This is a genomic window from Leclercia sp. UBA2479, assembly GCF_002341985.1.
Taxonomy (GTDB): Bacteria; Pseudomonadota; Gammaproteobacteria; order Enterobacterales; family Enterobacteriaceae; genus Enterobacter; species Enterobacter pneumoniae.
This window is the reverse complement of record NZ_DDPB01000013.1, coordinates 1-57,304: the sequence shown is the minus strand read 5'-3', so window position 1 is coordinate 57,304 and position 57,304 is coordinate 1. Positions and strand designations below refer to the sequence as shown.

Sequence of the window (57,304 nt, the reverse complement as noted above, 5' to 3'; positions counted from 1 at the left end):
AAGGCGGTAGAGCAGGCCGGACTCCGGCTGGCGGGCTGGGTGGCCAACGATGTCGTACCGCCGGGTAAACGCCACGCGGAGTATATGGCGTCGTTGACCCGGCTCATCCCCGCACCGCTGCTGGGCGAGATCCCCTGGCTGGGTGAGCACGGCGATACGGCAGAGGTGGGGCGCTATCTCTCCCTTAGCGCGCTGACGCCATCCAGTGGGCCAGCAGGGGATCGTCCAGCTCGCTAACGCGTCCCTGCGCAACGTTGCGCCCGCGATAGAGTAAACAAAAGCGATCCGCGACCCGGCGGATCAGCGACAGCTGCTGTTCTGCCAGTAAAACCGATAACCCTAACTCCCGGTTAAGCCGCACCAGCAGCTGCGCCAGCTTCACGGCGAACGACTGCCCCGGCCCGCGGCTGGGTTCATCCAGGATCAGCAGCCGGGGACGGGTCACCAGCGTATTCGCCAGCGCCAGCTGGTACTGCTCTGCCTCACCGATACCCGACGCGCGTAATCGGCGCAAAGGGTAGAGTTCCGGGAAGAGGTCGTAGATCTCGCCATTCATGGTGCCGCCCATGTCTCCCTTTGCCATCCGCGCAACCTGTAAGTTCTCCTCTACCGTCAGCTGTGAAAAGATGCGCCGCTCTTGCGGCACATAGCCAATGCCTAGCTGATGGCGCGTCTGCGCCGCCACGCCTAACAGATTGTAGGGAGGGGCGCCCGCCTCATGCCACACCATGCTGCCGCTGGCGACGGGCAGCAAACCCGCAATACAGTGGATCAGCGTGGTTTTCCCCATGCCGGGCAGGCCGACGATACCGGTACACACGCCGGGTGGCAGGTCGAGATCGACATTCCATAGCGTATGCTGATTCCCGTAGTACTGGTTAACGGCTCGGAGGCTCAACATCGTGTTTTCTCCTTAGGCTGGCGACGATGACCTGACATGTACTGCAAAACCCTTGCCACAGAGTCAGAAGAGGGCAAAAAACACCGTTTTTTCGGAACCCGCCGCAAAGTTTCTCCCTCAATCGCAGAAGATTGCACTGCCGCAGTGCCAGCCATGAAGAGTAATGGTGCAGCGCCTTTCTGCCGGGAGTGTGAGCAAGATCCCACCAATTTGCTCTGCCTTTTTTCGCTGAGGATCACCAAAATTTAGCGATAAAAAAAATTTCTTGCCGCGTTGGGTTAAAAAACCGGGAATTAGCAGAGCGGCGGCGGCTACGGGCTGGAATGAGTTATCCACTATTCCTGTGGATAACCTTGTGCATTAGAGTTAGAAAACGTGAGGTAAGCGAGAGAATACGCGGCCTGCGCCTGAATTGCTGCGAAACCCGTCTTTTCTTAATATTTTTTTATTATCAATAAGTTATATAAAAGCAATGTCTGTCAAGAAAGTGTCATGGTTAATGACAGAAGTACGTGGGCTCGTCTTGACAAATGTTAAAAAAGGAAAAGTTTTGGGGATAACCGAAAAAGTTCCCCATTCTGGCGGGTTGCAGGCGAAATTTCGCGCAGTAAACCGGTTAAAGAGTAGGCGGTAACAGAAATGGCAATTCACGTTACTGGTTTTTCATCCAGTATAATTTACTGGCAAAAAACCGTATCGCGAGTAAAATTACTCACCTGCCGTATAATTGATCATCAGGTCGTCGTTAATGAGTAAACCGTTCAAACTGAATTCCGCTTTCCGTCCTTCTGGCGATCAGCCAGAAGCGATTCGCCGTTTGAAAGAGGGGCTGGAGGATGGTCTCGCGCATCAGACGTTGCTGGGGGTAACCGGCTCGGGTAAAACCTTTACCGTTGCCAACGTCATTGCCGACCTGCAACGTCCGACCATGGTGCTGGCGCCAAATAAAACCCTGGCGGCGCAGCTGTACGGCGAGATGAAAGAGTTCTTTCCTGAAAACGCCGTTGAGTATTTCGTCTCTTACTACGACTACTATCAGCCTGAGGCCTATGTCCCGAGTTCGGACACCTTTATCGAGAAAGATGCCTCGGTAAACGAACATATTGAGCAGATGCGACTCTCTGCCACCAAAGCGCTGCTTGAGCGTCGCGATGTGGTGGTGGTGGCCTCGGTATCGGCGATTTACGGTCTGGGCGACCCGGATCTCTATCTGAAAATGATGCTGCACCTGACGGTGGGCATGATTATCGATCAGCGTGCCATTTTGCGCCGTCTGGCCGAGCTGCAGTACACCCGTAACGATCAGGCCTTCCAGCGCGGTACATTCCGCGTGCGCGGCGAGGTGATTGATATCTTTCCCGCCGAGTCCGACGATATCGCCCTGCGCGTAGAACTGTTTGATGAAGAGGTGGAGCGGCTGTCGCTGTTCGACCCGCTTACCGGCCATGTGGAGTCGGTGATTCAGCGTTACACCATCTATCCAAAGACCCACTACGTGACCCCACGCGAGCGTATCGTACAGGCGATGGAAGAGATTAAAGTCGAGCTGGGCGATCGCCGTAAGGTGCTGCTTGCCAACAATAAATTGCTGGAAGAGCAGCGCCTGAGCCAGCGCACCCAGTTTGATCTGGAGATGATGAACGAGCTGGGCTACTGCTCCGGCATCGAAAACTACTCCCGTTACCTCTCCGGGCGCGGGCCGGGCGAAGCACCGCCGACCCTGTTTGACTACCTGCCGGCGGATGGCCTGCTGGTGGTGGATGAATCCCACGTAACCATTCCGCAAATCGGCGGCATGTATCGTGGTGACCGGGCGCGTAAAGAGACGCTGGTGGAGTATGGCTTCCGCCTGCCTTCCGCGCTGGACAACCGCCCAATGAAATTTGAAGAGTTCGAGGCACTGGCACCGCAAACCATCTACGTTTCAGCGACGCCGGGCAACTATGAGCTCGAAAAGTCGGGCGGCGACGTAGTGGATCAGGTTGTGCGTCCGACCGGTCTGCTTGATCCAATCATCGAGGTGCGCCCGGTGGCGACGCAGGTCGACGATCTGCTCTCTGAGATCCGCTCCCGGGCGTCTATCAACGAGCGCGTGCTGGTGACGACCCTCACCAAGCGCATGGCGGAAGATCTGACCGAATACCTGGAAGAGCATGGCGAAAAGGTGCGTTATCTGCACTCGGATATCGATACCGTCGAGCGTATGGAAATTATCCGCGACCTGCGTCTGGGCGAGTTTGATGTGCTGGTGGGCATCAACTTACTGCGAGAAGGGCTGGACATGCCTGAGGTGTCGCTGGTCGCGATTCTTGACGCTGACAAAGAGGGCTTCCTGCGCTCTGAGCGTTCACTGATTCAGACCATTGGCCGTGCCGCGCGTAATGTAAACGGTAAGGCGATTCTCTACGGCGATAAGATCACCCCGTCGATGGCGAAAGCGATTGGTGAGACCGAGCGTCGTCGTGAGAAGCAGCAACAATACAACGAAGAGCACGGCATCACGCCACAGGGTCTGAACAAGAAAGTGGTGGATATTCTGGCGCTGGGTCAGAACATTGCCAAGACCAAAGCCAAAGGCCGCGGTAAAGCGCGCCCGGTCATAGTGGAAGACGATTCCGCGTTACTGACGCCAAAAGCGTTGCAGCAGAAAATACACGAACTGGAAGGGCAGATGATGCAGCATGCGCAGAACCTCGAGTTCGAAGAGGCGGCGCAGATCCGCGATCAGCTGCATCAGTTGCGAGAGTTGTTTATTGCGGCGTCGTGACTAACGTCGGTTCCCTCGCCCGAGAGGTGAGGGAACCGGTCAAAAGGTCATTCAGCCCAATGCCTGAATGGCGCTTTCCAGCGCGACACGCAGCAGATGTCGATCGTGACGATATTTGATATCGCTGGCCTCCAGCGGCTCCTGGATCACCACGCGTCCCTCCATTCCTGAAGTATCCACTTTGGGCCCCACGACCACCGCATCGATAATTTTCTTACCGACCCGCTCCTCCATCAGCTGCAATTTGTTCGCCAGCGTTAAGCTGGCCGCGGCCGGGCTGAGTTCACGCCCCAGGTTACCGATATAGACCACCGGTGCCGGTGTACGGCGTAGCGCCTGCGCCAGCTCGTTAATCAACAGCAGCGGCATCAGGCTGGTATAAAAGCTGCCGGGGCCAATCAGTATCAAATCTGCTTCGCCTATCGCTTCTACCGCTTCGCGGGTGGCAGGCACGCTGGGGTAGATCATCAGCTCTTTTGGCGCTACGGTGAGTTGATCAATATTCACTTCGCCATAGACTTCGTGGCCGTCGGCATCAATAGCCATCAGATCAACCGGCAATTCGGACATCGGAATCAAAAACGCATCCACTTTAAGCAGGTTGCGAATGAGATTGATCGCCTCCAGAGGCCTGACGCTGAGATGGTCCAGCGCCTTTAACATGAGATTTCCGAGGTTATGACCCGAAAGCTCGCCATTACCGCCAAAACGGTACTCAAACATGGCCGAGGCGACGCTGGGTTCGGTAATTAACTGGTTTAAGCAGTTACGCATATCGCCCCAGGCGATCCCCCCTTCAGAGCGGCGAATTCGGCCCGTTGAGCCCCCGTTATCAGTGGTTGTTACAATCCCTGTCAGGCGTGAGCCGAGAGATGACAGAGATGACATCACTCGTCCCAGGCCGTGCCCTCCACCGAGGGCCACCACGCGATCGAGGTCGGCAAAAGTGCGGTTGCGCATAAACATTCCTTCAAATTACGAACCCGCTAACAGTAACCTAACTACCCCTAAAAGACGATGCCCGTCCGGAGGCAAAATGACGTACATCAATGCAAAAACAGGGTATTTGCGTATTCTGTTGCGAAAATAGACGATAAGCTCGTTATATATAAAGTTATATAGCGAAAGCGCGGGATGGCGAAATCCCCTTTAACGCGCTACTATCGGCTTAACCACGTTTTCATTACTGAAAACATACACTCTAGCCTTAACGCCTGTGTCCACAATGATATGGCGTTCTGGCCGTGGCGGTTCCGCCACCAGGGTACAGAAAGAAATGACTGTGCCTCCCATATTTGGAAAGGTGTACATGGCTTCACAACTTACCGATGCTTTCGCGCGTAAGTTTTATTACTTACGTTTGTCGATTACCGATGTGTGCAACTTTCGTTGCACCTATTGCCTGCCCGAGGGTTACAAACCGGGTAGCGTAACCAATAACGGCTTTCTCTCAGTGGATGAAGTGCGCCGCGTGACGCGCGCCTTTGCTGCAATGGGCACCGAAAAGGTTCGCCTTACGGGAGGAGAGCCCTCACTGCGCCGTGATTTTGTCGATATTATTGCCGCTGTGCGTGAAAACGACGCCATTCGTCAGATTGCGGTCACAACCAACGGATACCGTCTTGCACGCGACGTCGCCCAGTGGCGCGATGCGGGCCTGACGGCAATTAACGTTAGCGTCGATAGCCTCGATGCCCGTCAGTTCCACGCCATCACCGGGCAGGACAAGTTTCAGCAGGTGATGGAGGGGATCGATGCCGCCTTTGAGGCGGGCTTCGACAAGGTTAAAGTCAACACCGTGCTCATGCGCGATGTGAATCATCATCAGCTCGACACCTTCCTGGCGTGGATCAAACCGCGTCGCATTCAGTTGCGTTTTATCGAGTTAATGGAGACCGGTGAAGGTAGCGAGCTGTTCCGCCGTCATCATATCTCTGGCATGGTGCTGCGCGATGCGCTACTCAAACGTGGCTGGATCCATCAGATTCGTCAGCGCAGCGACGGCCCGGCACAAGTCTTTTGCCATCCTGATTACGAAGGCGAAATTGGGCTGATCATGCCTTATGAGAAAGATTTCTGTGCCAGTTGTAACCGCCTGCGCGTTTCGTCGGTGGGTAAACTGCACCTCTGTCTGTTTGGCGATGGCGGCGTGGATCTGCGCGATTTGCTTGCCGAGGATGCACAACAGCAGGTGCTTGAAGCGCGTATCTCCGAGGCATTGACGCACAAAAAACAGACCCACTTCCTGCATCAGGGCAATACCGGAATCACCCAGAACCTCTCTTATATTGGCGGTTAAGCGCATAAGGAAGCAGAACATGAGCCAGGTTAACGCCGAATTTATCCCGACGCGGATAGCCATTCTTACCGTCTCTGAACGACGCGGCGAAGAGGATGACACCTCTGGTCACTGGCTGCGCGAGGCGGCGCATGATGCGGGCCATCAGATTGTCGATAAGGCCATTGTTAAAGAGAATCGCTACGCCATACGTGCGCAGGTCTCTCAGTGGATCGCCAGCGAAAATGTGCAGGTGGTACTGATCACCGGTGGCACCGGTTTTACGGCCGGGGATCAGGCACCGGAAGCGCTGCTCCCGCTCTTCGATCGCGAAGTCGAAGGTTTTGGCGAGGTGTTCCGTATGCTCTCCTTTGAAGAGATTGGCACCTCCACGCTTCAGTCGCGCGCAGTGGCTGGCATCGCCAATAACACCCTGATTTTTGCTATGCCGGGCTCCACGAAAGCCTGTCGTACCGCGTGGGAGAACATTATCGCTCCGCAGCTTGATGCCCGTACGCGCCCGTGCAATTTCCATCCTCATCTTAAGAAGTAAGCTATGTCGCAACTGACCCATATTAACGCCGCGGGTGAAGCCCATATGGTGGATGTCTCCGCCAAAGCGGAAACCGTACGCGAAGCGCGCGCAGAAGCCTTCGTCACCATGTTGCCAGAGACTCTGGCGATGATTATTGATGGCAGCCACCACAAAGGCGACGTCTTTGCCACGGCGCGTATCGCAGGCATTCAGGCCGCTAAACGTACCTGGGAGTTGATTCCGCTTTGTCATCCGCTGATGTTAAGCAAAGTCGAAGTGAATCTGCAGGCCCAGCCGGAACAGAGCCGGGTGCGTATTGAGTCGCTGTGCCGTCTGACGGGTAAAACCGGCGTTGAGATGGAAGCCCTCACCGCTGCCTCGGTTGCGGCGCTGACCATCTATGACATGTGCAAAGCGGTCCAGAAAGATATGGTAATTGGCCCGGTGCGCCTGTTAGCGAAGAGCGGCGGTAAATCGGGGGATTTCAGGGTGGAAAGCAATGATTAAAATTCTGTTTTTTGCGCAGGTGCGCGAGCTGGTCAATACCGACATCCTGACGCTGGATGCCACCTTCGACGATGTTGAAGCGCTGCGTGCGCACCTGGCGGGGCAGGGTGACCGTTGGGCGCTGGCGCTGGAGCCCGGCAAACTGCTGGCGGCGGTCAACCAGACCCTCGTTGAGTTTAACCATCCCGTCCGTGCCGGTGACGAAGTCGCCTTCTTCCCGCCGGTCACCGGAGGCTAACATGAGTGAAACCTGCATCCGCGTGCAGACCGCGCCCTTTAACGTGGGTGAAGAGTACCGCTGGCTGGCCGAGCGCGACGAAGACGGCGCGGTGGTGACCTTTACCGGTAAAGTGCGCAACCACAACCTGGGCGACAGCGTTAAAGCGCTCACGCTGGAACACTACCCGGGGATGACTGAGAAAGCGCTGACGGAAATCGTTGCCGGTGCGCGCGAACGCTGGGCATTAGGGCGCGTCACTGTCATCCATCGCATTGGTGAGATGTGGCCGGGCGAAGAGATTGTCTTTGTCGGCGTCACCAGCGTTCATCGCGGCAGCGCCTTCGACGCGGGCGAGTTTATTATGGATTATTTGAAAACGCGCGCCCCCTTCTGGAAACGCGAAGCCACGCCGGAAGGTGAGCGCTGGGTCGAGTCCCGCGATAGCGATAAAGCCGCAGCCCATCGCTGGTAGCCGGATTGCCGGGATGTGTTAGGCTTATGAGTATGTTTTCTTAACAGGAGTGAGTCATGGATCGATTTCCGCGTTCCGATTCGATAGTTCAGCAGACCCGCAGCGGGCTGCAGACCTATATGGCGCAGGTGTACGGCTGGATGACGGTTGGGCTGCTGCTGACCGCGTTTATCGCCTGGTATGCGGCGAATACGCCTGAGTTGATGATGTTTATCTTCTCAAGCAAAGTCACCTTCTTTGGGCTGATCATTGCGCAGCTGGGGCTGGTATTTGTGCTCTCAGGCCTGGTGCATAAGCTCAGCGCCGGAATGGCAACAACGCTATTTATGCTCTATTCGGCGCTGACGGGGCTCACGCTCTCCAGCATCTTCCTCGTCTATACCTACTCATCTATCGCCAGCACCTTTGTGGTGGCCGGTGGGATGTTTGGTGCCATGAGTCTGTATGGTTACACCACCAAACGTGACCTGAGCGGCTTCGGCAATATGCTGTTTATGGCGCTGATTGGTATCGTGTTGGCTTCGCTGGTGAACTTCTGGCTGAAGAGCGAGGCGTTGATGTGGGCGGTGACCTATATCGGGGTGATTGTCTTTGTCGGGCTGACGGCTTACGACACTCAGAAGCTGAAAAACATCGGCGAGCAGATGGATGTGCGTGACAGTAGCAACCTGCGTAAATACGCCATTCTGGGGGCGTTGACCCTCTATCTGGACTTCATCAACCTGTTCCTGATGCTGCTGCGTATTTTCGGCAACCGCCGTTAACGCTCAGGCCCGGCGAACCCTTCGCCGGGCCATTATCACTGCTTCTGCATCGCCTCTTCGTTTTTCGCCCGTAGCTTCTTCGCCCGACCTTCCAGAATCAGATACCCCACCGTCGCCAGCGCCAGCGGCAGGAAGTAATAGAGCACGCGGTACGCCAGCAGGGCGGCAATTATCTTGCCGTGCGAAACATGTTCCCCGGCCAGCAGGGCAATAAATACGGCCTCGAGCACCCCGATCCCGGCAGGAATATGGACGATGACCCCGGCGATGCTGCTCACCAGCAGAACCCCAAGCACGAAGAAGTAATTCACATCTTCGCCGATCAGCATCCAGATGATGACTCCCATCGCCATCCAGTTTGCCGCCGAGATGGCCATCTGCGCCAGCGCAAACTTCCACGACGGCAGTACCAGCTTCTGGCCCTTAATAGTCATATGACGGCGTTTAGCAAAGGCGCAGGCCCAGAGATAGAACGCAATCATCGCCAGCAGCACAATGCCAATAATCCGCAGCGTACCCTGGTCGATATACCAGTGGTCGGGCAGTTGCACCACGCCTGCGGTAAAGATCACCCCGCCCAGCAGGATATAGCCCAGCCAGTTGGTGGTGATACTCAGCGAAAAGATGCGGGTGATGGTGCTGCCGGGCAGGCCGAGACGGGAATAGAGGCGATAGCGCATACCGATGCCGCCCACCCAGGTGCTCAGGGTCAGGTTAAAGGCATAGCAGATAAACGACACCAGCATCACCTGCCGCTTTGCCAGTTTGTGACCACAATAGGCCCGCCCCAGTAAGTCATAGCAGCCATAAATCAGGTAGCTCACTATCACAAGACCGAAAGCGCTCGCCAGGATCCACGGGTTATAGTCGCGGATAACTTTGCCCACGTCCTCCCAGTCCACTTTCTGAGCGTAAATCACCAGTAGCACCGCTACGGCGATGAAAAAGAGCCCGGTGAGAATTTTTTTGGCCAACCGCCAGCGGGAATGTTTTTTACTCATCAGGGTTTCGCCCCCGTATTTTCAGCTTCGACACGATCCTGCGTCTCCATCTCGGGTTGCACTGGCGGGTCAACCTGCGCCAGCTTGGGCGTATGGGCGGGCAGCCAGCCAACCAGCGCCGGGAAATGACGCAGGAAGTGGAACACCACTACGCTTTTAGTCAGGTTCCACCAGGTGCGTTTCGGCACCATCGACTCATCCACGCGCACGCAATCCTTTTCAATAATGGTGTTCAGGTTTTCACGCAACGTATGGTTAAACTCGCGATCGTGAATAATCAGGTTAGCCTCGAGATTCAGGGAGAGGCTAAGGGGGTCGAGATTACTGGAGCCCACGGTCGCCCAGTGATCGTCCATCACCGCCACTTTGCCATGCAGCGGACGGCGGCGATATTCGTAGATCTGTACGCCGCCTTTCACCAGATAGTGATACAGCAGACGCGCGCCTACGGTGACAATCGGCATATCAGGCTCGCCCTGAACGATAAGCTTCACCCGAACCCCACGCCGTGCTGCGTTACGCATAGCGTGCAGCAGCCGATAGCCCGGGAAGAAATAGGCATTGGCAATGATCACTTCCCGACGGGCGTTAGCCAGCATCTTCAGATAGTGGCGCTCAATATCATCCCGGTGCTCTTCGTTGTCACGCCAGACGAACAGCGCCTGAGCCTCACCGGGTTTAGTGTTTTCTTCCGGGCGGTGGCGGCGCTTCCACCACCGGCGGGCGGCGGCGTTGCCGGGCAGGTTCTCCAGCTCAAACTGTAGGATGTCTTGCACCACCGGGCCTTCCACCTCTATCGCGTAATCCTGCTTGGCTTCCGGGCCGTAGTCCGACATATGTTCATCGGAGTAGTTAATGCCGCCGACAAAGGCGATGCGGTCATCAATGACCACAATTTTGCGGTGCATACGGCGAAAGACGTTGGTACGCATGCCCAGCAGGGGAGGGCGTGGATCGTAATATCGGAACACCACGCCGGCCGCGGTCAGCTCACCGACAAAATCATCGCTTAAATCGGGTGAGCCGTAGCCGTCCAGCAGGACTTCAATCTGTACACCGCGCTGAGCCGCACCGAGCACTGCCGCATGCAGCTGGCGGCCTACGCCATCTTCAAACCAGATAAAGGTTTCGAGAATAACTCTGCGTTCCGCTTTGCCAATGGCGGCAAAAACGGCGGGATAAAAGTTATCTCCGTTTTCCAGAAGCCGTATCCGGTTACCCTCTTGCCATGAGCATTTCATAAATGGATCTCCGCACTCAAAGGGGCATGGTCGGACAGGTGACGCCAGTTTCTCAGCGCCAGCGCGGTAGGGGCGCTGGCATGGGCATTTTTCACATAAATACGGTCGAGACGCAGCAGCGGAAAGCTAACGGGAAAAGTGCGTGCCGGTCGACCGTGGGCGCGGGTAAAAATCTCATCTAATCCCGCCCGGGCTTTCAACGGATGGTTAGCCCGCTGGCGCCAGTCATTAAAATCCCCGGCCACCACCACCGGATCGCCCTCCGGCAGGCCATTGACCCAGGTGGACATCATATCCAGCTGCGCCCGGCGGTGCGCCTCTCGTAGCCCCAGATGGACAGAGGCCACGTGCAGGGGGGCGTCGAATTCCGGCAGGGCGATACGGCAATAGAGCAGCCCGCGCTTTTCGCTCTCGCCCACCGAAACGTCATGGTTTTCGTAATGTTCAATAGGATAGCGTGAAAGCACCGCATTGCCATGGTGCCCTTCGGGGTAGACCGCGTTGCGCCCGTAGGCATAGTCGCTCCACATGGTATCGGCAAGAAACTCATAGTGGCTGGTATCGGGCCAGTTCTCCACGTGCAGCGGATGCACTTCGTGCGCCCCCATCACCTCCTGCAGGCAGACGATATCCGCGCTGACGGTGCGAACCGCGTCGCGTAGCTCCGGCAAAATAAAGCGGCGGTTAAATGCCGTAAAGCCTTTATGGATGTTGATCGTCAACACTTTTAGCGAAAAATGGCGGCTTTGTTGGCTCATAAGCTCCCTCCGGCGTTACTATCCTGATGAAAATAAAGTGTAGTCGTCGTCACAAAAAGATGCTGGGTTACGGAATTTTCCGTAAAGTGCGGTAGTCTGAAGAAGCAGAGAAAAATCCTCCAGGAGAGAAGCCATGAAGTGGCAACAACGCATTCGCGTCGCAACCGGCCTGAGTTGCTGGCAGATTATGTTGCATTTAGCGGTTGTCGCTGTGCTGGTGCTGGCGTGGACCAGCGGAGCGCTGGTGCGCGTTGGGTTAGGTTTATGCGTGCTGTACGGGGTGACCGTCCTGCTGATGCTCTTTTTACAGCGTCACCATGAGCAACGCTGGCGTGAAGTGGCAGATGTGCTTGAAGAGCTGACCACCACCTGGTACTTCGGCGCAGCCATGATTGTGCTGTGGCTGCTGTCACGCGTGCTGCAGAACAATATATTACTGGCTCTGGCAGGCCTGGCCATCCTCGCCGGGCCGGCAGTGGTGTCACTGCTGACCCGGGAGAAAAAGCTACGCGATATTGCGTCTAAACATCGCGTAGGCCACTGAGCCCGTCGTGGCCGCTATCACCAGTAGCGGCCACAAACTTCCCCAGACAATATCCAGACTCGCGTCCTTCAGGTAGATCTGCTTGGTAATATCGGTAAAGTGACGAATAGGGTTTACCCACGTCAGATTCTGTAGCCATACCGGCATGTTCTCGACCGGCGAAACATACCCCGACAGCAAAATGGCGGGCATCATAAAGACAAACACCCCGATAAAGGCCTGCTGCTGCGTAGAGCAAAGCGCCGAGATCAACAGCCCAAATCCCACCAGCGACAGACCATAGATCACCATTGTGAAGTAAAACAGCGCCAGCGACCCCGCGAAGGGGATGTGATAGGCCCAGATACCGATCCCCAGCACGATGGTCGCCTGGAACGTCGCGACAATCAGCGCCGGTACCGCTTTACCCACAAAGATTTGCCAGGTCGCCAGCGGCGAGACCAGCAGTTGGTCGAGCGTGCCCTGTTCCCGTTCACGGGCCACGGAGAGCGACGTGACGATCATCACCCCAATGGTGGTGATCATGGCGATAAGCGACGGCACCACAAACCACTTGTAGTCGAGGTTAGGGTTATACCAGTTGCGCACCACCAGCTCGCTGTTGTTCGGTTTGGGTTTGTCCGCCATCAGCTCTTGCTGATACTCCTTCACCACCTGCTGCAGATAGTTCGCGGCAATCTGGGCACTGTTGGAGTTCCGCCCATCCAGAATTAATTGCATAGGGGCGGTTTGCAGCCTGTCCAGGTTGCGCGAAAAATCGGCCGGGAAGCGCACCAGCAACAGCGCCTTTTGGGTATCGATGGTAGGCTGGATCTCCTGCGGGCTTTTCAGTAGCAGCACGTGAGTAAAGGCTTTAGCGCGGGCGAAGCGCTGGGTCAGCTCTACCGAATGTTTACCATTGTCTTCGTTATAGATAGCAATAGTGGCGTTGGTCACCTCCAGGGTAGCGGCGAAGGGGAATAACAGCACCTGTATGAGCACCGGTAGCACCAGAATGGCGCGGGTCTGCGGCTCACGCAGCAGCGACTGCAACTCTTTACGAATTAACGTCCATAAACGATGAAACATGGCTGCTCCTTAATCCAGTCGCCGTTTCGTTTTCATCCAGGTGAGGCCGATAAACATCACCGCCGAGGCGATCAAAAACAGCAGATTGACCACCAGCACCGCCGGAATGTTACCTGCCAGAAACAGGCTCTGTAGCGTACTCACGAAATAGCGCGCCGGAATGATATAGGTCACGGCGCGGATCACCGCCGGCATACTGTCGATCTGGAAAATAAACCCGGACAACATAATCGAGGGTAAAAAAGCGGCATTCAGCGCCACCTGGGCAGCGTTAAACTGGTTTCGGGTGATGGTGGAGATGAGAAGCCCCATTCCCAGCGTGCTCAACAAGAAAAGCGAGGTGATAAAAAAGAGCACAATCAGCGAGCCGCGATAAGGCACCCCCAGAATAAAGACCGACACCAGCATGCAGAGCAGCATCGCCAGCATGCCGAGGAAATAGTAGGGGATAAGCTTGCACAGCAGCAGCTCCGTACGCGTGACCTCCGTAGAGAGTAGCGCCTCCATGGTGCCGCGCTCCCACTCCCGGGCGATAACCAGCGACGTGAGAATGGCGCCGATCACCGTCATGATGATGGTCACCGCGCCGGGAATGATAAAGTGCTGGCTGATGGCGGCCGGGTTAAACCAGTAGCGGGTCTGCACATCGATAAGCGGCTCAAAGGTCTCGCCCCGGTCTTCGGCACGCTGCATCTGCCAGAGCTGCCAAATCCCCTCCGCATACCCCTGCACAAAGTTGGCGGTGTTGGGCTCGCTGCCGTCGGTGATCACCTGGATCGGCGCACTGTCGCCCGGCGTGGCCATTCGGGCGGCGAAATCCACCGGGATCACAATCAGGCCGCGAATACGCCCGGCCTGCATCATCTGGATCAACTGCTGGCGGTTATCGCTGACGGTGGCGTCGATATAGGGTGAGCCGGTCATGGTATGGGTGAAGTCGAGCGCCTCTTCGCTCTGCTGCTCCAGTAAAATGCCCACCCGCAGCTTGCTGGAGTCGAGGTTAATGCCATAGCCGAAGATAAAGAGCAGCAGCAGTGGGATCACCACCGCAATCAGCCAGCTGCTGGGGTCGCGCACGATCTGCCGCGTCTCTTTGATACAGAGTGCGCGCACCCGGCGCCAGGAGAGGGCGTTATGCGCCATGGCCTTGCTCCTTATCCCAGTCGTTAATCAGCGTGATGAAAGCCTGCTCCATCGTCGGGTCAGGCAGCGCCTCATCGGCGGCCTGCGCTTTAAGATCGTCCGGCGTACCGTGGGCAATCAGCTTGCCGCGATAGACCAGCCCAATGCGATCGCAATACTCCGCTTCGTCCATAAAGTGGGTGGTCACCATCACCGTCACCCCTTTTTCCACCATGCTATTGATATGCAGCCAAAACTCACGGCGGGTGAGGGGATCCACCCCGGAGGTGGGCTCATCCAGAAACAGAATGTCAGGCTCGTGCATCAGGGAGCAGGCCAGTGCCAGACGCTGCTTAAAGCCAAGGGGGAGCGCATCGGTGGCGTGGCTGGCGATGCTTTTCAGCCCGAAGGCTTCGCTCATGCGCGCAATCTTGTCGTTCTGTGCCCGCCCCCGCAGGCCATAGACCCCGGAGAAGAAACGCAGGTTCTGCTCTACTGTCAGGTTGCCGTACAGCGAGAATTTCTGCGCCATATAGCCCAGATGCTGACGGGCCTTGCCCGAGCTGACCTTGAGATCCATATCCAGCACCAGCGCCTTGCCGGACGTCGGCACCAGCAGGCCACACATCATCTTGAAGGTGGTGGATTTCCCAGCGCCGTTCGGCCCCAGCAGGCCAAAAATCTCTCCGCGCTTCACGGCAAAGTTAACGTCATCCGTGGCGGCGAAATCGCCAAATTTTTTGGTCAGTGATTTGGCTTCAATCACCGTCTCGCCGGGCGTGCCTTCAACCGTATGCAGAATGGCCCCAAGCGGGGACTCCTCAGTCCCCGCGCCACCCAGCAGATCGATAAACGCATCTTCAAAGCGGGGGGCGGTCTCATTCATCTCAATGTCCGGCATCCCCAGGGCGCGACGAATATCCTCCGCGCTGGCCTCTTTTTTCAGGATCAAGCGTACCGATTTCCCCTGAATCATGCCGTCGCTCACCTGGGGTAGCGTCAGGACCCGCTGCAACAGACGGCGGTTGTTTTCGTCGGGGCTGTGCAGCAGGAAGCTGCGACCGTTCATGCCGGCGGTGAGGGCAGTAGGATCGCCCTGGTAGAGCAGCTTGCCTTCGTTCATCAACAGGACATCCCGGCACTGTTCGGCCTCGTCCAGATAGGAGGTACTCCAGAGGATCAGCATGCCGTCGCCAGCCAGCTCATGCACCATCTGCCAGAGTTCACGCCGGGAGATCGGATCGACGCCCACGCCAGGCTCATCCAGTAGCAGAACCTTCGGCTCGCCTACCAGGGTGCAGGCCAGCCCCAGTTTCTGCTTCATCCCGCCGGAGAGCTTGCCCGCCAGCCGCCCGGTAAAAGGCCCCAGCGCGGTAAACTCCAGCAGCCGCTGGAAGGTTTTTTGCCGGGTTTCGCCGGTGACGCTGCGCAGGTCGGCATAGAGGGTCAGGTTTTCCATCACGGTCAGATCTTCATACAGCCCGAATTTTTGCGGCATATAGCCCAGTAAGGCGTGCAGGGCGCGATCGTCTTCGATGGGATCTAACCCCAGTACCCGCGCCTGCCCGTCGTCGGGCTTGAGCAGCCCGGCGAGCATACGCATCAGGGTTGTCTTTCCGGCACCGTCCGGGCCGACAAGCCCGGTCACGTAGCCCTTTTGCAGGGTACAGTTCAGGGGCGCCACGGCCGGGCGGTCCATTCCGGGAAACGTCTTCAGCAGTCCTGTGAGTTCAATAACCGCATCATTCATGACCATCCCCATCGTTGAGCGTAACGGTCACCGGCATCCCCTGGCGCAGGGCGTCGTCGGCATCGGTCACGATAATGCGCAGGCGATACACCAGGTCAGTACGCAGATCCGGCGTTTCGACGGTTTTTGGCGTAAATTCAGCGGTGGGCGAGACGAAGCCCACTTTACCGTGATAAGGCTTATCCGGGCGGCCATCCGTGTAGAGCAGCAGCTCGCGCCCCGGCTGCATCTGACCCAGGTTGGGTTCATCAATATAAGCACGCACCCATACCGGACGGGTCAGGGAGAGGGTCAACACCGTGCTGCCGGCGTTAAGCATGCTGCCCGGCTCGACGGCGCGGGTCATCAGCGTGCCGTTTGCGGGGGCGGTAAGGGTGGTATCACGCAGATCCAGTTCGGCCTGCGCCAGCTGGGCCTGAGCCTGTTCAAGGCTGGCTTTTGCCTGGGCGATATCCTGCGGGCGGTTACCGGTGCGATATTGACTTAACTTATCCTGCGCCGATTTCAGCGTGGCCTGGGCCTGGTCGCGGGAGGAGCGGGCATTTTCCAGATCGTTAGCGGAAATTGTCCGGCTGCCCCACAGCCCTTGCTGGCGTTGATAGAACTTCTGCGCATAGTCATAAGCCGCCTGCGCCTGTTTCACCGCTGCGGCGGCCTGCGCCACCTCTTCTTCGCGATAGCCCGCCTGCATCAGGTCATATTGCGCCTGCGCAACGGAGACGCCCGCTTTGGCCTGCAGCAGCGCATTTTCAAACGGCGCTTTATCCAGTTGCCCCAGCGTCTGCCCGGCGGTGATGGCATCGCCTTCATCTACCGTTAACGACGCCAGCCGCCCCCCCACGCGGAAACTCATATTAACGGTACGAATATCCACATTACCGTACAGGGTCAGCCCTTTATCCTGCTGGCCCTGATACCAGAGCCAGCCTCCCGTCACGATGGCAACCAGCGCCAGCGCGGCCAGGATAACAACCACGGGTTTTTTCATCACTCCGGACTCCTTTGCGTTAATCCCTCTAAAACGAGATCGATATGGCAGCTCACGACCTGAAAAATTTGCTCTGCCCGCTCTTCATCAAAATGACTCCAGCCCGCGCGCAGCAGGATGGTCTCGCGCCCGAGGCGAAAGGCGAGGATCTCGCCCAGCAGCGCATGGGTGTGCAAAATGGTTTGGGTATCCTCCGCTGCGCGCCCGGTATAGGCGGCAATCAGCCGGGTCAAATGACCGTGCATCGGGGCGATAACCTGGTCATGCACGTGCTGATACGCCGTGGTGGGGGAGAGCTGCTCGCGGGAAATAAATTTACTGAGGTTCAGCGTGTCGTCGTGGGTCAGCAGCTGGATCATGTTCCTGGCCGCTTGCAGGAGCAGGGCGCGCACCGCGCTTTTATCCGGCACGGGTTGCGCAAGCAGGGTTGTTGCGGCCTCCACATGTGGGCGGAATTGGGTGCCAATAAAATCGGCGATCCACTGGGCGCAGGCGAGGTACAGATCCTCTTTTGAGCCAAAATAGTAGGTGATGGCGGCGATGTTCTGCCCCGCCTGTGCGGCGATATCGCGAGTGGTAGCATGCAGGCCATACTCGCCAAACTGGGAGAGTGCAGCGGCAATCAGCTGGCTGCGGGCTTGTTCGCCTTTACTGGTGGTGGGGATTGTATTCATCGTCGCGCCAAAAAATTAATCAATCGATTGATTAACTTTATGGTTAAATTTTCGCCTTGTCCAGCCGACCGGAGATTTATTTTGTCATGCCCGCCGTCAGGGATATTTTATGCGCCAAGTCACAAAATCTGCTACACTCCGCAGCTTCGTGACATTGTGGTTTTTGTCCTGTCTATTCGTCTTATCTCCCTGAAAACTACACCTGTGACGGTCGGGGCGGTTCGGAGTTGTTATGTCTTTTGATACCCTTGGCCTGAATCCTGATATTCTGCGCGCTGTCGCAGAGCAGGGCTATCGCGAACCTACCCCTATTCAGCAGAAGGCGATCCCCGCCGTGCTGCAAGGCCGTGACCTGATGGCGAGCGCCCAGACCGGTACCGGTAAAACCGCAGGCTTTACGCTGCCGCTGCTGCAACGTCTGATCGAGAATCAGCCGCATGCGAAAGGCCGCCGTCCGGTTCGTGCCCTGATTCTGACCCCAACCCGTGAGCTTGCTGCTCAGGTGGGCGAGAACGTCCGTGAATACAGCCGCTATCTGAATATTCGCTCGCTGGTGGTCTTCGGCGGCGTGAGCATTAATCCGCAGATGATGAAACTGCGCGGCGGCGTGGATGTGCTGGTGGCAACGCCGGGCCGTCTGCTCGATCTGGAACACCAGAATGCGCTGAAGCTGGATAGCGTAGAGATTCTGGTGCTGGACGAAGCCGACCGTATGCTGGATATGGGCTTTATCCACGACATCCGCCGCGTACTGGCTAAACTGCCGGCGCGTCGTCAGAACCTCCTCTTCTCTGCGACCTTCTCGGATGAGATCAAATCGCTGGCAGAAAAACTGCTTCACAACCCGCTGGAAGTGGAAGTGGCGCGTCGTAACACTGCGTCTGAGCAAGTGACCCAGTATGTGCACTTTGTTGATAAGAAGCGTAAACGCGAGCTGCTCTCCCAGATGATCGGTCAGGGCAACTGGCAGCAGGTGCTGGTCTTTACCCGCACCAAGCACGGTGCCAACCATCTGGCAGAACAGCTGAACAAAGACGGCATTCGCAGTGCGGCGATCCACGGCAATAAGAGCCAGGGGGCACGTACCCGCGCGCTGGCCGACTTTAAATCGGGTGACATCCGCGTGCTGGTCGCCACCGATATCGCCGCCCGTGGTCTGGATATCGAAGAGCTGCCGCACGTAGTGAACTACGAGCTGCCGAACGTGCCAGAAGATTACGTTCACCGTATTGGCCGTACCGGCCGTGCTGCCGCCACGGGTCAAGCGCTGTCGCTGGTCTGCGTCGATGAACATAAGCTGCTGCGCGATATTGAGCGCCTGCTGAAGAAAGAGATCCCGCGCATCCAGACTCCAGGTTATGAAGTGGATCCCTCTATCAAAGCCGAACCGATCCAGAACGGTCGCCAGGGTGGCGGACGCGGTCAGGGCGGTGGACGCGGGCAAGGCGGAGGCGGCCGTGGTCAACAGCAGCCGCGCCGTACTGAAGGGGCAGCCGCTAAGCCTGCCAGCAAACCGCCGCGCCGTGATGGCGAAGGCAAGCCCGCCGGAGAAGGGCAGCGCCGTCGCCGTCCGCGTAAACCGGCGGCAGGACAGTAATCTGGAAGCCCGGCCGTAGAGCCGGGCTTTTTTTTTGCCGCTGGCAGGTGAACGTGCCACAATAGTGGCTGTTTATACAGTATTTCAGGTTCCCCGATGGCTTTAACCGCTGCGCTAAAAGCGCAAATTGCCGCCTGGTATAAGGCGCTGCAACAGCAGATACCCGACTTTATTCCCCGAGCACCGCAGCGGCAAATGATTGCCGATGTGGCGAAGACGCTTGCGGGCGACGAGGGCCGGCATCTGGCGATTGAAGCCCCAACCGGCGTCGGGAAAACCCTCTCATATCTCATTCCGGGTATTGCCATTGCCCGTGAAGAGCAAAAAACGCTGGTAGTCAGTACCGCCAACGTTGCCTTGCAGGATCAAATCTTCAGCAAAGACCTGCCTCTGCTGCGCAAAATTATTCCTGAGCTGCGTTTTACTGCCGCCTTTGGGCGTGGACGCTATGTCTGCCCGCGTAACCTGACGGCCCTCGCCAGCAGCGAAGCCACGCAGCAGGATCTGCTGGCCTTTCTGGATGACGAACTGACCCCGAATAATAAGGCCGAGCAGGAGCAGTGTGCGAAACTGAAAGGCGATCTCGACAGCTACAAGTGGGATGGCCTGCGGGATCATACCGATCAGGCTATCAGCGATGATCTCTGGCGGCGTTTAAGCACCGACAAAGCCAGCTGTCTGAACCGCAACTGCCACTACTACCGCGAGTGCCCGTTCTTTGTCGCCCGGCGTGAAATTCAGGAAGCAGAGGTCGTTGTGGCTAACCACGCGCTGGTAATGGCGGCGCTGGAGAGCGAAGCCGTTCTGCCGGAGCCGAAGAACCTGTTGCTGGTGCTGGATGAAGGACATCATCTGCCGGACGTGGCGCGTGATGCGCTGGAGATGAGCGCCGAGATCACCGCCCCGTGGTTTCGCTTGCAGCTGGATCTGTTCTGCAAGCTGGTTGCCACCTGCATGGAGCAGTTCCGTCCAAAAACGATCCCGCCGCTGGCCGTGCCGGAGCGGCTCAGCGAGCACTGCGAAACGGTCTACACCCACATCGCTTCCCTGAATAACATTCTCGATCTTTATCTTCCGGCAACCCAACAGGCCGAACACCGCTTCGCCATGGGGGAACTGCCGCAGGAGATCATGGCGATTTGCCAGGAGCTGGCGAAGTTGCTGGAAAAACTGCGCGGGCTGGCAGAGCTGTTTTTAAACGATCTGAGCGAGAAGACCGGCAGCCACGACGTGGTGCGTCTGCACCGGGTGTTATTACAGATGAACCGCGCGCTGGGGATGTTCGAGGGGCAGAGCAAACTGTGGCGGCTGGCCTCTATGGTTCAGGCCTCCGGCGCCCCGGTGACCAAATGGGCGACCCGCGACGTTCGCGACGGACAGATTCACCTCTTCTTCCACTGCGTGGGGATCCGCGTTAGCGATCAGCTGGAAAAGCTGCTCTGGCGCAGCGTACCGCACGTGGTGGTCACCTCGGCCACCCTGCGCTCGCTAAACAGCTTCTCGCGTCTGCAGGAGATGAGCGGCCTGAGAGAGAAAGCGGGAGATCGTTTCGTGGCGCTCGATTCGCCCTTCAACCACTGCGAGCAGGGTAAAATTGTTATTCCGCGGATGCAGTATGAACCGCTGATCGATAACGAAGAGCAGCACATCGCCGAGATGGCCGCCTTCTTCCGTGAGCAGCTCGAAAGCAAAAAATATCCCGGCATGCTGGTGCTGTTTGCCAGCGGCCGCGCCATGCAGCGTTTTCTGGAAGAAGTGCCCGATCTCCGCCTGCTGCTGCTGGTACAGGGCGACCAGCCCCGCTACCGGCTGGTGGAACTGCACCGCAAGCGGATAGAAAACGGCGAGCGGAGCGTGCTGGTGGGGTTGCAGTCCTTTGCCGAAGGGCTGGATCTGAAAGGGGATTACCTCACCCAGGTGCATATTCATAAGATTGCGTTCCCGCCGATCGACAGCCCGGTGGTGATTACCGAAGGGGAGTGGCTCAAGAGCCTGAACCGCTACCCGTTTGAAGTCCAAAGCTTGCCTGCGGCGTCGTTTAATCTGATTCAGCAGGTGGGGCGTCTGATCCGTAGCCACGGCTGCTGGGGGGAAGTGGTTATCTATGACAAACGCCTGCTGAGTAAAAACTACGGACAGCGATTGCTGAACGCGCTGCCTGTTTTCCCTATTGAGCAGCCCGACGTGCCGCCGGTAAAAAAACGCCCGACAAAACTGACCGTCGGGCGTAAAAGGAGCATCCGTGCTAAGGGGCGCAGTCCTACTGGTAAGTGAATGTCACCTGCACCACGCTGCTGAAGGTGCCGGCGGTGACGGGCAACGAGGTGGTGTAATAGCGGGCGGCGAGCGGAAAGGTCGCGGAGTGGTCGGTCTGGTCGATCAGCACGTTAAAGCTTGCCTGCGGGGCAATGAACATATTGTCCTGCGGGTCTGCAAGCTCCAGGGCCAGACCTTTGGCGCTGCCCATATTGGCGAATTTGGTGGGGTGTTGGCTGTCCGCCTGCCCGTAAAAAAAAGCGTTCGCCAGCGTAAGGGTTTTAGGGCAATGGGTCACCTTCAGGGTAAAATCCTTCCACGCGCCGGTATCCCCCACATCTTTGAAATCACTGGATGCCGCCTGGCCTAAATCAACGGTTAACGCTTTGCTGGCGCTATCAACGGTGCAGGTATTGGCATAGATATTCCCCACCATCTGCACCTGGATCTCCTCAGCATAACTCTGCGCCATTAGCGCGGCTGTCAGCAGAAAAATACGTGTTTTCATCATTATCACCGGTAGGCGAGCGTAATGGTCGCAACGGTGTTGGCCGGGCCGGGCGTGACCTCGTCGCGGGTCTGGATGTAGCGAACCTGGAAGGGAATATCCAGCGTCTGATTCTCGGTCGCCTCGCCCTGGGTAGGGACATACTGATTGAAGGTGGCGATATGATCGTCAAACAGCATTCTTACGCCGACCCCTGTGGCCATCCCGTTTTCCGGGGTGAGTTTGAGTACGCCGTCGAGACCCGGTTCATAGCCGTTGGCGCTGGTAATTTTGATCTCTGGCTGTACCGTTGAAGTACAGTTAACGGTGGCATTAAACGTTTTCGCCGGGGTAGAAAGGGTACCCACCCCGGTAAAGTCGCTGATGGGGAAATCCCCCAGGTTAACGGTCAGGTTTTTTGGCGATACGGAACAGGTGACGATGTTGAGATTGACGTTGCCGGCATAGGCAATGGAGTTAGGGCTACCGATCCCGTCGTGACCGTAAACGCCAAGCCCGAACTTGGTCTGGCTTTGCTGTAGCGTACCCGACACCACCTTCATGCTCGTTTTAATGAGCTGAAGCGAAAGGTTAAAATCAAAGCTGGCGTTCCCGTCGGTTGATACATAGCTGATGGGCGTACTGCGCGAGTCGCAATAGACGCCGCCTGCGCCGGTAATACGCTGCCCTTTATCGTTCACCAGGGCGACGCCAATGCCTTCCACGCCAGATTCATACACTCCCGCCATGCCGGGTATTTCACTGCCGGTACCGTAATAGCAGGCGACAATCTCCATCCCCCCCTCAAGGCCGTTGTCACAATGACCGGCTATATGCACGGACTGGTCAGTCCCCGGGATCGTCGATCCGACGGGAAGCGTCGTGGGCACGGAAATCGACGAAATATTAATTTGCTTCGGCATATCCGACGAGAGACAGGCCGCTTTGGCATGCGGCATAACGAGTGCGCCGGTGGCCAGAACGAGTAACAAAAGGCACTGTTTAACAAACTGCATAATCAAACCTTCAGGGTAATTTACTGACACTGCGCGGCAGCGTTAATAATGTGTGTTTTATCTTTCTCGTCCGTTAGCACGTAGTCCGCTACGCAGTGGTCGCGGGCATCCTGCCCCCAACTGACGGTCAGATGTCCGCGCTGAGGTAAACCGGTAAGCCAGGTTTGGCCATCATTGCCTACGATAAACTCGTTATCCTTGTCCTCTGTTGTCACCGTTGCGCCAAAGGGCAGCGGCTTGCCGTTGTGCGTTAGCGTCATTAATACGCGTCGACCTACGCGGGTGCTAAAGGTGGCGCGTACTATCGCGCCGCGCGTCGGGGTCACCACCTGTGCCGCATGAGTCACGTCGGCATCGTCCGGCAGGGTTTCCGTATTCAGTGCGATAGTGTTGTGGCGATAGGCGGTAACAAACGGCACCACGGTATAGCCGCGGAAGTCTGTTTCGACGCCGGTCTGGTTAGTCACTTCTGTTCCGTGGGTGCCCGGTGCTTTAACCAGCGCGATGGTTTCGCCCAGCGGCTGGCTCAGGGTCACGCCATTTGCATGGGCCACGACGCCCCCCTGCAGGCCAAGGTTGGCGGTGCGCTGGTACTTATCCTGACTGAGGCCGCCACTGACTTCGCCATAGGTGGCTTTGTAATCGGCGTTCAGGCTGGTGGAACTGCCAGCGCCGGTATTGCTGAATCCTTCCTGAACATTCCAGTTAAGGTTGTTCTGTGCCAGCGCTGTGCCGTTCAGGCCGAGGGTCTGGGTGGTGCCTTCTTTACTGTTATTCAGGTTATAGCTGGCCCAGGTGTTGTGCATCCAGCGATCGAGCGGGAGAGAGACGCTCAGGGCGAAAAGATTGTCATTGCTGACCGCATCCCCGTTTTCATCGCTGTCGTGCGTATTTTTATTCAGGCTGTAGCTCAGGCTGTAGGTCACCCCATCCCAGCTATTGTTGTAGCTGAGGCTCATGGAGGTCATATCCTGGTCCTGGCTCCAGTAACGCTCTTTCACCAGACTCAGCGTGAAGGCGCCCCAGCCCTCCGGCAGCACCTGGTCGATGGTCGCTTCAGCGCGATCCTTGCGCTGTTCTGGCGCGCTCCAGTCGTCGGAACGGGTCCAGGACTCCATCGTCTCCTGTAGCGTATAGAACCCCTTGCTGTTGTAGCGATAGCCAGCCAGCGAAAAGTTGGTGCCTGTGCCGGCAAAATCTTTGCTATACCGCACGCGCCACGATCGACCCTGGCTGCGCTTTTGTTTTTTGAGCAACGCCTTCGCCCGCGTCACGTCGATGGAGAACGCACCCAGATCGCCAACGTTTTTACCGGTGCCCAGCGCCTGGGCCTGGTAATGGCTACTCTGCTGCACGCCGCCGTAGAGGGTCATTCCGTGCGATAAACCATAGATGGCGCTGCCCTGGGCGAACGGCGTCTTTTCCACGTTGCTGTCATACGAGCGGTAACGCCCGGCGGTGACGCTGTAGCGCAGATGTTTTTCACGCTGCAAAACCGGCACTGAGGCGTAGGGCACAACTAAGTGGCGCTCGCTGCCGTCCGTCTCTTTCACCGTGACTTGCAGGTCGCCGCTGCTGCCGGTGGGGTAGAGATCATTTATCTCGAAGGCGCCCGGGGCGACGGTGTTCTGATAAATAACGTAACCGTTCTGGCGCACAACGACCTGCGCGTTACTGTGGGCGGTGCCGCGAATAATTGGGGCATAGCCTTTTTCGCTATCTGGCAGCATGTCGCTGTCGGAATTTAACTGCATCCCGGTATAAGAGACGCTATCAAAAACGTCGGCCGGGGAACTGCTCTGCCCCAGCGTCAGGTCGCTTTTCATCGCCACGATATCGCGCTGGGCATAGGTATAGACCGAAGAGAAATGGTGCTGCTCCTCGTGACCGGTGGTGCTGCGATTCCAGGTCGAGTAGTTACGTAAACGCCACGCGCCAAGGTTAAGTCCGGGGCGAAGGTTAACGTACTGGCTGCTGTTATCCGGTGTCCCTGGGATACGCGCCTGACTCTGGCTGGCCGTTGCGCTGTAGTTCAGCAAACCGGCGGTGATGCCTTCATCAAACTCCTTCGGGTCGATATAGCCACGCGGTATCTGGCCCAGCGCAGATTGCGGAATGCTCAATAGCAGCTGCTGGTGGCTGATACGAAAGGTGGCGGTCGCGGCGGGAATAGCGCCTAAATCGGCACACCCGCCTTTTGCGGTCAGTTGCGGAAAGAGGGAGGTCTTAATCCCCAGCTTTTTGAGTTCGTCCAGACTGAAGCAGGGTTGCAGCGTGCTATTACCTGCCTGCGCTTTGCGTAAGGTGAAGGTGACGTCGCGGGTAGCAATTTCAGTGTTATTAATGAAAATAGAGACCAGATATTTTCCAGGGGCCTGGCCGGGCCCTTTTTCATATATTGATAGATCGGTTTTCGCCTGCTGAGGATTATCAATATCCAGCAGCGCCGGGTTAAAGTAGTCATCCGCCGAACTTTGCTGCGCAATACAGAACATTACCAGCCCCATAAGCAGGGCTGGCAACGAAGGTATTTTCCAGGAGAACGGTTTTTTATGACTATACATAACGTATTGCGCCAGAGGCAGTAATTAGTTAATTGTTTTTGTCCATGTCTGGCTAATACTGCCGTAATCGGTAATGACCGAATACGCCAGGGTATTTCCGCTGCTATGGGCCGGCAGCGCGATATAGGTTTCGCCTTTCGGTACGGCCCAGGTCGCTTTTTTAACGTTGTGACCGTTCAGCGTCACGCTCTGGAAATTCATGTAAAACGGCGTGGGGTTATTCACCACCAGGTCATTTCCTTCCCGATGCCAGGACAACCGATCGGCAACGGCTTCCGGTTTGCCTTTCACGGCGGCAGGGCGGTAAATGAGCTTTATGCGGGTGTTGATAGCAATTTGCAGCGTGTTCACCCCATCCATTTTTTTAGAAGAGGGTATGGATTTAATATTTAGCCAGAAGAGTGATTCACGATCTTCGGGCAAATTTCCCCCCGTGCGCACCACACGCAAGACATTCTCCTCATTGCCATTCAGACGAAACAGCGGAGGGGTGATCAGGAAAGGGGCTTTGGCCAGGTTTTTACCGCCGGCATCGACCCAGGACTGCACCAGATAATCCGTATCGTCTGGATTCGAAATACCAAGAGAAGACTCCTTTTTATCTCCCTGATAGACCAGGCGCGTGCCGTTAATAATTACGCCGGCATGCGCTGTTGCGGCTACCAGTAAAAGAGAGCTCAGTAAATAACCGTGACGCATAAATATATCTCAACGTGAATAAGAGATATCAGCCCTGACACAGGCTGATATCTCTGGAGGGATCATATCAGTTATAGATAACGGTAAAGGTCGAAACAGAATTAGCCGGGCCGGCTGTTACCGTAGGCCCTGTCTGGATATAACGTCCTGCAAATTCCAGATCGTTTATCGTACTTCCCGCCGTCAGTGGATATTGACGAGAAGGGGTGTATAAGCTGACCGGTTGATCGGTAGAGTCGAGCAATTGAATTGCCACGCCGGTCGCTGCGTCTGCATCGGGTGTCAATGCCAGCGCACTGTTGTTATCACTGTCCGGGGTGCCGCCAAAATTAATGGCAGCGGAGGTGACGGATTCCGGGCAATTCTTTAGCTGAATATCAAATCGTGTCGGCGTGCTGGTGGAGCCTGCACCGGTAAAGACCGTTTTAGAGACCTGGCCCAATTCGACATTCAGCGGGTTACTTATTCCATTCACGACCTGACAGGCGGAATCGATAATTTCGCCCGTAAAGTTAATTTGTCCTTCGCCATCTGTCGCCGCCAATGCGGATGCCGAACATCCTATTGTTGCAGCAATAAAAAAACCTAAAGCAACCTTGTTCATACGTAATCCTGATTGTGTTACCTCAACAACTTTTCGCTGCTTATTTAATCAGATTGTCCTTCTGTAAGAATCTTTTGCCCGAACCACTAATATTTCATTAAGCGCTTGCATTCATTTTTTTATTGAAAAAACAGCGCATTCAACGCGGCGGATAAAAAGCTTTCGGGGCGCTGTTTATCAGGGCTATAGTGTTTACATCATGCCGGAAGGAGAGATGCCGTGGATTATCGTAAAATTATCAAAGAGGTAGGTCGTGGAAAGAACCACGCCCGCGACCTGGATCAGGAGACCGCACGTGCGCTCTATAGCGCCATGCTTAATGACGAGATACCTGACCTTGAGATGGGCAGCATCCTGATCGCGCTGCGAATCAAGGGTGAGGGCGAAGCAGAGATGCGTGGGTTTTATGAGGCGATGCAGTCACGCACCCTGCGCCTGACGCCGCCGGTGGCGAAACCGATGCCGATTGTGATCCCAAGCTATAACGGCGCGCGCAAACAGGCCAACCTCACGCCGCTTCTGGCCATCCTGCTTAATAAACTCGGCTTCCCGGTGGTGGTGCACGGCGTCAGTGAAGATCCTACCCGCGTGCTGACCGAAACCATTCTGGCACTCCTGGGCATTCAACCCACCCTGACGGCCGGGCAAGCTCAGGCCAAACTTGAAGGAAACCAGCCGGTTTATATTCCCGTCCATGCGCTTTGCCCGTCGCTGGACAAGCAGCTCGCCCTGCGCTGGCGGATGGGGGTTCGCAATAGCGCACATACCCTGGCGAAACTGGCGACCCCTTTTGAAGAGGACAAGGCGCTGCGTCTTTCCAGCGTGTCTCATCCGGAGTATGTCACCCGGGTGGCGAGCTTTTTCGCTGACATTGGCGGACGAGCGCTATTAATGCACGGCACGGAAGGGGAAGTGTATGCCAATCCGCAGCGCTGTCCGCAAATCACCCTGATTGAGCCGGCTGGTACGCGCGTGGTATGGGAAAGAGGCGAGGAGCAAAGCGAGGTGGTCTTACCGGAGGGTAAAGATCCACAGGTGACCGCCCACTGGATCATCCAGTGCCTTTCTGGGCAGGTGCCGGTGCCGCACTCCATTAAGTTACAGCTAGCCTGCTGTCTGTTGGCAACCGGGCAGGTCGAGACGGTAGAAGCGGGTCTGGCTCGCGTCGCACAGTCATTTTAGGCAAAAAAAAAGCCCGTCCAATCCAGGACGGGCCAAAACAAGGGTAATAACAACAGGGTCAATGAGGGTTGGAGCAGTGATTCAGTAAAACAGGCGATTATTTATAGATAACCGCGGTACCGCTAAGTTTGTTGTTGGTGTTCGCAGACGTGATGGTATAACCGCTTGCACCTGCCGCTGCGGCTTTCTGAGCCAGCTGCGCTTCAAGACCGTCCAGCGTGGTTGCACCTTCTGCGCTTACCACACCGATTTTATTCATGCCGCTTGCCTGAGAAGGCGAAACAGATTGTGCCGCAAAGGCACCAAAGGAAAGCGCAGACAGGGCAACAGCAGCAACAGCATATTTAATGGTTTTCATGGTTAATCTCTCGCAGGTTATTCTGTAAAGGGGACGATGTTCCGTCGATGTGATGAGTATCACGCTTTTTTGCGAAAGATAAAATCGAAGAGAATTGACGTCGTTGTTCGAAAAAATTGAATGACAAATAAGTTATTGAATATTAATAAATTCAGGACGCGTCTTTACGTATCTTCGCGCAGCGCTTTACAGACGAAACGGTAAGGGCACATTTTGCGAAACGCATGCTGAAATTTCGTGCACGTAAACGAAACCGCTTGCGTTGCGAAGAAGGGTAAAGAAAAGTCAGCGTAACTGGCTATCCTTAGATCCTCTGCGATTATATCCTGCATATCCGTTACTTTGTGAATCTTTATCCTGCTGACAGGTGATGCACAACCGTACCCCTGGCACTGCCTTGCGCCGCGCTTCAGGAATCGGGTCGCCGCACTCTTCACAGAATGCCAGACTTTCACCCTGCGGGATCTCGCCGCGCGCCCGCGCAACGGCATCTTCAATCGTACTGTTGATCTGTTGATTGACCGCGTCATCATTTGCCCAACCGGAAGCCATCGCATTACTCCTGCCTCTGTTAACCCTTCTTCAAATATGGGGTTAAAAAAGAGGCAGTCAAGGCGCGCCATCAGATTTCAGACCACTCTCGCAGCAGGTTGTGATAGAGGTTGAGTAACGACAACACTTCCTCACTTTCACCGTGACGGGTGCGCAGCGTCTGGATATTGCGGTCCAGCTCGAAGAGCATCGCCCGTTTTTTATCGTCGCGGATCATCGACTGGATCCACATAAACGAGGCTACCCGCACGCCGCGCGTCACCGGGGTGACACAGTGCAGGCTGCTGGCGGGATAAAGAATCAGATCGCCGGCCGGTAGCTTCACGCTGTGCTGCCCGAAGGTGTCGTTGACCACCAGCTCGCCGCCATCGTAACTCTCGGGTTCACAGAGAAAGAGGGTGGCGGAGAGATCGGTTCGCATCCAGCCGCTTTGCGGATGGCTACGCACGGCACCATCCACGTGAAAGCCATAGGTCTCCTGCAGCTGATAGCGGTTAAACAGCGGGCTTGAGATTTGGCGGGGTAGGGCGGCGGCAAAGAAGAGTGAGTGCTGATTGACGGCCTGTAGCACGGCGGACTGGAGCTTCTGGTACAACTCGCTCTGGGTATCGACCTGCTGATTATTTTTGACCTGCGCGCCCTGGTTGCCCACCGTCGCACGGCCATCGATCCAGGGGGCGAGCGCCAGCTGCGCGCGAAGCTGGGCGACTTCATCAGCCGTGAGTACGCCAGGAATGTGATACATCATAAGAACTTCTCCGGGAAGAGGCTGTGGGGAAAAAGGTGGGGCCGTAGCCCCACACGACATCAGAAGTGCATGTTGGCGGTTAACATCCAGGTACGTGGTTCGCCCGGATGGTAGCGATATCCGCTCTTGTTAATCGAAGAGACATACTCTTCATCAAACAGGTTATAGACGTTCAACTGCAGATCCAGATTGCGGTTGATGCGATAGCCCAGCTTCGCGTCGGCGACCCAGTAACCTTCGCTGAAGGATGGTGTGCCCACGGCGCCATCGGTGCCGCGATGCATACTGCCGATGTAACGCGCGCCTGCGCCAACAGAGAGCGCATCGGTGGCCTGGTACTGGCTCCATAAGGTGAAGGCGTGCTCCGGAGTGTATGGCAGGGAGGAGCTGCCATCCTGCGCGACATCTTTACCGCTGCGCACCGAGGCGTGCTGCTGGGTATAGCCGCCGATAATTTGCCACTGCGGCGTAATATTCCCCACCGCCGACAGCTCGTAACCCTCTACGCGTTTTTTGCCGTACTGAGAGTAAGTGCCGTCTTCGTTTTGCTCCACTTCGTTTTCAATATCGGTACGGAACACCGCCGCCGAGAGCAGCAAGCGTTTATCCAGCAGCTCCCACTTGGTGCCAATCTCGCTGGTTTTCGCTTTCTGCGGTTTAAAGTCGGTACGGTTAGCGCTGCTACCGGTGCCCCCCTGGGCCAGCGCGAAATTGCTGCCCCCCGGTGGTTGCTGGGAGATGGCATAGTTGAGGTAAATATTGCCATTGTCAGTCAGATGGTAGAGCGCACCCGCTTTCCAGTTCACCAGGTTACCGGATTTCGCCGTATCGACGGTGGTGACCGGCGACCCTTTTGCTACGCCCGTCGGGCAGGCGACCGCACCGCGCCCGGTACCGCCGCAGCTGCTGGCGCTGTCATATTCGGTACGGTAGCTGTCGAGACGAATACCGCCGTTCAGCTCAAAATCACGGGTAACTTGCAGGGTATCAAAAGCGTAAATGCCGAAGGTATCGGTCTGGCCGTTGGCATTCGCCCCATTGCGGTTGAGGCCGCCAATATGCACGCTGCTGTCCGGGTGATAGAGATTGACCGCCGGCGGGGAAATGGCATTTACCCCGTAGTTGGTCTGGGTTTCGCGTGTGAACTCGACCCCTGTGCTGATGTCATGGCCCACCGATCCGGTAAAGAATTTGGTGGTCAGGTTGGTCTGGTTAGTCAGGATCTTATTGCTGACATCTTTGGTGTTGGCCAGGCGTGACCAGGTCCAGCTATCCACATTGTTAGGATCCGGCCGGGTAATGTTATTGGCGCCGCCCATCACCGCCGTCATCAGATAATCCTGCTTCACGCGCGACCAGCGGGTGGTGTTACGCAGGGTCGTGACGTCGTTGATGTCGTGTTCAAAGCGCAGGGTGGCGGTATCGGTGGTGGAGTCGTCGTAATCGGAATCCGTACCGTAGAAGTTATGGGTATCCACTTTGCCAGCGCCATTCAGCGCCGAAGTTGCGGCATTGGGGGCCGAGTAGCCCGGCAGACCCACGGTCGGAATGCCCCCGTCCGGAGTGTTGTGCTGCGTGACGTGGAGGTAGTTCAGATAGAGACGGTTTTCCGTACCCAGCCCCCATGCCAGCGACGGTGCCACACCGTAGCGTTCATTTTTAACGTTATCGCGGCCCGCGTCGTGGGTCTTTTCACCCATCAAATTGAGGCGAAACGCAGAGGTCTCGCCCATTGTCTGGTTGATATCCAGCGTGCCCCGGCGCATATAGGCGCTGCCGAGACTGGCTGAGGCGTCGATGCCCGAGTCCAGACGCGGCTGCTTGCTGATCATATTAATCGAGCCGCTTGGCGCGCTGCGGCCATAATCGCTGCCGGACGGGCCCTTGATCACCTCGACCTGCTCCGTATTGAAAGTGTCTCGCGATACGCTGCTGATATCCCGAATGCCATCTACATAAATACTGTTTGAGGTGTCCACACCGCGCATATAGACCGCATCGCCGGTAGTCGAGTTACCATTCTCACCCGCAAAAAAGGCGCCGACGCCCGGCACGTTTTTCAGCGCATCGGTCAGGTTGGTCACCCCCTGATCCTTTAATACCTGCTCAGAGACTACCGTCATGGTGCGAGTGGTGTCGGCGATGGGGCGCGCAAACTTCGGATCGGCGGAGTGGGTGGGGGCATACAGAGAGGGCGGTTGAGCTTCAACCACCAGCGTATCGTCAGATTTTTTATCGGTTTGATCCGCAGCAATAGCGGTAGCGACAGGCGTCAGGCCGATACACAGGCCCGTGAAGAACGTCAGCGAAGAGAAGCTGCTGAACGGAGTATTGCGATTGTTTTCCATATTGTTTAGCGACTTATAATTTTTAGAATCACATTTCATTACGTCTATGCCACGCGAATACAGTAATGAACCTACAAATGATAATAATTGTGATAAACATTATCATTTGGCGTGACTTTTTATCACTCTCCTGAAAAAAATGAAATACATAAATTTACATTAGCTACTAAAAATCTTCACATTACTGCATCGCTGCCAGCACCCTTATGCGCAGGGGTGGCATCTTGTCTCTGAACTTTCCGTACCTCTTTTCGGCGATAAATTATAATTCAGGACAGCAAGCCAGCTTAGGCTGCCTCTGGCGCAGTGCCTCTCGCTTTTGAGTCTGGTCTAATGCGATGAGCAACAGGGGCAAATAAGGGCAATGCGATAACCCGAATGCGAGATCAGGTGTGCGATAACGTTAATGCGATAGCGGGGGCGATATGTTCATCAGAGCTTATTTACAAGCGTCTGCAGAGGATCCCTGGGCCGATCGGGTGAAAGAGGTGCTGGACGGCTTTGTCCAGACCCGGGGTCATCGTATTGCCAGCTATTATCGGGAAGATTTCGCTTCCCTCACGTCTGACCGCCCCGAGTTTGCGCGTCTGCTGGCAGAAAGCTTGCCGGAGGACATCCTGCTTATCGATCGTATTGATCGCTTAATCCGCCTGACGAGCCACGACTGGACCCGTTTGACCAACCAGGTGACGCAGCACGGGCTACGGATCCTGAGCCTGGATCTCCCGGCGACGTGGCAGATGATGAGCGGCCCTTCAGATCCGGCGGTAGCGGTGGCGATTAATCACACCTTACTGGACACCCTGGCCGCTCTTGCCCAACAGGCACTGCAGCATCAGCGCGTTCGGCAACAGGAGGGTATTGCCCGGGCGCAACGTCTGGGTAAATTCAACGGGAAGCCGCCAGATCGCGAGCGGCATAAAAAGGTGTTGTACTGTCGGCAGGTGAAAAAGATGAGTATCCAGGAGACTGCGCAGGCGACCGGCTATAGCCCATCGCAAGTTTGCCGTATTCAGGCTTTATATCGCCAGACGGAGAAACCTCTGGCAGAGCGAGAATAAAAATACTGCGCCCTAAGATGTCATGCCGATCAATCGAGCACGATTACACCACGCTTAACCGATCAGCATTACACCTAAAGATGCAGCCTCAATGGCCGGAAACTTACTTGTAAATAGTGGCAGTCCCGAACATTTTATTATCACCGCTGGCCGATTCCACGGTGAATCCTGTCGCACCCTGTTCACGGGCTTTTTCCGCCAGTTTACTCTGCAGGTCATCGAGATTGCTGGCCCCGGAAACGGAGACAGTGCCGGCGGGACGGAGCTGATTATTCGCATCGCCACGCATAAGCGGTTCTGCCGCCAGGGCGGCGAATGATGCGCCCGCCAGCGTACCGGCGGCGAGCATTACGAGATATTTTTTCATGGTCACACCTCTTATCACTTCAGATGAGTCAAGGTAAGTGTAGGACGGCAATGCGTGTGATTCAGCGCAAAAAATTGATGGAGATATGCTTATTTTTTGAACGATATTTTTTGACAATTCAATGACAAATCATAGACATCCAGGCATTTGATTTTTGACGCTTTGTTCTCATGCGTAGAGAATGATTTACCCTTGTGCCAGCAAAGAGTATCTTACGCCGCTGTTTTAAAGGAGAACGCCATGACATCCCAGAAGCCGGGGTTGCACCCACGCAACCGCCATCACAGCCGTTACGACATGAATGCCCTTTGCCAGAGCTGTCCGGCGCTGCGCGATTTTATTATCTCGTCACCTGCGGGCGAGCCAACGGTGAACTTCGCCGATCCGCAGGCGGTAAAGACGTTAAATAAAGCGCTGCTGGCCCATTTTTACGGCGTCGCGCAGTGGGATATTCCGGAAGGCTATCTTTGCCCACCCGTACCTGGGCGCGCGGACTATATTCACCATCTGGCAGATCTGCTGGCGGCGGATCGCGGCGGCGTGGTACCTGCAGAGGCCACGGTGCTGGATGTCGGTACCGGCTCGAACCTTATCTACCCGCTGATTGGCGTCCATGAATACGGCTGGCGTTTCACCGGCAGCGAGATTGACCCGCAAGCCTTTGCCAGCGCCACGGCGATCATAAACCACAATCCGGGCCTGAGCCGCGCCATCCGTCTGCGTCGCCAAAAAGAGGCCACGGCGATCTTCGCGGGCATCATTCATAAGAATGAGCACTACGATGCCACCCTCTGCAATCCCCCGTTCCATGACTCCGCCGAAGCGGCACGCGCGGGCAGCGAGCGCAAGCGTCGTAATCTCGGCCAGGCGGCGGATGGGGCGCTGAACTTTGGCGGCCAGCAGCAGGAGCTCTGGTGTGAAGGGGGCGAGGTCGCGTTTATCAGTAAGATGATCGCCGAGAGTGCGCAGTACGCAAGACAGGTTAAGTGGTTTACCACCCTGGTGTCGCGCGGTGAAAATCTGCCGCCGCTCTACCGTGCGCTGACGGCGGTCGGTGCGGTAAAAGTGGTGAAAAAAGAGATGGCCCAGGGTCAGAAGCAGAGCCGCTTCATCGCCTGGTCCTTCCTCGACGATAACAAACGTAGCCGTTAAAGCGTCGGCGCCTGTGGCGGCAGTGTGGGGGGAGCAGGGGAGGCCGGCGACGGCAGCACCTGATAGGTTTGAACCGGCATCCTGACGTCGGCCAGATCGAAGTGCTTCTTCACCATGCTGTCGAGAGCGAAACGCACCGTCCACTGCTTCAGCGGCTGGGTAGTGAAGGAGACGCGCAGCGTAAAGGCGGTATTCGTCAGCCCTACAATCCCGGCGAACGACGGCTCGCCGATAATCAGGCCCCGAATATCCTCCTGCTCCATCAGCTCGTCTACCGCCGCCTTTAACGCCCCTTTGGCCTTCTCCGCATCTTCATGGCGATCCACATCGTAATTGGCGACCACCGAGCCGATACCGCGAACAAAGTTGGCGAAGGTGGTAATCGAAGACCAGGGGATAATGTGATACGCCCCGGTATCTTGCCGAACCCCCACGGAGCGAATCGACATCCGCTCTACCGTGCCGGTTAACGGCCCAATCGTCACCAGATCGCCGGTGTTCATCCCGTTTTCAAACTGGATGAAGATCCCGGTGATAATGTCTTTGACCAGCGTCTGGGAGCCGAACGAAATCGCCAGCCCCAGCGCCCCGGCACCGGCCAGCAGAGGAGCGATATTCACGCCGATCTCTGAGAGCACAATCATGATAGTGATAGTGCTGATGATCACCGCCAGCGCGTTGCGGAACAGCGTCAGCAACGTGCGGGCGCGGGCGCTGGGCAGCGGACGGCCATGAATATCTGACACCAGCCGGTTTTCAATCAGGCTGGCGAGCAGCGTCCAGCCGACGGCAGAGAAGAAGAGGATCAGCGCAATGCGGATCACGATATCCACCGCTTTCTCCCCCGCGCCGTTGTGTAGCCAGTTCCAGAAATCAAACAAGCTCCAGGCATTGAGTAGCAGCATAATCGCCACCGCCACGCAGAGGATCCTGGCCACCTTCAGTGAGGCGGAAATCCAGCCGTTAAGCCGTTTTTGCAATTCAGGGTAGTTGCGCTGCACCTGCGGCGACAGGGTGATGGTTTTGGCCAGCCAGCGTGAAAGCAGGCCAGAGATAAAGGCCGCAATCCCGATAATCGCCAGGCTCTGGAAGGTGGCACCCATCATAAACTTCAGGCTGTTGCCGGGATCGAACAGCGAGAAGAAGCAGAGCACAATAAAGTAGGCGCAGGCCAGCCAGTGCCACACCAGCGCAAACGCGCGAATAAATAGACTAAAGAAGGATAAGGAGCGGTCGGCCAGGTGCAGCAGTCCCTCGGTAATGGCCCGCTTATTATGAAAGATAAGATAGAGCGCCCAGACGGTGATGCAGAGCATAATCAGCACGTTAGCCAGCGCACCGATCTGCACATTGACCTGGTTGGAGATAATGGGCACCGCCACCAGCAGGCCATAACCAATGAGTCCGCTCAGGGTACTCAGGCGCAGCGACCAGTATTTTGCGGTCCGATCGTCGATGTTGAACGGACGTAGCTCCGGAACGTGAGGGCAAAATATTAGCCGTAGAATAGCTTTAAAGAATTCGATCAGCGCGAAAGCGTTAAGGAACAACCCCTGCTGGAAGGCGATGGTTTTGTTACCGGCATGCAGGTTATCACTCAGCAACTGGCCGACGAAAAGGGTGAGTACCAGCAGCAGCAAGTCGATAATAAAGGCGGTGGTAATCATCAGCGGCAGGTGTAGCCAGCTACTCTTCTCGCGGTTTTTCTTTCGTCCCCACGCGCCCATTTTACGGTACAGCGGCCAGGCGCAAAGGCGCACCAGCCAGTAGAACGCAAAGACCAGCCCGGCGAGGATCAGGAAATGGCTGGCGGCATTGAGAAAGGTATCCGGATTAAACGCTTTGTGTGGGGAGCCAATCAGGTTGCGGTAGAGCTGCGCAAAGCGGGTTGCCAGCGCTTCGCCATAGTGACGCCCAACATCCGTGACATTCTCCAGTACCGTTTTCTCTTCTTCGATGGCCGGCGGCGTGATTTTGGGCGCCGTCTCCTGCGGCGGCGTGGCGGCCGCAGTACGCAACTGCCCAATCAACTCCTGACGTGACGCGTCATTTTCAAGGACATCCGCCAGAGCGGAGTAAGCCGCTTTCTTCTGTTCAACGTCGGGCTCTGCCGGGGCTGCCCCCTCTGCTGCCGGGGTCGTCCCCGTGGTGACGCCCGGAATAGTAATCGCCTGCGCAGGGGCACACAGCAGGCTAACAAGCAGCAACAGGATCCACGGCACGGCGTCCTCCGATGACAATATTCAGCAAAAAGATAAGTATAGATGGCGGGGGAGGGAGAAATGGTTTTGAGAACATTCCGGCGTAAAAAAGCCGGGCGAACCCGGCTTAGCGTATTAACAAAGCACCGTCAGGAGACGTGCTGCAGGAACTCCTGCAGACGCTGGCTTGGCGGATTCTCGATCAAGGTCTGCGGGTTGCCATCTTCAGCAATACGCCCTTTATCGATAAAGATCAGACGTGAAGCGACTTTCTCGGCAAAGCCGATTTCGTGGGTCACAATCACCATCGTCATCCCTTCTTCCGCCAGGTCCTGCATCACCTTCAGGACTTCATGGCGCAGTTCCGGGTCAAGCGCAGAAGTAGGCTCATCAAACAGCATCATCTTCGGCTTCACCGCCAGCGCGCGGGCAATCGCCACACGCTGCTGCTGACCACCGGAAAGTTCAGAAGGATAGTGGTGACCACGTTCGGCCAGGCCCACTTTCGCCAGCAGCTCTTTTGCCAGCTTCTCAGCTTCCGCTTTATTGGCACCGCGCACGCGCAGCGGGCCAAACATTACGTTTTCCAGCGCGGTCAGATGCGGGAAAAGGTAGAACTGCTGAAACACCATCCCCGCTTCCTGGCGGATAAGGCGTTCATCGACTTTCGGGTCATTAACCTTCAGACCATCGACAATCAGGTCGCCGCTGGTGATCTCTTCCAGTTTGTTAATGCAGCGCAGCAGCGTGGATTTACCGGAACCCGATGGGCCGATGATCACGACCACTTCGCCCGTTTCGATCTTCAGGTCGATATTATGCAGCACCTGGGTCTGACCAAAGTGCTTGGAGACGTTTTTGAATTCAATCACAGGATTTTCATCCTTCTTTCCAGACGACGTAAAACAAAGCTCAGTGCCAGCGTAATAATCAGATAAACCACGGCAACGGCGGTCCAGATCTCGAGCGCACGGAAGTTACCGGCGATGATCTCCTGGCCCTGACGCGTCAGTTCGGCCACGCCGATCACAATGAACAGCGAGGTATCTTTAATGCTGATGATCCACTGGTTACCCAGCGGCGGCAGCATACGGCGCAGCGCCAGCGGCAGAATAACGTGGCGAATGGTCTCGCGGCGAGAGAGACCCAGGGCGAGGCCCGCTTCGCTAAAGCCTTTATGAATCGACAGCACTGCCCCACGGGTGATCTCCGCAATGTAGGCACCGGAGTTGATCATGATGGTGACCACGGCCGCGCTGAACGGATCGATACGCAGGTCAGTAAAGGCCATAGGCAGGGCGAAGTAGATGAACATCACCTGTACAACGATAGGTGTGCCACGAATGATTTCAATGAAAACCAGTGCGATGTGGTTGGCAATCCAGCCGCCGTAGGTGCGGGCGAAACCGGCGACGAGGCCGATAATCAACCCGCCAATGAGACCGAGGACCGAAATCCACAGGGTCATTTTGGCGCCTTCAAGCAACAGAGGAATGGCGGGCCAGATGGCGCTCCAGTCAAACTCCATGATTAGTTCCTGTTTTTACCGTGGTGAAGACAACAGGGGGCGAAGTTCGCCCCCACAGAAGAGCAAACGCGTTATTATTTTGGTTCAGTACCGAACCATTTTTTATAAATTTCGTTATAAGTGCCGTTCTCACGCAGGGTTTTCAGCGCGCCGTTCACTTTAGTACGCAGATCGTCGCTGCCTTTCGGGAAGGCGATACCGTATTCCTGCGCTTCCAGAGACTCACCTACCGCCTTAAACTTGCCGTTGCCTGCAGTTTTGATGAAGTAAAGGATGTTCGGGGTATCGTGCAGCACCGCGTCAGCGCGGTTGGTGCCCAATTCCATATAGGCGTTATCGATGTTCGGGAACTGACGCAGGTCTTTGGTTTTGATGTTTGCTTTTGCGTAGTCAACAGAACCGGTACCACTCTTCACCGCAACCACTTTACCGTCGAGATCTTTAGCGCTTTTCACATCGTTGTTATCAGCTTTGACCATCACCAGCAGGCCGCTTTTGTAGTAGCCGTCAGAGAAGTCGATCGCTTTTTTACGCGCATCAGTAATGGTGATACCGGCCAGTGCCAAGTCCACGTTTTTGGTCTGCAGTGCCGGAACGATGCCGCTGAAATCCATTGGCTTCAGGGTGTAGTCCAGTTTCAGCTCTTTAGCGATAGCTGCCCACAGATCTACGTCAAAACCAACGTACTGGTCGCCTTGCTTGAATTCGAACGGAACAAATGCGGTATCGGTGGCAACGATCAGTTTTTTATCAGCAGCCTGAGAAGAAACCGCGAAAGCCAGGGTCAGTGCAGCCAGTGAGACTTTTAATACAGACTTCATAGCATTTCCTTTTATATCCACGGGGCGATCCCCTGCGAGAACGAACGGCTATATGAAAAAATCGTGCCAACTTTGCAAGTGGTTGTTTCACAAAGGAGCTACACCAGAGTCTTGCGCATTCTATGGTGCAATTCGCTTTCTTTGCACCACAATGGAGCACTGTTTTGGTGCAGGTGATTTTTGATCGCTATAGCCCTGCTATTAAGCGCATATATTGATGAAAAAACAATCTCGCGTTAACGATTGTGTGAGGTGATTATTACAAATCTGTCACTTTTGCCTGGCATATAGACGATTTGTTGCACCATAGATGTGCAAAACCCCCGCCGAAGCGAGGGTCAAAGGCTGAAAAACAAGGTATTACTCGATGTTAGCTTCGATGAACCACAGATACTGATCCAGGTCGCGGGACGCTGCGGTAAAGATATCAGCGGTATCTTCATCTTTGGCTTCGCCAATGGCTTTACGCACGTCGTTAGCGACTACGGCATAACGGTCTGCCAGCTCTTTCAGGTGATCCTGTACGCTGTGAATATCCAGCGGGTAGCTTTTCAACGGAGTTTTATTGTTGATAACCTGCGTGGTGCCCAGCGCCACGCCACCCAGCTGAACGGCACGCTCAGCCATGGTATCCATATGTGCAGTCAGTGAAGTACGGAAGCCATCCAGCATCTCATGTACGGCAATAAAGTTGGCGCCGCGCATATTCCAGTGGGCCTGTTTAGTAATCAGCGACAGGTCAATGAACTGGATCACCTGGCGATTCAGCAACTCGATTGTTGCTTTCTTATCGCTATCCGATACATCGTTGCGGGTATAAAGCAGATTAGACGCTTTCGTTTTAACCAGTTTAGCGGTACTCATAATCTCATATCCTCTTGATGTTTGTGTCCCAGGTAATTACTGGAGATAAGTATAGCACCACATTTTTAGCCTGCGACCCGGTACTGCCTATCGGTTTAATAGAAAGAATAATTAAGACTTATTAAAGGTCCTGAAAATCAGAGGCTTATAATATTTCGTTGTAAAAGATTCTTATTTATAAAAATCGGTAAGAGAGGAGAGAGAATATTTCCGATTGATGACAATTTGTGCGGGCATATTTAATTTCGCGCAATCTGGCTTATATTCTGCATGGCGCATATTGGCCATGCAGAATTACCCGTCAGCGGTTGATATCTACCTCTTCGACCTTGGTTTCGCGCCGCAATGTCAGGGTTGAGCCCATCGACGCAGCAATAATAGAGCAGAGCGCCAGCGTCTGGGTAAAGGTGAGCGTTTCACCAAGAAACACCATACCTGACATGGCTGCCAGCGCGGGCTCCATGCTCATCAGGGTGCCGAAGATGCGCGTGGGCAGGCGGGTGAGCGCAATCATCTCCAGTGAGTAGGGGAGCGCCGTTGAAAGGACCGCGACCGCAAGCCCGACGGGCAAAATCGACCACTGCCAGATCGACTCGGTGGCCTGCGCCATCCCCAGAGGCACAAAGATGATAGCGGCAATCAGCGATCCCAGCGCCACCGTTGCGGGGCCATGCTCTTCCCCCGCACGCTGACCGGTAAGGATATATAAAGCCCAGCAGGCACCCGCGCCAAGCGCCAGCGCGGCACCGGTTAAATCCACATGCGCAATGTCCTGACCGAGGGGGAGCAGGAACCACAGCCCCAATACCGCCAGCACCACCCAGACAAAGTCTACCGGGCGGCGCGAGGAGAAGAGCGCCACCGCCAGCGGGCCGGTAAACTCCAGCGCCACCGCAATTCCCAGCGGGACGGTCTGTATTGATAAATAGAAGAGGTAATTCATCGCCCCCAGCGACAGGCCATAAAAGAGCAGCGGCAGGCGCTGTGATTTTTCAAAACGCAGACGCCAGGGCTTAAAGATAATTACCAGGATAAGCGTGCCGAGCGCAATACGCAGCGCCGTTACGCCCGGCGCGCCGATCACGGGAAAAAGAGATTTCGCCAGCGATGCGCCGCTCTGGATAGACAACATGGCGATAAGAATAACGACAACCGGCATCCAGACCGGCGATTTGCGGGGCAACCCAGGCATCCTTTCTCCTGTCAATTTATGTCAAACGAAGTAAAGGTGGCAGTGTAATTGAAATAAGCTGTCGCGGTTGAGACTTCGTTGAAAAAAAGTTCCCTGAAATCCGTAGAATGGCATTCATAGACCGGGCTTATTGCCAAGCAGTTTAGGAATAGTCTGGATGAATGTATTGAATCTGACGCGCACTATTACATTTTTGGGATGTATTTTCGGTGAGATTTGAAAGAGATAACTGATTATGGAAATAATTAGTTACACCAAAAGGGCCGTTAGACATCACTAATCAGAAAGAGTTTCACAAGAATTTTTGATATATTTAAAACTTACGGACTTACTTGAAGCACATTTGAGGTGGTTATGAAAAAAATTGCATGTCTTTCAGCACTGGCAGCCGTTCTGGCCGTTTCCGCAGGCACCGCAGTAGCGGCAACTTCTACCGTTTCCGGTGGTTACGCTCAGAGCGATATGCAGGGCGTTATGAACAAAACTAACGGCCTGAACCTGAAATACCGCTACGAGCAGGACAACAACCCACTGGGTTGGATCGGCTCCTTCACCTACACCGAAAAAGATCGCTCTTCCGGTGATGTGTATAACAAAGCACAGTACTACGGCATCACCGGTGGTCCTGCTTTCCGTCTGAACGACTGGGCAAGCATCTACGGTGTAGTGGGTGTGGGTTACGGTAAATTCCAGCAGACTTCCGACACCGGTCTGGTTCGCTCTTCTGACGACACCAGCGACTACGGTTTCTCCTACGGTGCAGGTATGCAGTTTAACCCAATCGAAAACGTTGCGCTGGACTTCTCCTATGAGCAGAGCCGCATCCGTAACGTTGACGTTGGCACCTGGATCGCGGGCGTAGGTTACCGCTTCTAATCACTCCGGTGAGCCAATAAAAAATCCGCCCCTGTGGCGGATTTTTTTTGTCTTCAACAACCCAATCCTTACCGACTTTGGGTGGCGAAAATGTCGCTCCCCAGATGGTTATAGTCCACTTTCTGCAACTTGAAGTTCGTGACATAGACCGGCGGTGCCTTTTGACTGGAGATAAAGCGGTAGTGACTGGCGATCTCTTTTGCCTGAATTCCCGTCCACTGAGAGAAGAAGCTCAGGAAATCGTTCGCCGAGCGGCGGGCCTTGATCATGCGGTGGCGCTTATCGTCGCTGGAGAGCACCATAAAAGGCACCTGGAAGTTTTGCTGGAAGGCGTCATCATGAGCCAGATACTGCACCGCTTTACCGCGCTCTTTAAACGCCAGCCCGTGATCGGAAAAATAGACCATCGAGAAACTGTCGCCCGTATTTTGCAACTGGCTATACAGCTGACTTAACAGCTGGTCGGTCTGCGTCATGGTATAGAGGTAACAGGAGGTCTCTTTCGACTGCACAAACTCGGCGTATTTGCCTTTGGTGCGATCGCAGGCCTGTGGGTGCGAGCCCATCAGATGCAGCACAATAAGCTGCGGCTGCGTACGATGCGTGCTGAAAACCTGCGCAGTCATCTTCAGCAGTGCCTCATCCTGGGTATTTTTATCGGCTTCAAAATCACCGCTCTTCAGGAACTGCACCTCGTCGGCACGCTTAGCAATACTTGCGATGGCGGTATCATATTCGCCAATCTGGCCCTGATTGGAAAACCACCAGCTCTGGAAGCCGGCACGGTTCGCTAGGGTGACGAAGTTATCCTGATACTGGGGTTTGTTATCCACTACCCGATTAAGCGTCAGCCCCAGTGACTTCTGCGTAGAGCCGCTGGCGGCAATATAATCGGTAAACAGGGTGCCATTCACCGCACTGGCAAAAGGGGTGTTGTTCCAGTGGCCGCCAAAGGCGCCCAGCGCATCGCGGCGAGCGCTTTCGCCTATCACCACCATATAGATGTGATATTTCGGCTTCACCGCCGTCACGTTCCAGGTATCTTTCATCTGCGACAACGCGCTCATGCGCGCCTGTTCGTCGATCACTTCCTGGTTGTTCACCACCACGTCTTTCACAAAACGGAAGACCGGGTAGCCGCTATCTTTCAGCCTGAAGACGCCACCCCATGCCAGGTTCTGCACCGGGGCGACAAAAAAGGCGGCAAGGCTGACGGCCAGGTAGAGGCTGTCCAGTCGGTTCCACCCTTTTTTGGCTTCGGGTTTACGTCGCACAGCAATAACGCCCAGCGCAAAGATAAACAGGCTAACCACATAGCTATACCAGGGGAAGATGGTCAGGATCTCTGTCGACTCCTCCATATTGGTGGAGTGCATCGCCAGCAGGGTATTAAAGTTGGGTGCCCCATAGGCCTGAGAGAAGGGGAAGTACATTGCCGCCACCAGCGAGCAGATGCCCAGCAGCCCTTTCTGCACGCGCGGTGCGCTACGCCACAGCAACAGCAATACGCAGGTGAAGGCCACCGCGTAGAGCAGACTGAAGGGGTAGCCCAGCGCAAAATTAATCAGCAGTGATTGTAGAAAGTAGAATCCCGTCCACGGGCTTAAGGCCCGGCCGCGGGTCACAAGTGATTCTTTCAGGGTTAAATTCATAGGTCACAATCATGAAAACGCCATGTGCTCACCCTGGCGCCAAGGGTCAAAACCTGCCTGAGAGTGCGGAGAAGGGGAATTGGGGTCCGCGTCTGCGAGCCGCAAATAGTGCAGGGCTGCAAGAAGATAGTGCCAGCGGCGATGAAGGTCAACAGCTATAAAGAGGATGTTTTGCGAAGAGGGCTACAAATCCGTAAAAAAGATCCGGCAATTTGCCTTACGGCCCAGTCTACAAAGGAAGTGTGACAAAAAAATGAAGCGGCGTACCGCGACGCCGCCTAGCGGGAAGGTTTATCGTTCTGCTGTGATTTGCCAGTAATCATGTCGCAAATCATGTTCAGCAGCATTAAGCGTACTGTGAATGGAGAGTGGCTAAACACCTGTATACACCTCTTGAATTCGTTCATCTCAACCTCCTGATGAATGATCCCTTCGATCCCTGAAGGTGACTGCATTACATACAGATATAGCACAGGCTATATTTTATAGCTATGGCTATTACGTTAATTTTTTGTGCTTGTTCACGCATGGTTTACAATGGCCGCATTTGAATTGCGCTGCTGGAAGCGTCACCCCCATTGAGGAAGCACAATGACCCATCGTGCAGGTAAAACCACGACAAGAAAAAAGACGCAGCTGGTAAATGTTGAAGAACACGTTGAAGGATTTCGTCAGGTTCGCGAAGCGCATCGTCGCGAGCTGATTGATGATTATGTTGAGCTGATTTCCGATCTGATCCGTGAGGTGGGCGAAGCACGCCAGGTCGATATGGCCGCGCGTCTCGGCGTCTCCCAACCGACGGTGGCAAAAATGTTGAAACGACTCGCCTCGGTGGGGTTGATCGAGATGATCCCCTGGCGCGGCGTTTTCTTAACCCCTGAAGGCGAGAAGCTGGCGCAGGCCAGCCGCGAACGCCATCAGATTGTGGAAAACTTCCTGCTGGTGCTGGGCGTCAGCCCCGATACTGCCCGCCGCGATGCGGAGGGGATGGAACACCACGTTAGCGAAGAGACTCTGCAGCAATTCAGCGAGTTTACCCGCAAATACGGACCTGCCTCTGAATGACCCTTCCAGGCCTGGGGGCGCTGGCCCGCGATCGTTTCTTTCATCTGTTAGTCTTGATTGGCGTCGGGCTCAGTTTTTGCGTTCCTTTCGCCCCCCAGCGCTGGCCTGCCGCTATTGACTGGCACACCATCATTACCCTGAGCGGGCTGATGATGCTCACCAAAGGGGTAGAGCAGAGCGGCTTTTTCGACGTGCTGGGACGCAAAATGGTTCGTCGCTTCGCCACGGAACGCCGCCTGACGCTGTTTATGGTCTTCTCGGCGGCGCTGCTCTCCACTTTTCTGACCAACGACGTGGCGCTGTTCATCGTGGTGCCCCTGACGCTAACGCTGCGCAAGCTCTGCGAGATCCCGGTCAATCGATTGATCATCTTCGAAGCGCTGGCGGTCAACGCCGGTTCACTGTTAACCCCGATCGGGAACCCGCAGAACATTCTCTTATGGGGACGCTCTGGCCTGTCGTTTGCCGCTTTTAGCTGGCAGATGGCGCCCCTGGCGGCGGTGATGATGGTTACGCTGGGGGTGATGTGCTGGTTTGCTTTCCCGGCAAAACCGCTGCAGTACCATACCGGCACGGCGGCCACGCAGGCGTCACCGCGTCTGGCGTGGAGCTGCCTGGCACTCTATCTGGTCTTTCTGGTGGCGCTCGACCTGAAACAAGAGCTGTGGGGGGCGCTGCTGGTAGCCGGCGGCTTCTTACTGCTGGCGAGGCGCGTCCTGGTAAGCGTCGACTGGACGCTGCTGTTGGTCTTTATAGCGATGTTTATTGATGTGCATTTGCTGATTCAGGTGCCGGCGCTGCAGGGTGTGCTGCAAAACGTAACCCAACTGTCGCAGACGGGATTGTGGATCACCGCTATAGGGCTGTCACAGGTGATAAGCAACGTACCCTCGACCATACTGCTGCTCAATTATGTTCCCCCCAGCGCACTGCTGGCCTGGGCCGTCAACGTCGGCGGTTTCGGGCTTCTGCCCGGTTCCCTCGCCAACCTGATTGCCCTGCGGATGGCGAACGATCGCCGTATCTGGTGGCGCTTCCACCTCTGGTCAATCCCGATGCTGGTCTGGGCATCGCTGGTCGGATTCGGACTATTCCTTCTCATATAATGCGCAATTTGTCAGTTTTTCCTGGCAAATGTATAGCAACGTCCTAGCTTTATTGAACGGCATAGTGTGATGCCGCTCACTGACAGGACCGTTGCTGAACTATGGCTGAAGATCAAAAGTCCCCTGCTGACGAGCAGGAAAAGAACAATAATGAGCGTAAGCGTCCGGGTAAAAAACCGTTAATTATCCTCGGCATTGTCGTGGTGGTGATGGTTATCGTGGCGCTGGTGTGGTGGTTTTTAACCCGTAACGAAGAGACAACCGACGACGCCTTTACCGACGGCGACGTGGTGACCATTGCGCCGAAAACGGCAGGCTACGTCACCGAACTGCGCGTGCGTGATAACCAGCGCGTGAAAAAGGGCGATCTGCTGGTGGTGATCGACCCGAGAGACACCACCGCCCAGCGCGATCAGGCGCAGGCCCAGCTTGGCCTGGCAACCGCACAGCTGCATCAGGCCCAGGCGCAGCTGGCGCTCTCAAAGGTGCAATACCCCGCGCAGCGTGATGAAGCGAAAGCCCAGGTGCTAAAAGCTCAGGCGGATCTCGCCAATGCGCAGGCGGAATATCGTCGTCAGCGCGGGGTCGATCCGCGTGCGACCACCCAACAAAGTATCGATTCCGCTAACGCCCAGCTGCGTAGCGCCCAGGCGGGCCTCGCCAGCGCCCAGGCGCAGCTTGAGGTAGCGGAGCAGGTTCAACTGCAAATCCGCCAGCAGGAGACCAACGTCGAAGCGCGTCAACGCCAGGTGGATCAGGCGAAAGCGCAGCTCGAAACCGCCAACCTCAATCTTTCCTACACTGAAGTCCGCGCCCCGTTCGATGGTTTTGTTACCAAACGCAACGTGCAGCCCGGTACGCTGGTGCAGGCAGGCTCGGCGCTCTTCTCGTTGGTCTCCCCGAACGTCTGGGTGGTGGCAAACTTCAAAGAGTCTCAGCTTGAACGGATGAAGCCGGGCGATAAGGTACAGGTCTCCGTGGATGCCTGGCCTGACATGGAGCTTGAAGGCCATATCGACAGTATCCAGCAGGGCAGCGGCTCGCGTTTCTCCGCCTTCCCGTCGGAAAACGCCACCGGTAACTTTGTGAAAATCGTGCAGCGCGTGCCGGTGAAAATCGTGATTGATAAGGGGCTGGATCCGAACAAACCGCTGCCGCTGGGGCTGTCGGTTGAACCGAAGGTCACAGTGGAATGACGGATCAGAGTCACGATAACTGGAAGCCCGCCAGTAACCCCTGGGCGGTGGCGATTGTCGTCACCCTGGCGGTGTTTATGGAGATCCTCGACACCACCATTGTCAACGTGGCGCTGCCGCACGTGGCCGGGTCGCTCTCGGCCAGCTATGACGAATCCACCTGGGTGTTAACCAGTTACCTGGTGGCAAACGGTATTGTCCTGCCCATCTCCGCCTTTCTGAGCCGGCTGTTTGGCCGCAAGCAGTTTTTCTTAATCTGCATTGTGATGTTCACCATCTGCTCATTCCTCTGCGGCATTGCCACCGAGCTGTGGCAGATCATCCTGTTCCGCATCATGCAGGGCTTCTTTGGCGGCGGCCTGCAGCCTACCCAGCAGTCGGTGCTGCTTGACTACTTCAAGCCTGAGGACAGGGGCAAAGCCTTTGGCCTCTCGTCCATCGCCATTATCGTCGCCCCGGTTCTCGGGCCGACGCTGGGCGGCTGGATCACCGACAACTACTCGTGGCGCTGGGTCTTTTTCATCAATATTCCGGTCGGGATCGTCACGGTGCTGGCGATCTACCAGCTGCTGGAAGATCCGCCCTGGGAGAGCAAATCCAAAGAGAAACTCTCTGTCGACTGGACGGGGATCGGCCTGATCGCGCTCGGGCTGGGCTGCCTGCAGGTGATGCTCGACCGGGGTGAGGATGACGACTGGTTCTATTCAAACGTGATCCGCACCTTCGCGGTGCTGACGCTTATCGGCATCATCGGTGCCATTTACTGGCTGATGTATGCCAAAAAGCCGGTGGTCGACCTGCACTGCATGAAGGACAAAAACTTTGCCGTATCCAGCCTGCTGATGGCGGGGATGGCAATGATCCTCTACGGCAGCTCGGTGGTTATCCCGCAGCTGGCCCAGCAGGATCTTGGCTATACCGCCACCTGGTCGGGCATGGTGCTATCGCCTGGGGCAATATTGATCGTATTGACCATACCGCTGGTGCTGAAGCTGATGCCGGTGGTGCAGACGCGCTGGATCATCGCCTTCGGCTTTACCTGTCTGGCGGTGTCGTTCTTCTGGTCCCGCACGTTAACCCCGGATATCGATTTCGAAACCCTGGTACTGTTCCGCAGCGCCCAGTCGATTGGACTCGGGTTCCTGTTTGTACCGCTCACGACCATTGCCTTTATCTCGATTCCGCGGCAGCTCAACGCCGATGCGGCGGCGCTGTTTACCATGTTCCGCAACGTCGCAGGCTCGATAGGCATTTCGCTATCGACGGCGGCGATCACCGAGCGTTCCCAGGCGCACAGCGCACATCTGGCCTATCACGCCTCGCCGTTCAACGAGCAATTCCAGCTGGCGATACGCGAAAGCGCCCAGGCGATCCAGAATTTCACTACCCAGGTCGGCGACCCGACCGGCATCGCCACCGGGCGGATGTACCAGACCATGATCGAGCAGTCGCGCTTTTTGGCCTACATCGACGTCTTCACCCTTCTGAGCGTGGTGGCCTTTTTACTGATCCCGTTTTGTTTGTTGCTCTCGCCGGTTAAGAGCGAGGGGAGTGCAGGAGCACACTGATGATACACAGACGTTTACACCCTCTGATGATAATGCTGTTGCTCGCAGGCTGCGCCGTGGGGCCGGACTATCAACAGCCCGCACCGCCTGCGGTCACCCACTGGAATGACAAGGGGGATGGCGAGGTAAATTCGAAAACCGTTTCGGCCGCCACCAACCCTCGCTGGTGGAAAACCTTCAACTCGCCGCAGCTCGATAGCCTGATTGAACGCGCCATCGCCGGAAACCTCTCTCTGCAGCAGACCGTGTTGCGCATTGCCGGGGCGCGGGAACAGATCAACCAGGCGGGCGGGGCGTTTTATCCGTCGGTAAACGGCAGTTTACAAGCAACCCGCCAGCAGCTCGGGCTGGAAGGAGAGCTGAAATCGCACGGGGTATACGACCAGCTTGATAATGTCGACCCGCAGCTGCGGGGGGCGTTAGGCCCGCTGACCCAGCCGATCAACCTTTACCAGGGCAGCTTTGACGCCCAGTGGGAAATCGACCTGTGGGGCAAGGTTCGCCGTCAGGTTGAAGCCGCCGAAGCGCAGCAGCAGGCGGCGATTGAGCAGCGTAATGACGCGCTGGTGTCGCTGGAGGCGGAAGTGGCGCGGGCGTGGCTGCAGCTGCGCGGCGCGCAGAGCATTATCGCCACCCTCAATACCCAGATTGAGAGCGCCCGGCAGACGCTGGATCTCACCGACAACCGCCAGCGCGGCGGGTTGTCACCCCAGATGGACGTGGAAAATGCCCGCGCGCAGCTCGGTACGCTTGAAGCGCAGCTTCCGCAATATCAGGCGCAGGCGCGACAGGCGATGAATGGCCTGGCGATCCTCCTCGGCAAACCGCCGGGGGCGCTGGACGCGGAGCTGCAGTCCGCCCAGCCGATGCCCGCCTTGCCGGACATTGTGCAGACGGGGATCCCGTCCACGCTGGCACGTCGCCGCCCGGACGTACGCGAGGCGGAGGCCAATCTCCACGCCGCCACGGCGCAGATCGGCGTTTCGGTGGCGCAGCTGTTCCCGAGCTTTACCCTCTCCGGTCAGTTTGGTCTGCGCAACAGCGAAACCAACTGGCTCACCGACTGGAGCAGCCACTTCTACAGCTTTGGCCCGCAGGTCTCCATTCCTATCTTCCAGGGTGGGCGGCTGGTCTCCAGCGTGAAAGTGGCGCGCGCGCAGCAGGGCGCTGCGGTGCTGGACTATCGTCAGACGGTGCTAACGGCGCTCGGCGACGTGGAAAATGCGCTGGTGAGCTACCGTACCGATCAACAGCGTGAGGCAGGGCTGGCGAAAACCATTGATGCACTGCAAAACGCCTTTGATCTGGCAAGCGACAGCTACCGGCAGGGGATTGCCACCTTTATCGACGTGCTGGATGCCCAGCGACAGCTGGCGCAGGCCGAGCAACAGCGCGCGCAGGCGCAGGTGCAGAGCGCCCTTGACCTGGTCGCGTTGTACAAGGCGCTGGGCGGCGGCTGGGAGCCGTATCAGCAGGTGCAAATGCCAGACTACCCCGTCTTTGGCGATGCACCTCGCGGATAAGATGGCGAGAATTGGGCAAGAAACGGACAGGAACCGCACATTCGCGGTCGGCGTGCACCGGGTATAACTATGGGGTACTCAACAAACAAGGAGTCTCAAATGCGATATCAAAAACTCGGTAATACCGGCCTGTTCGTCTCTGAACTCTGCCTCGGTACCATGACCTTCGGCGGCGAAGGCGGCATGTGGGGCAAGATTGGCCAGCTCCAGCAGAGCGACGCGGAGCAGCTGGTAGGCCGCGCGCTGGACGCCGGTATTAACTTTATCGATACCGCCAACGTCTACTCGGAAGGGCGTTCGGAAGAGATCACCGGCCAGGCGTTAAAAAACCTGAAGGTGCCACGGGAAAACGTGGTGGTGGCGACCAAAGTCTTTGGCGAAACCGGCACGGGCGGGGTGAACTCACGCGGTAGCTCGCGTTACCACATCATCAGCAGCGTAAAAGAGAGTCTGCGCCGGCTGCAGCTCGATCATATCGATCTCTATCAGTTGCACGGTTTTGATCCCGCCACCCCCATTGAAGAGACTCTTTATGCGCTGGATAATCTGGTGCAGCACGGCCATGTTCGTTATATCGGGGTCTCTAACTGGGCGGCCTGGCAGATCATGAAGGCGCTGGGTATCTCCGAGCGGTTGGGTCTGGCGCGGTTCGCCTCTCTGCAGGCTTACTACACCATCGCCGGGCGCGATCTGGAGCGCGAACTGGTGCCGATGATGCAAAGCGAAGGGGTGGGCTTGATGGTCTGGAGCCCGCTGGCGGGCGGCCTGCTCAGCGGGAAATACGATCGCAACGGACAGAGCGAATCCGGCGGCCGTCGTCTGGAATTTGACTTCCCGCCGGTGGAAAAAGCGCGTGCCTTCGATTGCGTCGATGTGATGCGCACTATCGCAGAGAGCAAAGGGGTCTCGGTGGCGCAGATTGCGCTGGCGTGGTTGCTGCATCAGCCGGTGGTCAGCAGCGTGATCGTCGGGGCGAAGCGGGTGGATCAACTGGATGACAACATTGCCGCCACCGAAATCCGCCTGAGCGAAGATGAGCTAAAACAGCTTGATGCCGTCAGCGTCTTGCCACGGGAGTACCCCGGCTGGATGCTGGAGCGCCAGGGAGAATATCGTCGGAATCAGCTCGCACAGCAGTAATTTCCACTCCCTTTCTGGGCCGGAGCCGCAGCGCGGATCCGGTGTGGAGTCATATTAGAGTTATGTCACTATTCATTTTTGGACAATTAAAGTTATGTCACTAAATATATTAAATATCTGATATATATAGATGTTATATCAAAGATCTTCTTTGAGAATCCTTTTGAACACTATTTTTTAAGAGCGTAAGATCTGGCTGACAAAAAACGATGTGGATTGTATCTTTCGAGGACTACACTGTTGACCCTTGAAAATGTATCTCTTTATTGGTAAAAGGCATGAAATGTTGTTAAAAGACATAAAACGTCATAAGTCGCCAAAACTGCAGATAAAACCTGTGTAAGTATTTTGCACTTCTAAGCGAGTAAGGTTTAACAGCTTATAATCTGTTATATAAATAAACAGCTTATAGGCTGTTTATTTTTAAGCTATTTGTTTATATATATATCAATACAAGTGGTTATCACGAATACACAATACAACTTGAAAATTTAGAATCATTTACGCATCGATATGGTCGGTTTTTGCAAAGTCAAAGGACTTTTCAAAAGAGCGCATACAGGACGATTGGGGGTAACACAGCAAACTTGGAGACAAACCCCGAAATTGCAAGCTTTGAGTGTTTGTTTGGATTGTTTGACTTGGTTATACACTTCATATTGTCCCCTACCTCGGAAAGCCCAGTAGCTTTCACTTCTCACCACGAAAAACGCCCTTGAATTCATGCGCCAGTTGAAGTACAAATCCGAATTGGTGGGGACGGCTCCTGGTTGCAATTGACCCGTTTATCCCGTCAACGAAACTTTGTGGCGGTTGCGTCTATACGCTGCCGAAACTGGTGCTTAACGTTCGTTCGTGGAATTGCCAGGAATGCGCAGAAACCCATGATCGTGACGTAAATGCCGCGAAAAATAATAAAGCTGCCGAGTTGGCAGTGTTAGTCCACTGAGCGGCTGTAAGCCCTGAAGTAGCTTAGTGGGGATTAGGTTGGTTGCCTTGATATGGGGCTCCTTGCCCTGAAAGGGCTAGGAGCAGTCAAAGTATGGTCGCTCGCTTAACATAACGGATCATGGTAAATGGATATTAGCCCTGCGGAATATTGTGAAATTATAAATTGTTTTAATCACTTGCTAAGTTATAGAAAACCAGCTGAATATCTTAGACATCAGAGTAAAGCTGTTATCAATGATGATGATATTTTCGCTGTACAGAAATTTTTACCTGCCAACTATGCAAATTGTTCATTGATGATGGGCGAAACAGTCATAATGAATAGCCTGTTTGCAACGAGCGTAAAGGGCGCGGAAAAAGTCAGAGATATTCAAATGCTCTCGGATCGGCACGGATATACTTTACCCACTACGGTAGCCAGTTTAGCCTTACGGCAGAGTAGGGCAAATCAGGAATGGTATTCACAGTCAGATCCTATCTGGGTCGCTGCACCGTATCCTGCATCAACTTTTGCGCTTTATGAAATTGAATATAAAGGTGAATACGACCGAGTTCATGACTCTGAAAGGATCCTGCTAAATGTTATTCATAGTCTAATCGTGAACAAAGACTTCATCTTTGACCGGGTGATTTTACTAACTGAACGTATCCCATGCGTCAGTTGTACAAAGGTTATTATCGATTTTCTGACCCAACATGATGTTAAGTTGATTCTGGCGTACTGTTACTCCTCGGGGCGGGCATGGTCTGGCCGCGGTTATGAGAGCTTTAGCGAGCAACTAAAAACCGCACCCGATATTTTGGGACGTCTGTCGGTAAAACATATTATCGAGCTTCGGGGCGGAGTAATTGACGTTATAGACAGGACGGTAAATTGACTGCAACTCGAGGTGAATGAATAGACCTGCGAGATCGCGGGCAACAATGCGGGATTCACCGTGGCTAGTGCCTGATGAAGCGTGCCGGGATAAAGGCAAAGGTCGGGGAGCGAAGCCCACGAGCTCGTAAAGATGTAGCCAGTATCGTGACACCAACAGGCTCCAGCGGCGGTTCAACCCGGAAGTACCGGATAAATGTTGGGTAACGGACATAGCTTATATCCGAACCCACGAAGGCTGGCCGTAGTTGTTGGACTGTTTTCACGCAAGGTAATCGGCTGGTAAATGCAACCCCGGATGACAAAAGAAATTGACCTATATGCGCTTCTGATGACCGCGTGGCGACGTAAACCCCTAAAGTACCTATGTTCATTGATGAAAAGCAGGTAACATTTGTAAAATGTTACAAGATGCCTAAATGGCCTTCAAACCCTGTTTCCGTTGCCCTGCAAAACTTGGTTAATAAGGGTTAACAGCTTGTGGACTGTTATGTGCATTAACAGCTTATAGACTGTTAAAGCATTAAGTTTTTTATTCATATTAATCAGTACGGATTGTCATCATGAGCACTCAATACTATTTGAAAACGTTGAATCAGTTACGCCCCGTTCTGGTTGGTTTCCGCAAAGCTAGGGGACTTACTCAAAAAGAGCTTTCTGGACGATTGGGTGTAACACAGCAAACTTATGCTCGTTTGGAAGCAAACCCAGCAACTGCAAGTTTTGAGCGCTTGTATAAAGTGTTTAGTCTGCTGGGGGTTGAGCTCGTACTTTCCTCAAGGGAACCATTAGCGGATTCAAAGCCCCAACTCATTTCAAAGCAGCAAGATACAGCGCTTCCTGCAAGGTGGGAGTCATGGTGACATCTGAATAGCCACAGATAATCTAGACACTTCCGAGCCGTTGATAATACTGGTTTTCATATTCTGTCGGTGACATCTGATCGCTAGAACCATGCCGACGCTTACTGTTATAAAACATTTCGATGTAATCAAAAATATCGCTGCGGGCTTCTTCCCGCGTTCCGTAGATCTTTTTCTTTATCCGTTCGCGTTTCAACAACTGGAAAAAGCTTTCTGCAACCGCATTATCATGGCAGTTACCGCGACGGCTCATGCTGCCCTCCAGACCGTGTGATTTCAGGAACGACTGCCACTCATGGCTTGTGTACTGACTGCCCTGATCCGAATGAACCAGCACCTGTTTTTGGGGATTACGCCGCCATACAGCCATCAGCAGTGCGTTCAGGACAATGTCCTTTGTCATCCGGGATTGCATGGACCAGCCGATAATTTTGCGTGAGAACAGATCAACAACCACGGCAAGATACAGCCAGCCTTCGTGGGTCCTGATGTAGGTTATGTCCGTTACCCAACGCTCATCCGGAGCATCCGGATTGAACTGTCGCTGGAGCCTGTTGGGCGACACGATACTGGCCTCGCCTTTACGTGCCCGCGGGCTCCGGTATCCGACCTGAGCCTTTATCCCGACACGTTTCATCAGTCGCCAGACTCTGTTCACTCCGCACTGTTGCCCGCTGTCCCGCAGATCCAGATGGATTTTGCGATAACCATAGACGCATCCCGATTCCAGCCAGAACTGTTTAATCTGTCATGTCAGTCTCAGGTCTGCCTGATGGCGTTGTGAATGCGGCTGCTGAAGCCAGGCGTAAAAACCACTGGGATGAACATCCAGCACCAGACAGAGCAGGCGAACAGGCCAGCAACAGGTGTTGTCACGGATAAAGGCGTACCTCAGTCGGACAGCTTTGCGAAGTACGCCGCGGCTTTTTTTAATATGTCCCGTTCGTCGGTAACCCGCTTCAGCTCTTTCTGGAGACGGCGGATCTCGGTCTGAGCAACTGACTGTTCTTTATTAGCGGAAGAATCCGGACCGTACTTCTTTATCCAGGCGTAAAGGCTGTGGGTGGTGATATCGAGACGTGTTGCAACGCTGGCAACAGAATAACCGCGATCGACAACCTGTTTGACTGCTTCAATTTTAAACTCTTCGGGATAACGCTTACCGCTCATGGGCACCTCTCTTTAAGCCATCTTAAATGACTCTGAGGTGTCTGTTAAACCTGTGGCGATTCAGTTTGAATGGAACGACTTTTTCTCGCCAGTTCTTTGAGACTAAAAATACAAGACGTAATAGCAGTGAATAAACATCTTGTCTGAACAACAGATTGCCATTTTCTTCACTGTTTTATTCAGACGTAAATTCATCTGGAGTTGAAGCGAAATTGTCTTTGGTGTCACTGACAGTTACCGGCATGGTTTCATTAAACCGGAACCCCTGTCTGGGTACGGTGATGATAAAATTTTCCTTACTGTCAGCGACTTTCCTGAAATCTTTGCGGGCCAGGAGAATATTCTAGTAGACAGTATTGGGGAGACGTCTTTATAAGACTCGCCCCAGCCAGCTTTAGATAGCTCTGCTAGGCTGACGATTCAGAATTTACGACTCGGTAATGCTGATCACACGATGCAACTGCAGAACCTCGAATGCTTAGAGGTATGTATCCTAGCTTAATGCTACATCTCGTGATTATTCCTATCACAGGGAATTAAAATTTTCATGCAATGGATTGCATGAGATGGTTTTAAAAGTGACAATTACATCCGTCCGGCCTATGTACATTGGCCTGGACGCTGCCACAGGGACGCTACCCTTTGGACACGAAAAGGATAGACAGGCTACTATTCACAGTTTCTTGGTGGATTATACTATACTAAACGTGGAGAAGTTATTTGATAAACAGGAATGATAATGATAGAGGTTTATTATGTTTTTCAATGACGAAAGTTTGTTCAGTTTCCTTTACAGGACTCAACTTGTTTATGGCTATCATAATTTCAGAAATCTAATTACTCTTGGCGGCTGGGTTGCATATAAAATAATTGCCAGGAAGGAGCTCTTGCCAGTTTACCATCGATTTAATGAATTTAAGTTATTTAATGTTGTAAATTCGAGTGAGCATCCACACACCACTTTTTCTTCCCCATATTCAAATTTGAGAGAGTTTAAAGAATTTACTGAGCATGGTACAGCTTATATTAATGGTCGGCCTGACAGAACAATCAGATTTTGCAATGTTTGTATTTTGGAAAGCAAAAAAAAGTATGGTGTGGGTTACCTTAAAAAAGATTGGGAGTTTTCTCGGTATTGTTTTAAACACAAACTGCCGTTGTCTGAAATCATTTCTTGTTCATATATAAAAACAGTTAAAGCTATGAGTGATATTATGCAGGGGGGGGTACCTGAAAATGATGTTCTTGTTATATCTCCCCTGGAGAAAATCAAATTGAAGGGAATAAAAAAACAGAAGATAACACCCTTATCCACTCTTTATATAAAACCGTGTGCTTCATTTTTAATGAAAGAATGGATTTATGCAAACAGAATTATATTAACTGAATTGCTTCAGAGAAAGCTATATGATCTCCAAAAGGACGTGCTATTGAAACAGCTCACACTGTACCCTGAATGGTACGTCTCAAAACTTTATCACAAAAGACACGATGAAAGCCTTGTTATTTTTAAAGATTATGTAGCACAGAATACATGTGTAATAAAAGAAAAGTATGGAGTATTACGAAAGGATAGTTTTGTTTTTCGGTGTTTAAAGGCAAAGATGATAAATTGTAAAGACTGCGCTGAAAAATTATCGCCGAGGGATTGTAAGTTGCAAAATAAATTTTAAATATTGTGAACCTTCAGTCGTTTAAATGTTAGTTTGGTTTAAGTAATTCTGATTAATTAATACCAAGATAACTTTAGGTATTTGGACTTACCCCACAACAGTAGACAAATTATGTCCTCACGACAAGATCTGCTCGATGGCCTCCGAACTTACGCTGCCGAGATGACTTTGGCGCCTGGCCCGGTTATAGAAGATTTTAAGTTAAAAGCGAACAGCAGGGGGTTGTTCCGTATGAGGGGTTATATCGCTGGTGTCAACTACCGATTTACGAACAATAAAATTGACCTGCTATTCTACAGGTCAATCCATCTTGAGGATTTTTGCTGTTTTGTCAGCACAGCGTGGGTTATTGCTTTCTCTCTATTACGTTAGCAGCGTTGGATGATTTACTTGTAGTTGGACGATCCTCCGTCTGCGTAACCAGACTCATGGCTGCCGGGGCTTTGTTGAATAAATC

The 57,304-nt window shown here is 54.8% G+C and carries 53 protein-coding genes, 2 pseudogenes and 1 riboswitch (1 of these 56 cut by a window edge); of the genes and pseudogenes, 26 read left to right on the top strand and 29 right to left on the bottom strand.

Annotated elements, in window-relative coordinates; genetic code table 11:
• Nucleotides 1-237, top strand: the final stretch of a protein-coding gene (bioD, locus tag B3B59_RS18110; RefSeq protein WP_212477374.1) for a dethiobiotin synthase. The gene continues 480 nt to the left of window position 1, outside the view; only the last 237 of its 717 coding nucleotides appear in the window; its start codon lies beyond the left edge, outside the window; the stop codon is at nt 235-237.
• Here bioD and B3B59_RS18105 read toward each other — a convergent pair.
• Nucleotides 185-901, bottom strand: coding sequence for an ABC transporter ATP-binding protein (locus B3B59_RS18105; protein ID WP_040076487.1), 717 nt, complete (start codon nt 899-901; stop codon nt 185-187). The genes bioD and B3B59_RS18105 overlap by 53 nt on opposite strands.
• Nucleotides 902-1,649: 748 nt before the next feature.
• Here B3B59_RS18105 and uvrB point away from each other — a divergent pair.
• The gene (gene uvrB, locus B3B59_RS18100) at nt 1,650-3,668 is read left to right on the top strand and encodes an excinuclease ABC subunit UvrB (RefSeq protein ID WP_286809668.1); all 2,019 of its coding nucleotides are present in this window, start codon (nt 1,650-1,652) and stop codon (nt 3,666-3,668) included.
• Between the two features lie 51 nt (nt 3,669-3,719).
• Here uvrB and yvcK read toward each other — a convergent pair whose 3' ends face one another.
• Nucleotides 3,720-4,628: a uridine diphosphate-N-acetylglucosamine-binding protein YvcK gene (yvcK, locus tag B3B59_RS18095; protein WP_207293268.1), complete on the bottom strand. Its 909-nt coding sequence runs from the start codon at nt 4,626-4,628 to the stop codon at nt 3,720-3,722.
• 225 nt (nt 4,629-4,853) lie between these two features.
• A riboswitch (molybdenum cofactor riboswitch) is annotated at nt 4,854-4,990 on the top strand.
• Here yvcK and moaA point away from each other — a divergent pair.
• From moaA to B3B59_RS18065, 6 genes are all read left to right on the top strand, one after another.
• Nucleotides 4,978-5,967 (top strand): GTP 3',8-cyclase MoaA, encoded by a 990-nt coding sequence (gene moaA / locus B3B59_RS18090; RefSeq protein WP_286809666.1) that lies wholly within the window; start codon nt 4,978-4,980, stop codon nt 5,965-5,967. It overlaps the preceding riboswitch by 13 nt.
• Before the next feature lie 19 nt (nt 5,968-5,986).
• On the top strand, nt 5,987-6,499 hold the full coding sequence (gene moaB / locus B3B59_RS18085; protein ID WP_040076483.1) for a molybdenum cofactor biosynthesis protein B: 513 nt from the start codon (nt 5,987-5,989) through the stop codon (nt 6,497-6,499).
• Nucleotides 6,500-6,502: 3 nt separating this feature from the next.
• On the top strand, nt 6,503-6,988 hold the full coding sequence (gene moaC, locus B3B59_RS18080) for a cyclic pyranopterin monophosphate synthase MoaC (protein WP_046886941.1): 486 nt from the start codon (nt 6,503-6,505) through the stop codon (nt 6,986-6,988).
• Complete coding sequence (gene moaD, locus B3B59_RS18075) at nt 6,981-7,226, top strand: molybdopterin synthase sulfur carrier subunit (protein WP_046886940.1); 246 nt, start codon at nt 6,981-6,983, stop codon at nt 7,224-7,226. The genes moaC and moaD overlap by 8 nt, the downstream gene beginning before the upstream one ends.
• 1 nt (nt 7,227) lies before the next feature.
• Nucleotides 7,228-7,680, top strand: a complete 453-nt coding sequence (gene moaE, locus B3B59_RS18070) for a molybdopterin synthase catalytic subunit MoaE (RefSeq protein WP_207293272.1) — start codon at nt 7,228-7,230, stop codon at nt 7,678-7,680.
• Nucleotides 7,681-7,736: 56 nt separating this feature from the next.
• Nucleotides 7,737-8,444 carry a Bax inhibitor-1/YccA family protein gene (locus B3B59_RS18065; RefSeq protein ID WP_040076479.1) on the top strand — a complete coding sequence of 236 codons (708 nt, stop codon included), beginning with the start codon at nt 7,737-7,739 and terminating at the stop codon, nt 8,442-8,444.
• 35 nt (nt 8,445-8,479) lie between these two features.
• Here B3B59_RS18065 and B3B59_RS18060 read toward each other — a convergent pair whose 3' ends face one another.
• Genes B3B59_RS18060 through B3B59_RS18050 form a run of 3 tightly spaced genes read right to left on the bottom strand, consistent with a single transcriptional unit; the run spans nt 8,480 to nt 11,444 of the window.
• The gene (locus tag B3B59_RS18060; RefSeq protein ID WP_286809665.1) at nt 8,480-9,445 is read right to left on the bottom strand and encodes a lysylphosphatidylglycerol synthase domain-containing protein; all 966 of its coding nucleotides are present in this window, start codon (nt 9,443-9,445) and stop codon (nt 8,480-8,482) included.
• Nucleotides 9,445-10,686: a cardiolipin synthase ClsB gene (gene clsB / locus B3B59_RS18055; RefSeq protein WP_046886937.1), complete on the bottom strand. Its 1,242-nt coding sequence runs from the start codon at nt 10,684-10,686 to the stop codon at nt 9,445-9,447. Before clsB ends, B3B59_RS18060 begins: the two co-directional genes overlap by 1 nt.
• Nucleotides 10,683-11,444, bottom strand: a complete 762-nt coding sequence (locus tag B3B59_RS18050) for an endonuclease/exonuclease/phosphatase family protein (protein ID WP_046886936.1) — start codon at nt 11,442-11,444, stop codon at nt 10,683-10,685. Before B3B59_RS18050 ends, clsB begins: the two co-directional genes overlap by 4 nt.
• 133 nt (nt 11,445-11,577) lie before the next feature.
• Here B3B59_RS18050 and B3B59_RS18045 point away from each other — a divergent pair, with 133 nt between their 5' ends.
• A complete protein-coding gene (locus B3B59_RS18045) occupies nt 11,578-11,988 on the top strand; it encodes a YbhQ family protein (RefSeq protein ID WP_040076475.1) in 411 nt (136 codons plus the stop codon).
• Here the strand turns inward: B3B59_RS18045 and B3B59_RS18040 are convergent.
• From B3B59_RS18040 to cecR, 5 genes are read right to left on the bottom strand one after another with little or no spacing between them, the layout of a single operon-like run.
• Complete coding sequence (locus B3B59_RS18040) at nt 11,950-13,056, bottom strand: ABC transporter permease (protein WP_046886935.1); 1,107 nt, start codon at nt 13,054-13,056, stop codon at nt 11,950-11,952. The two genes, B3B59_RS18045 and B3B59_RS18040, sit on opposite strands and share 39 nt — an antisense overlap.
• 9 nt (nt 13,057-13,065) lie before the next feature.
• Nucleotides 13,066-14,199: an ABC transporter permease gene (locus tag B3B59_RS18035; protein WP_040076473.1), complete on the bottom strand. Its 1,134-nt coding sequence runs from the start codon at nt 14,197-14,199 to the stop codon at nt 13,066-13,068.
• Nucleotides 14,189-15,928, bottom strand: coding sequence for an ATP-binding cassette domain-containing protein (locus B3B59_RS18030; protein ID WP_286809663.1), 1,740 nt, complete (start codon nt 15,926-15,928; stop codon nt 14,189-14,191). Before B3B59_RS18030 ends, B3B59_RS18035 begins: the two co-directional genes overlap by 11 nt.
• Nucleotides 15,921-16,916: a secretion protein HlyD gene (hlyD, locus tag B3B59_RS18025; protein WP_040076471.1), complete on the bottom strand. Its 996-nt coding sequence runs from the start codon at nt 16,914-16,916 to the stop codon at nt 15,921-15,923. Before hlyD ends, B3B59_RS18030 begins: the two co-directional genes overlap by 8 nt.
• On the bottom strand, nt 16,916-17,590 hold the full coding sequence (gene cecR, locus B3B59_RS18020; RefSeq protein WP_286809662.1) for a transcriptional regulator CecR: 675 nt from the start codon (nt 17,588-17,590) through the stop codon (nt 16,916-16,918). The genes hlyD and cecR overlap by 1 nt, the downstream gene beginning before the upstream one ends.
• A 232-nt stretch (nt 17,591-17,822) precedes the next feature.
• On the opposite strand from cecR, the gene rhlE reads away from it, so the two are divergent.
• Nucleotides 17,823-19,187, top strand: a complete 1,365-nt coding sequence (gene rhlE, locus B3B59_RS18015; RefSeq protein ID WP_040076469.1) for an ATP-dependent RNA helicase RhlE — start codon at nt 17,823-17,825, stop codon at nt 19,185-19,187.
• A gap of 96 nt (nt 19,188-19,283) precedes the next feature.
• Nucleotides 19,284-21,461 (top strand): ATP-dependent DNA helicase DinG, encoded by a 2,178-nt coding sequence (gene dinG, locus B3B59_RS18010; RefSeq protein ID WP_233801290.1) that lies wholly within the window; start codon nt 19,284-19,286, stop codon nt 21,459-21,461.
• Here the strand turns inward: dinG and B3B59_RS18005 are convergent.
• The 5 genes from B3B59_RS18005 to B3B59_RS17985 all read right to left on the bottom strand — a co-directional run bounded on the left by B3B59_RS18005 (nt 21,448) and on the right by B3B59_RS17985 (nt 26,813).
• Nucleotides 21,448-21,951: a fimbrial protein gene (locus B3B59_RS18005; RefSeq protein WP_212477382.1), complete on the bottom strand. Its 504-nt coding sequence runs from the start codon at nt 21,949-21,951 to the stop codon at nt 21,448-21,450. The two genes, dinG and B3B59_RS18005, sit on opposite strands and share 14 nt — an antisense overlap.
• A 5-nt stretch (nt 21,952-21,956) precedes the next feature.
• Nucleotides 21,957-22,946, bottom strand: a complete 990-nt coding sequence (locus B3B59_RS18000; protein WP_286809661.1) for a fimbrial protein — start codon at nt 22,944-22,946, stop codon at nt 21,957-21,959.
• 20 nt (nt 22,947-22,966) lie between these two features.
• Entirely contained in the window at nt 22,967-25,510 is a 2,544-nt protein-coding gene (locus B3B59_RS17995; protein ID WP_286809660.1) for a fimbria/pilus outer membrane usher protein, read from the bottom strand.
• 24 nt (nt 25,511-25,534) lie between these two features.
• Nucleotides 25,535-26,209 carry a fimbrial biogenesis chaperone gene (locus B3B59_RS17990; protein WP_286809659.1) on the bottom strand — a complete coding sequence of 225 codons (675 nt, stop codon included), beginning with the start codon at nt 26,207-26,209 and terminating at the stop codon, nt 25,535-25,537.
• Nucleotides 26,210-26,276: 67 nt separating this feature from the next.
• A complete protein-coding gene (locus B3B59_RS17985; protein ID WP_286809657.1) occupies nt 26,277-26,813 on the bottom strand; it encodes a fimbrial protein in 537 nt (178 codons plus the stop codon).
• A 219-nt stretch (nt 26,814-27,032) separates the two neighbouring features.
• On the opposite strand from B3B59_RS17985, the gene ybiB reads away from it, so the two are divergent.
• Nucleotides 27,033-27,995: a DNA-binding protein YbiB gene (gene ybiB, locus B3B59_RS17980; protein ID WP_286809656.1), complete on the top strand. Its 963-nt coding sequence runs from the start codon at nt 27,033-27,035 to the stop codon at nt 27,993-27,995.
• 97 nt (nt 27,996-28,092) lie between these two features.
• On the opposite strand, the gene ybiJ is transcribed toward ybiB, so the two are convergent.
• The 4 genes from ybiJ to B3B59_RS17960 form a co-directional block, all read right to left on the bottom strand.
• Nucleotides 28,093-28,353 (bottom strand): DUF1471 family protein YbiJ, encoded by a 261-nt coding sequence (ybiJ, locus tag B3B59_RS17975; RefSeq protein ID WP_040076463.1) that lies wholly within the window; start codon nt 28,351-28,353, stop codon nt 28,093-28,095.
• Between the two features lie 285 nt (nt 28,354-28,638).
• Entirely contained in the window at nt 28,639-28,905 is a 267-nt protein-coding gene (locus B3B59_RS17970) for a DksA/TraR family C4-type zinc finger protein (RefSeq protein WP_212477390.1), read from the bottom strand.
• A 70-nt stretch (nt 28,906-28,975) separates the two neighbouring features.
• On the bottom strand, nt 28,976-29,653 hold the full coding sequence (gene ybiX / locus B3B59_RS17965) for a PKHD-type hydroxylase YbiX (protein ID WP_233801298.1): 678 nt from the start codon (nt 29,651-29,653) through the stop codon (nt 28,976-28,978).
• Between the two features lie 59 nt (nt 29,654-29,712).
• Nucleotides 29,713-32,001, bottom strand: a complete 2,289-nt coding sequence (locus B3B59_RS17960) for a catecholate siderophore receptor Fiu (RefSeq protein ID WP_286809655.1) — start codon at nt 31,999-32,001, stop codon at nt 29,713-29,715.
• Between the two features lie 425 nt (nt 32,002-32,426).
• Here B3B59_RS17960 and B3B59_RS17955 point away from each other — a divergent pair, with 425 nt between their 5' ends.
• Nucleotides 32,427-33,062, top strand: a complete 636-nt coding sequence (locus tag B3B59_RS17955) for a recombinase family protein (protein WP_286809654.1) — start codon at nt 32,427-32,429, stop codon at nt 33,060-33,062.
• A 103-nt stretch (nt 33,063-33,165) separates the two neighbouring features.
• Here the strand turns inward: B3B59_RS17955 and mcbA are convergent, their stop codons facing one another.
• A complete protein-coding gene (gene mcbA / locus B3B59_RS17950; RefSeq protein WP_046886924.1) occupies nt 33,166-33,429 on the bottom strand; it encodes a DUF1471 family periplasmic protein McbA in 264 nt (87 codons plus the stop codon).
• Nucleotides 33,430-33,669: 240 nt separating this feature from the next.
• Here mcbA and rlmF point away from each other — a divergent pair, with 240 nt between their 5' ends.
• Nucleotides 33,670-34,581 carry a 23S rRNA (adenine(1618)-N(6))-methyltransferase RlmF gene (rlmF, locus tag B3B59_RS17945; protein WP_040076458.1) on the top strand — a complete coding sequence of 304 codons (912 nt, stop codon included), beginning with the start codon at nt 33,670-33,672 and terminating at the stop codon, nt 34,579-34,581.
• On the opposite strand, the gene ybiO is transcribed toward rlmF, so the two are convergent.
• The 6 genes from ybiO to rhtA form a co-directional block, all read right to left on the bottom strand.
• Nucleotides 34,578-36,803: a mechanosensitive channel protein gene (gene ybiO, locus B3B59_RS17940; RefSeq protein ID WP_046886923.1), complete on the bottom strand. Its 2,226-nt coding sequence runs from the start codon at nt 36,801-36,803 to the stop codon at nt 34,578-34,580. The two genes, rlmF and ybiO, sit on opposite strands and share 4 nt — an antisense overlap.
• A 128-nt stretch (nt 36,804-36,931) precedes the next feature.
• Nucleotides 36,932-37,654, bottom strand: a complete 723-nt coding sequence (glnQ, locus tag B3B59_RS17935; RefSeq protein ID WP_040076456.1) for a glutamine ABC transporter ATP-binding protein GlnQ — start codon at nt 37,652-37,654, stop codon at nt 36,932-36,934.
• Nucleotides 37,651-38,310 carry a glutamine ABC transporter permease GlnP gene (gene glnP, locus B3B59_RS17930; protein WP_040076455.1) on the bottom strand — a complete coding sequence of 220 codons (660 nt, stop codon included), beginning with the start codon at nt 38,308-38,310 and terminating at the stop codon, nt 37,651-37,653. Before glnP ends, glnQ begins: the two co-directional genes overlap by 4 nt.
• A gap of 74 nt (nt 38,311-38,384) precedes the next feature.
• Nucleotides 38,385-39,131 (bottom strand): glutamine ABC transporter substrate-binding protein GlnH, encoded by a 747-nt coding sequence (glnH, locus tag B3B59_RS17925; RefSeq protein ID WP_040076454.1) that lies wholly within the window; start codon nt 39,129-39,131, stop codon nt 38,385-38,387.
• Between the two features lie 360 nt (nt 39,132-39,491).
• The gene (gene dps, locus B3B59_RS17920) at nt 39,492-39,995 is read right to left on the bottom strand and encodes a DNA starvation/stationary phase protection protein Dps (protein WP_040076453.1); all 504 of its coding nucleotides are present in this window, start codon (nt 39,993-39,995) and stop codon (nt 39,492-39,494) included.
• A gap of 301 nt (nt 39,996-40,296) precedes the next feature.
• Nucleotides 40,297-41,187 (bottom strand): threonine/homoserine exporter RhtA, encoded by an 891-nt coding sequence (rhtA, locus tag B3B59_RS17915; RefSeq protein ID WP_286809653.1) that lies wholly within the window; start codon nt 41,185-41,187, stop codon nt 40,297-40,299.
• 354 nt (nt 41,188-41,541) lie between these two features.
• Here rhtA and ompX point away from each other — a divergent pair, with 354 nt between their 5' ends.
• Nucleotides 41,542-42,063: an outer membrane protein OmpX gene (ompX, locus tag B3B59_RS17910; RefSeq protein WP_207293289.1), complete on the top strand. Its 522-nt coding sequence runs from the start codon at nt 41,542-41,544 to the stop codon at nt 42,061-42,063.
• Nucleotides 42,064-42,131: 68 nt separating this feature from the next.
• Here ompX and B3B59_RS17905 read toward each other — a convergent pair whose 3' ends face one another.
• Nucleotides 42,132-43,715 (bottom strand): phosphoethanolamine transferase, encoded by a 1,584-nt coding sequence (locus B3B59_RS17905; RefSeq protein ID WP_286809652.1) that lies wholly within the window; start codon nt 43,713-43,715, stop codon nt 42,132-42,134.
• A gap of 278 nt (nt 43,716-43,993) precedes the next feature.
• A complete protein-coding gene (gene mntS / locus B3B59_RS17900; RefSeq protein ID WP_046886919.1) occupies nt 43,994-44,122 on the bottom strand; it encodes a manganase accumulation protein MntS in 129 nt (42 codons plus the stop codon).
• 184 nt (nt 44,123-44,306) lie between these two features.
• Between mntS and mntR the strand changes: the two genes are divergently transcribed.
• The 10 genes and pseudogenes from mntR (at nt 44,307) to B3B59_RS17855 (ending at nt 54,004) form a co-directional block, all read left to right on the top strand.
• On the top strand, nt 44,307-44,780 hold the full coding sequence (gene mntR / locus B3B59_RS17895) for a manganese-binding transcriptional regulator MntR (RefSeq protein ID WP_040076448.1): 474 nt from the start codon (nt 44,307-44,309) through the stop codon (nt 44,778-44,780).
• On the top strand, nt 44,777-45,886 hold the full coding sequence (locus B3B59_RS17890; protein WP_286809651.1) for an anion transporter: 1,110 nt from the start codon (nt 44,777-44,779) through the stop codon (nt 45,884-45,886). Before mntR ends, B3B59_RS17890 begins: the two co-directional genes overlap by 4 nt.
• A 101-nt stretch (nt 45,887-45,987) precedes the next feature.
• Nucleotides 45,988-47,082: an HlyD family secretion protein gene (locus tag B3B59_RS17885; protein ID WP_046886917.1), complete on the top strand. Its 1,095-nt coding sequence runs from the start codon at nt 45,988-45,990 to the stop codon at nt 47,080-47,082.
• Nucleotides 47,079-48,650 (top strand): DHA2 family efflux MFS transporter permease subunit, encoded by a 1,572-nt coding sequence (locus B3B59_RS17880; RefSeq protein WP_212477403.1) that lies wholly within the window; start codon nt 47,079-47,081, stop codon nt 48,648-48,650. Before B3B59_RS17885 ends, B3B59_RS17880 begins: the two co-directional genes overlap by 4 nt.
• Nucleotides 48,650-50,173 carry an efflux transporter outer membrane subunit gene (locus B3B59_RS17875; protein WP_233801309.1) on the top strand — a complete coding sequence of 508 codons (1,524 nt, stop codon included), beginning with the start codon at nt 48,650-48,652 and terminating at the stop codon, nt 50,171-50,173. The genes B3B59_RS17880 and B3B59_RS17875 overlap by 1 nt, the downstream gene beginning before the upstream one ends.
• Before the next feature lie 99 nt (nt 50,174-50,272).
• Nucleotides 50,273-51,313: an aldo/keto reductase gene (locus B3B59_RS17870; RefSeq protein ID WP_040076443.1), complete on the top strand. Its 1,041-nt coding sequence runs from the start codon at nt 50,273-50,275 to the stop codon at nt 51,311-51,313.
• Between the two features lie 766 nt (nt 51,314-52,079).
• Nucleotides 52,080-52,262: a zinc ribbon domain-containing protein gene (locus tag B3B59_RS20515; RefSeq protein ID WP_077898079.1), complete on the top strand. Its 183-nt coding sequence runs from the start codon at nt 52,080-52,082 to the stop codon at nt 52,260-52,262.
• 127 nt (nt 52,263-52,389) lie between these two features.
• Nucleotides 52,390-53,142, top strand: coding sequence for a deaminase domain-containing protein (locus B3B59_RS17865; protein ID WP_023335007.1), 753 nt, complete (start codon nt 52,390-52,392; stop codon nt 53,140-53,142).
• A gap of 23 nt (nt 53,143-53,165) precedes the next feature.
• A pseudogene (locus tag B3B59_RS17860) lies at nt 53,166-53,496 on the top strand (IS3 family transposase); the annotation flags it as partial.
• Between the two features lie 208 nt (nt 53,497-53,704).
• Nucleotides 53,705-54,004, top strand: coding sequence for a helix-turn-helix transcriptional regulator (locus B3B59_RS17855; RefSeq protein WP_071787448.1), 300 nt, complete (start codon nt 53,705-53,707; stop codon nt 54,002-54,004).
• A gap of 22 nt (nt 54,005-54,026) precedes the next feature.
• Here B3B59_RS17855 and B3B59_RS17850 read toward each other — a convergent pair.
• A pseudogene (locus B3B59_RS17850) lies at nt 54,027-55,174 on the bottom strand (IS3 family transposase).
• 755 nt (nt 55,175-55,929) lie between these two features.
• Between B3B59_RS17850 and B3B59_RS17845 the strand changes: the two are divergent.
• Nucleotides 55,930-56,847 (top strand): hypothetical protein, encoded by a 918-nt coding sequence (locus B3B59_RS17845; protein ID WP_023335010.1) that lies wholly within the window; start codon nt 55,930-55,932, stop codon nt 56,845-56,847.
• Nucleotides 56,848-57,304 lie beyond the last annotated feature (457 nt).

Coding starts and splice junctions, on each gene's coding strand:
- B3B59_RS18105 (WP_040076487.1), bottom strand. CDS start 901: ATGTTGAGCCTCCGAGCCGTTAACCAGTACTACGGGAATCAGCATACG.
- uvrB (WP_286809668.1), top strand. CDS start 1,650: ATGAGTAAACCGTTCAAACTGAATTCCGCTTTCCGTCCTTCTGGCGAT.
- yvcK (WP_207293268.1), bottom strand. CDS start 4,628: ATGCGCAACCGCACTTTTGCCGACCTCGATCGCGTGGTGGCCCTCGGT.
- moaA (WP_286809666.1), top strand. CDS start 4,978: ATGGCTTCACAACTTACCGATGCTTTCGCGCGTAAGTTTTATTACTTA.
- moaB (WP_040076483.1), top strand. CDS start 5,987: ATGAGCCAGGTTAACGCCGAATTTATCCCGACGCGGATAGCCATTCTT.
- moaC (WP_046886941.1), top strand. CDS start 6,503: ATGTCGCAACTGACCCATATTAACGCCGCGGGTGAAGCCCATATGGTG.
- moaD (WP_046886940.1), top strand. CDS start 6,981: ATGATTAAAATTCTGTTTTTTGCGCAGGTGCGCGAGCTGGTCAATACC.
- moaE (WP_207293272.1), top strand. CDS start 7,228: ATGAGTGAAACCTGCATCCGCGTGCAGACCGCGCCCTTTAACGTGGGT.
- B3B59_RS18065 (WP_040076479.1), top strand. CDS start 7,737: ATGGATCGATTTCCGCGTTCCGATTCGATAGTTCAGCAGACCCGCAGC.
- B3B59_RS18060 (WP_286809665.1), bottom strand. CDS start 9,445: ATGAGTAAAAAACATTCCCGCTGGCGGTTGGCCAAAAAAATTCTCACC.
- clsB (WP_046886937.1), bottom strand. CDS start 10,686: ATGAAATGCTCATGGCAAGAGGGTAACCGGATACGGCTTCTGGAAAAC.
- B3B59_RS18050 (WP_046886936.1), bottom strand. CDS start 11,444: ATGAGCCAACAAAGCCGCCATTTTTCGCTAAAAGTGTTGACGATCAAC.
- B3B59_RS18045 (WP_040076475.1), top strand. CDS start 11,578: ATGAAGTGGCAACAACGCATTCGCGTCGCAACCGGCCTGAGTTGCTGG.
- B3B59_RS18040 (WP_046886935.1), bottom strand. CDS start 13,056: ATGTTTCATCGTTTATGGACGTTAATTCGTAAAGAGTTGCAGTCGCTG.
- B3B59_RS18035 (WP_040076473.1), bottom strand. CDS start 14,199: ATGGCGCATAACGCCCTCTCCTGGCGCCGGGTGCGCGCACTCTGTATC.
- B3B59_RS18030 (WP_286809663.1), bottom strand. CDS start 15,928: ATGAATGATGCGGTTATTGAACTCACAGGACTGCTGAAGACGTTTCCC.
- hlyD (WP_040076471.1), bottom strand. CDS start 16,916: ATGAAAAAACCCGTGGTTGTTATCCTGGCCGCGCTGGCGCTGGTTGCC.
- cecR (WP_286809662.1), bottom strand. CDS start 17,590: ATGAATACAATCCCCACCACCAGTAAAGGCGAACAAGCCCGCAGCCAG.
- rhlE (WP_040076469.1), top strand. CDS start 17,823: ATGTCTTTTGATACCCTTGGCCTGAATCCTGATATTCTGCGCGCTGTC.
- dinG (WP_233801290.1), top strand. CDS start 19,284: ATGGCTTTAACCGCTGCGCTAAAAGCGCAAATTGCCGCCTGGTATAAG.
- B3B59_RS18005 (WP_212477382.1), bottom strand. CDS start 21,951: ATGAAAACACGTATTTTTCTGCTGACAGCCGCGCTAATGGCGCAGAGT.
- B3B59_RS18000 (WP_286809661.1), bottom strand. CDS start 22,946: ATGCAGTTTGTTAAACAGTGCCTTTTGTTACTCGTTCTGGCCACCGGC.
- B3B59_RS17995 (WP_286809660.1), bottom strand. CDS start 25,510: ATGTATAGTCATAAAAAACCGTTCTCCTGGAAAATACCTTCGTTGCCA.
- B3B59_RS17990 (WP_286809659.1), bottom strand. CDS start 26,209: ATGCGTCACGGTTATTTACTGAGCTCTCTTTTACTGGTAGCCGCAACA.
- B3B59_RS17985 (WP_286809657.1), bottom strand. CDS start 26,813: ATGAACAAGGTTGCTTTAGGTTTTTTTATTGCTGCAACAATAGGATGT.
- ybiJ (WP_040076463.1), bottom strand. CDS start 28,353: ATGAAAACCATTAAATATGCTGTTGCTGCTGTTGCCCTGTCTGCGCTT.
- B3B59_RS17970 (WP_212477390.1), bottom strand. CDS start 28,905: ATGGCTTCCGGTTGGGCAAATGATGACGCGGTCAATCAACAGATCAAC.
- ybiX (WP_233801298.1), bottom strand. CDS start 29,653: ATGATGTATCACATTCCTGGCGTACTCACGGCTGATGAAGTCGCCCAG.
- B3B59_RS17960 (WP_286809655.1), bottom strand. CDS start 32,001: ATGGAAAACAATCGCAATACTCCGTTCAGCAGCTTCTCTTCGCTGACG.
- B3B59_RS17955 (WP_286809654.1), top strand. CDS start 32,427: ATGTTCATCAGAGCTTATTTACAAGCGTCTGCAGAGGATCCCTGGGCC.
- mcbA (WP_046886924.1), bottom strand. CDS start 33,429: ATGAAAAAATATCTCGTAATGCTCGCCGCCGGTACGCTGGCGGGCGCA.
- rlmF (WP_040076458.1), top strand. CDS start 33,670: ATGACATCCCAGAAGCCGGGGTTGCACCCACGCAACCGCCATCACAGC.
- glnP (WP_040076455.1), bottom strand. CDS start 38,310: ATGGAGTTTGACTGGAGCGCCATCTGGCCCGCCATTCCTCTGTTGCTT.
- glnH (WP_040076454.1), bottom strand. CDS start 39,131: ATGAAGTCTGTATTAAAAGTCTCACTGGCTGCACTGACCCTGGCTTTC.
- dps (WP_040076453.1), bottom strand. CDS start 39,995: ATGAGTACCGCTAAACTGGTTAAAACGAAAGCGTCTAATCTGCTTTAT.
- rhtA (WP_286809653.1), bottom strand. CDS start 41,187: ATGCCTGGGTTGCCCCGCAAATCGCCGGTCTGGATGCCGGTTGTCGTT.
- ompX (WP_207293289.1), top strand. CDS start 41,542: ATGAAAAAAATTGCATGTCTTTCAGCACTGGCAGCCGTTCTGGCCGTT.
- B3B59_RS17905 (WP_286809652.1), bottom strand. CDS start 43,715: ATGAATTTAACCCTGAAAGAATCACTTGTGACCCGCGGCCGGGCCTTA.
- mntS (WP_046886919.1), bottom strand. CDS start 44,122: ATGAACGAATTCAAGAGGTGTATACAGGTGTTTAGCCACTCTCCATTC.
- mntR (WP_040076448.1), top strand. CDS start 44,307: ATGACCCATCGTGCAGGTAAAACCACGACAAGAAAAAAGACGCAGCTG.
- B3B59_RS17890 (WP_286809651.1), top strand. CDS start 44,777: ATGACCCTTCCAGGCCTGGGGGCGCTGGCCCGCGATCGTTTCTTTCAT.
- B3B59_RS17885 (WP_046886917.1), top strand. CDS start 45,988: ATGGCTGAAGATCAAAAGTCCCCTGCTGACGAGCAGGAAAAGAACAAT.
- B3B59_RS17880 (WP_212477403.1), top strand. CDS start 47,079: ATGACGGATCAGAGTCACGATAACTGGAAGCCCGCCAGTAACCCCTGG.
- B3B59_RS17875 (WP_233801309.1), top strand. CDS start 48,650: ATGATACACAGACGTTTACACCCTCTGATGATAATGCTGTTGCTCGCA.
- B3B59_RS17870 (WP_040076443.1), top strand. CDS start 50,273: ATGCGATATCAAAAACTCGGTAATACCGGCCTGTTCGTCTCTGAACTC.
- B3B59_RS17865 (WP_023335007.1), top strand. CDS start 52,390: ATGGATATTAGCCCTGCGGAATATTGTGAAATTATAAATTGTTTTAAT.
- B3B59_RS17855 (WP_071787448.1), top strand. CDS start 53,705: ATGAGCACTCAATACTATTTGAAAACGTTGAATCAGTTACGCCCCGTT.
- B3B59_RS17845 (WP_023335010.1), top strand. CDS start 55,930: ATGTTTTTCAATGACGAAAGTTTGTTCAGTTTCCTTTACAGGACTCAA.